Source organism: Pseudomonas sp. WS 5010 (assembly GCF_012985565.1).
Classification (GTDB): Bacteria; Pseudomonadota; Gammaproteobacteria; order Pseudomonadales; family Pseudomonadaceae; genus Aquipseudomonas.
Genome location: NZ_JAAQWQ010000003.1, coordinates 852,615 through 907,455, shown reverse-complemented (window position 1 = coordinate 907,455; position 54,841 = coordinate 852,615). Strand labels below are relative to the sequence as shown.

Annotated in this window: 57 protein-coding genes and 5 pseudogenes (1 of these 62 running past the window's edge); 30 read left to right on the top strand and 32 right to left on the bottom strand. The window is 60.7% G+C overall.

From position 1 onward, the window contains the following. From HBO11_RS13080 to HBO11_RS13065, 4 genes and pseudogenes are all read left to right on the top strand, one after another. A pseudogene (locus tag HBO11_RS13080) lies at window positions 1–138 on the top strand (HNH endonuclease); its annotated part reaches 39 nt to the left of the window's first position; the annotation flags it as partial. Between the two features lie 72 nt (window positions 139–210). Next, window positions 211–855 carry an HAD-IB family hydrolase gene (locus HBO11_RS13075; protein WP_169955303.1) on the top strand — a complete coding sequence of 215 codons (645 nt, stop codon included), beginning with the start codon at window positions 211–213 and terminating at the stop codon, window positions 853–855. 116 nt (window positions 856–971) lie between these two features. Next, on the top strand, window positions 972–1,922 hold the full coding sequence (locus HBO11_RS13070) for a hypothetical protein (RefSeq protein ID WP_169955304.1): 951 nt from the start codon (window positions 972–974) through the stop codon (window positions 1,920–1,922). Window positions 1,923–2,046: 124 nt separating this feature from the next. Further along, complete coding sequence (locus HBO11_RS13065) at window positions 2,047–2,421, top strand: helix-turn-helix transcriptional regulator (RefSeq protein ID WP_169955305.1); 375 nt, start codon at window positions 2,047–2,049, stop codon at window positions 2,419–2,421. Window positions 2,422–2,443: 22 nt separating this feature from the next. Here the strand turns inward: HBO11_RS13065 and HBO11_RS13060 are convergent, their stop codons facing one another. Together HBO11_RS13060 and HBO11_RS13055 are read right to left on the bottom strand one after the other, a co-directional pair. Continuing rightward, window positions 2,444–3,208 carry an amidase family protein gene (locus HBO11_RS13060; protein WP_169955371.1) on the bottom strand — a complete coding sequence of 255 codons (765 nt, stop codon included), beginning with the start codon at window positions 3,206–3,208 and terminating at the stop codon, window positions 2,444–2,446. A gap of 115 nt (window positions 3,209–3,323) precedes the next feature. Next, a complete protein-coding gene (locus tag HBO11_RS13055) occupies window positions 3,324–4,379 on the bottom strand; it encodes an MBL fold metallo-hydrolase (protein WP_169955306.1) in 1,056 nt (351 codons plus the stop codon). 133 nt (window positions 4,380–4,512) lie between these two features. Between HBO11_RS13055 and HBO11_RS13050 the strand changes: the two genes are divergently transcribed. From HBO11_RS13050 to HBO11_RS28765, 3 genes are all read left to right on the top strand, one after another. Beyond that, window positions 4,513–5,136 (top strand): TetR/AcrR family transcriptional regulator, encoded by a 624-nt coding sequence (locus tag HBO11_RS13050; protein WP_169955307.1) that lies wholly within the window; start codon window positions 4,513–4,515, stop codon window positions 5,134–5,136. Between the two features lie 197 nt (window positions 5,137–5,333). Beyond that, window positions 5,334–6,392, top strand: a complete 1,059-nt coding sequence (locus tag HBO11_RS13045) for a diguanylate cyclase (RefSeq protein WP_169955308.1) — start codon at window positions 5,334–5,336, stop codon at window positions 6,390–6,392. Between the two features lie 163 nt (window positions 6,393–6,555). Next, window positions 6,556–7,875, top strand: coding sequence for a PAS domain-containing methyl-accepting chemotaxis protein (locus HBO11_RS28765; RefSeq protein WP_169955309.1), 1,320 nt, complete (start codon window positions 6,556–6,558; stop codon window positions 7,873–7,875). A 4-nt stretch (window positions 7,876–7,879) separates the two neighbouring features. Here HBO11_RS28765 and HBO11_RS13035 read toward each other — a convergent pair. Together HBO11_RS13035 and HBO11_RS13030 are read right to left on the bottom strand one after the other, a co-directional pair. Next, window positions 7,880–7,978 (bottom strand): annotated as a pseudogene (locus HBO11_RS13035) (LysR family transcriptional regulator); the annotation flags it as partial. A gap of 53 nt (window positions 7,979–8,031) precedes the next feature. Next, entirely contained in the window at window positions 8,032–8,355 is a 324-nt protein-coding gene (locus HBO11_RS13030; protein ID WP_076962912.1) for a DUF2025 family protein, read from the bottom strand. Between the two features lie 245 nt (window positions 8,356–8,600). Here HBO11_RS13030 and HBO11_RS13025 point away from each other — a divergent pair, with 245 nt between their 5' ends. Next, window positions 8,601–9,728: a glycerophosphodiester phosphodiesterase gene (locus tag HBO11_RS13025; RefSeq protein ID WP_169955310.1), complete on the top strand. Its 1,128-nt coding sequence runs from the start codon at window positions 8,601–8,603 to the stop codon at window positions 9,726–9,728. Continuing rightward, window positions 9,729–10,403 carry an AraC family transcriptional regulator gene (locus HBO11_RS13020; protein ID WP_169955311.1) on the top strand — a complete coding sequence of 225 codons (675 nt, stop codon included), beginning with the start codon at window positions 9,729–9,731 and terminating at the stop codon, window positions 10,401–10,403. It abuts the gene before it with no gap. On the opposite strand, the gene HBO11_RS13015 is transcribed toward HBO11_RS13020, so the two are convergent. Then, complete coding sequence (locus tag HBO11_RS13015) at window positions 10,395–11,273, bottom strand: sterol desaturase family protein (RefSeq protein ID WP_169955312.1); 879 nt, start codon at window positions 11,271–11,273, stop codon at window positions 10,395–10,397. The two genes, HBO11_RS13020 and HBO11_RS13015, sit on opposite strands and share 9 nt — an antisense overlap. A 151-nt stretch (window positions 11,274–11,424) precedes the next feature. Here HBO11_RS13015 and HBO11_RS13010 point away from each other — a divergent pair, with 151 nt between their 5' ends. Beyond that, complete coding sequence (locus tag HBO11_RS13010; protein WP_038442689.1) at window positions 11,425–11,730, top strand: PepSY domain-containing protein; 306 nt, start codon at window positions 11,425–11,427, stop codon at window positions 11,728–11,730. Window positions 11,731–11,781: 51 nt separating this feature from the next. Here HBO11_RS13010 and HBO11_RS13005 read toward each other — a convergent pair whose 3' ends face one another. Beyond that, complete coding sequence (locus HBO11_RS13005) at window positions 11,782–13,410, bottom strand: methyl-accepting chemotaxis protein (protein ID WP_169955313.1); 1,629 nt, start codon at window positions 13,408–13,410, stop codon at window positions 11,782–11,784. A gap of 231 nt (window positions 13,411–13,641) precedes the next feature. On the opposite strand from HBO11_RS13005, the gene HBO11_RS13000 reads away from it, so the two are divergent. After that, window positions 13,642–14,664: a transporter gene (locus tag HBO11_RS13000; RefSeq protein WP_169955314.1), complete on the top strand. Its 1,023-nt coding sequence runs from the start codon at window positions 13,642–13,644 to the stop codon at window positions 14,662–14,664. 128 nt (window positions 14,665–14,792) lie between these two features. Next, window positions 14,793–16,409 carry an inorganic phosphate transporter gene (locus HBO11_RS12995; RefSeq protein ID WP_169955315.1) on the top strand — a complete coding sequence of 539 codons (1,617 nt, stop codon included), beginning with the start codon at window positions 14,793–14,795 and terminating at the stop codon, window positions 16,407–16,409. Window positions 16,410–16,532: 123 nt separating this feature from the next. Here the strand turns inward: HBO11_RS12995 and HBO11_RS12990 are convergent. The 6 genes and pseudogenes from HBO11_RS12990 to HBO11_RS12965 all read right to left on the bottom strand — a co-directional run. Continuing rightward, window positions 16,533–16,673: pseudogene (locus tag HBO11_RS12990) on the bottom strand (allophanate hydrolase); the annotation flags it as partial. A gap of 128 nt (window positions 16,674–16,801) precedes the next feature. Further along, window positions 16,802–16,942 (bottom strand): annotated as a pseudogene (locus HBO11_RS12985) (allophanate hydrolase); the annotation flags it as partial. A gap of 129 nt (window positions 16,943–17,071) precedes the next feature. Next, window positions 17,072–17,224 (bottom strand): annotated as a pseudogene (locus HBO11_RS12980) (allophanate hydrolase); the annotation flags it as partial. A gap of 129 nt (window positions 17,225–17,353) precedes the next feature. After that, window positions 17,354–18,328, bottom strand: coding sequence for a biotin-dependent carboxyltransferase family protein (locus HBO11_RS12975; protein WP_169955316.1), 975 nt, complete (start codon window positions 18,326–18,328; stop codon window positions 17,354–17,356). Then, window positions 18,325–19,203: an allophanate hydrolase subunit 1 gene (locus HBO11_RS12970; RefSeq protein WP_169955317.1), complete on the bottom strand. Its 879-nt coding sequence runs from the start codon at window positions 19,201–19,203 to the stop codon at window positions 18,325–18,327. The genes HBO11_RS12975 and HBO11_RS12970 overlap by 4 nt, the downstream gene beginning before the upstream one ends. Before the next feature lie 59 nt (window positions 19,204–19,262). Continuing rightward, complete coding sequence (locus HBO11_RS12965; protein WP_169955318.1) at window positions 19,263–20,021, bottom strand: 5-oxoprolinase subunit PxpA; 759 nt, start codon at window positions 20,019–20,021, stop codon at window positions 19,263–19,265. Window positions 20,022–20,139: 118 nt separating this feature from the next. On the opposite strand from HBO11_RS12965, the gene HBO11_RS12960 reads away from it, so the two are divergent. Continuing rightward, window positions 20,140–21,057, top strand: coding sequence for a LysR family transcriptional regulator (locus HBO11_RS12960; RefSeq protein WP_169955319.1), 918 nt, complete (start codon window positions 20,140–20,142; stop codon window positions 21,055–21,057). On the opposite strand, the gene HBO11_RS12955 is transcribed toward HBO11_RS12960, so the two are convergent. Then, the gene (locus tag HBO11_RS12955) at window positions 21,054–21,950 is read right to left on the bottom strand and encodes a LysR family transcriptional regulator (RefSeq protein WP_169955320.1); all 897 of its coding nucleotides are present in this window, start codon (window positions 21,948–21,950) and stop codon (window positions 21,054–21,056) included. The genes HBO11_RS12960 and HBO11_RS12955 overlap by 4 nt on opposite strands. A 122-nt stretch (window positions 21,951–22,072) precedes the next feature. On the opposite strand from HBO11_RS12955, the gene HBO11_RS12950 reads away from it, so the two are divergent. Next, window positions 22,073–22,831 (top strand): SDR family oxidoreductase, encoded by a 759-nt coding sequence (locus HBO11_RS12950; protein WP_169955321.1) that lies wholly within the window; start codon window positions 22,073–22,075, stop codon window positions 22,829–22,831. Window positions 22,832–22,834: 3 nt separating this feature from the next. On the opposite strand, the gene HBO11_RS12945 is transcribed toward HBO11_RS12950, so the two are convergent. Beyond that, window positions 22,835–23,275, bottom strand: coding sequence for a multidrug/biocide efflux PACE transporter (locus HBO11_RS12945; RefSeq protein WP_169955322.1), 441 nt, complete (start codon window positions 23,273–23,275; stop codon window positions 22,835–22,837). A 90-nt stretch (window positions 23,276–23,365) separates the two neighbouring features. Between HBO11_RS12945 and HBO11_RS12940 the strand changes: the two genes are divergently transcribed. Continuing rightward, the gene (locus HBO11_RS12940; RefSeq protein ID WP_169955323.1) at window positions 23,366–24,220 is read left to right on the top strand and encodes a LysR family transcriptional regulator; all 855 of its coding nucleotides are present in this window, start codon (window positions 23,366–23,368) and stop codon (window positions 24,218–24,220) included. A 13-nt stretch (window positions 24,221–24,233) separates the two neighbouring features. On the opposite strand, the gene HBO11_RS12935 is transcribed toward HBO11_RS12940, so the two are convergent. The 4 genes from HBO11_RS12935 to HBO11_RS12920 are packed head-to-tail and all read right to left on the bottom strand — an operon-like array spanning window position 24,234 to window position 26,776. Further along, window positions 24,234–25,463, bottom strand: coding sequence for an RNA polymerase sigma factor (locus HBO11_RS12935; RefSeq protein ID WP_169955324.1), 1,230 nt, complete (start codon window positions 25,461–25,463; stop codon window positions 24,234–24,236). Further along, complete coding sequence (locus HBO11_RS12930) at window positions 25,460–25,936, bottom strand: SRPBCC family protein (protein ID WP_169955325.1); 477 nt, start codon at window positions 25,934–25,936, stop codon at window positions 25,460–25,462. Before HBO11_RS12930 ends, HBO11_RS12935 begins: the two co-directional genes overlap by 4 nt. A gap of 33 nt (window positions 25,937–25,969) precedes the next feature. Continuing rightward, window positions 25,970–26,314 (bottom strand): YciI family protein, encoded by a 345-nt coding sequence (locus tag HBO11_RS12925; RefSeq protein ID WP_169955326.1) that lies wholly within the window; start codon window positions 26,312–26,314, stop codon window positions 25,970–25,972. A gap of 42 nt (window positions 26,315–26,356) precedes the next feature. Next, a complete protein-coding gene (locus HBO11_RS12920) occupies window positions 26,357–26,776 on the bottom strand; it encodes a nuclear transport factor 2 family protein (protein ID WP_169955327.1) in 420 nt (139 codons plus the stop codon). Between the two features lie 148 nt (window positions 26,777–26,924). Between HBO11_RS12920 and HBO11_RS12915 the strand changes: the two genes are divergently transcribed. Both HBO11_RS12915 and HBO11_RS12910 read left to right on the top strand, forming a co-directional pair. Beyond that, a complete protein-coding gene (locus tag HBO11_RS12915) occupies window positions 26,925–27,410 on the top strand; it encodes a GNAT family N-acetyltransferase (protein WP_169955328.1) in 486 nt (161 codons plus the stop codon). A 20-nt stretch (window positions 27,411–27,430) separates the two neighbouring features. After that, on the top strand, window positions 27,431–28,036 hold the full coding sequence (locus HBO11_RS12910) for a pyridoxamine 5'-phosphate oxidase family protein (RefSeq protein WP_169955329.1): 606 nt from the start codon (window positions 27,431–27,433) through the stop codon (window positions 28,034–28,036). Window positions 28,037–28,186: 150 nt separating this feature from the next. Here HBO11_RS12910 and HBO11_RS12905 read toward each other — a convergent pair whose 3' ends face one another. Further along, window positions 28,187–28,669 (bottom strand): GyrI-like domain-containing protein, encoded by a 483-nt coding sequence (locus tag HBO11_RS12905; RefSeq protein ID WP_169955330.1) that lies wholly within the window; start codon window positions 28,667–28,669, stop codon window positions 28,187–28,189. A 195-nt stretch (window positions 28,670–28,864) separates the two neighbouring features. Between HBO11_RS12905 and alaC the strand changes: the two genes are divergently transcribed. Further along, window positions 28,865–30,076, top strand: coding sequence for an alanine transaminase (alaC, locus tag HBO11_RS12900; RefSeq protein WP_169955331.1), 1,212 nt, complete (start codon window positions 28,865–28,867; stop codon window positions 30,074–30,076). A gap of 128 nt (window positions 30,077–30,204) precedes the next feature. Here the strand turns inward: alaC and HBO11_RS12895 are convergent, their stop codons facing one another. Together HBO11_RS12895 and HBO11_RS12890 are read right to left on the bottom strand one after the other, a co-directional pair. Then, window positions 30,205–31,557, bottom strand: a complete 1,353-nt coding sequence (locus HBO11_RS12895; RefSeq protein WP_169955332.1) for a GntP family permease — start codon at window positions 31,555–31,557, stop codon at window positions 30,205–30,207. Between the two features lie 84 nt (window positions 31,558–31,641). After that, window positions 31,642–32,175 carry a gluconokinase gene (locus HBO11_RS12890; RefSeq protein WP_169955333.1) on the bottom strand — a complete coding sequence of 178 codons (534 nt, stop codon included), beginning with the start codon at window positions 32,173–32,175 and terminating at the stop codon, window positions 31,642–31,644. A gap of 213 nt (window positions 32,176–32,388) precedes the next feature. On the opposite strand from HBO11_RS12890, the gene HBO11_RS12885 reads away from it, so the two are divergent. From HBO11_RS12885 to HBO11_RS12865, 5 genes are all read left to right on the top strand, one after another. Further along, complete coding sequence (locus tag HBO11_RS12885) at window positions 32,389–33,420, top strand: LacI family DNA-binding transcriptional regulator (protein ID WP_169955372.1); 1,032 nt, start codon at window positions 32,389–32,391, stop codon at window positions 33,418–33,420. A gap of 338 nt (window positions 33,421–33,758) precedes the next feature. Next, on the top strand, window positions 33,759–34,082 hold the full coding sequence (locus tag HBO11_RS12880) for a DUF6124 family protein (RefSeq protein ID WP_169955334.1): 324 nt from the start codon (window positions 33,759–33,761) through the stop codon (window positions 34,080–34,082). Window positions 34,083–34,194: 112 nt separating this feature from the next. Further along, a complete protein-coding gene (locus HBO11_RS12875; RefSeq protein WP_169955335.1) occupies window positions 34,195–34,827 on the top strand; it encodes a glutathione S-transferase in 633 nt (210 codons plus the stop codon). A 10-nt stretch (window positions 34,828–34,837) separates the two neighbouring features. Continuing rightward, on the top strand, window positions 34,838–35,575 hold the full coding sequence (locus HBO11_RS12870) for an NAD(P)-dependent oxidoreductase (RefSeq protein WP_169955336.1): 738 nt from the start codon (window positions 34,838–34,840) through the stop codon (window positions 35,573–35,575). 149 nt (window positions 35,576–35,724) lie between these two features. After that, window positions 35,725–36,225 carry a hypothetical protein gene (locus HBO11_RS12865; protein ID WP_169955337.1) on the top strand — a complete coding sequence of 167 codons (501 nt, stop codon included), beginning with the start codon at window positions 35,725–35,727 and terminating at the stop codon, window positions 36,223–36,225. 37 nt (window positions 36,226–36,262) lie between these two features. Here HBO11_RS12865 and HBO11_RS12860 read toward each other — a convergent pair whose 3' ends face one another. Beyond that, on the bottom strand, window positions 36,263–37,582 hold the full coding sequence (locus HBO11_RS12860; RefSeq protein WP_169955338.1) for a PAS domain-containing methyl-accepting chemotaxis protein: 1,320 nt from the start codon (window positions 37,580–37,582) through the stop codon (window positions 36,263–36,265). 739 nt (window positions 37,583–38,321) lie between these two features. Here HBO11_RS12860 and HBO11_RS12855 point away from each other — a divergent pair. Then, window positions 38,322–38,738: a GNAT family N-acetyltransferase gene (locus tag HBO11_RS12855; RefSeq protein ID WP_169955339.1), complete on the top strand. Its 417-nt coding sequence runs from the start codon at window positions 38,322–38,324 to the stop codon at window positions 38,736–38,738. Here the strand turns inward: HBO11_RS12855 and def are convergent. The 3 genes from def to HBO11_RS12840 all read right to left on the bottom strand — a co-directional run bounded on the left by def (window position 38,735) and on the right by HBO11_RS12840 (window position 40,597). After that, window positions 38,735–39,274, bottom strand: a complete 540-nt coding sequence (gene def, locus HBO11_RS12850; RefSeq protein ID WP_029296447.1) for a peptide deformylase — start codon at window positions 39,272–39,274, stop codon at window positions 38,735–38,737. The genes HBO11_RS12855 and def overlap by 4 nt on opposite strands. A gap of 3 nt (window positions 39,275–39,277) precedes the next feature. Further along, on the bottom strand, window positions 39,278–40,231 hold the full coding sequence (locus HBO11_RS12845) for a YihY/virulence factor BrkB family protein (RefSeq protein ID WP_029296445.1): 954 nt from the start codon (window positions 40,229–40,231) through the stop codon (window positions 39,278–39,280). A 174-nt stretch (window positions 40,232–40,405) separates the two neighbouring features. Beyond that, entirely contained in the window at window positions 40,406–40,597 is a 192-nt protein-coding gene (locus tag HBO11_RS12840) for a CsbD family protein (RefSeq protein ID WP_029296443.1), read from the bottom strand. Between the two features lie 199 nt (window positions 40,598–40,796). On the opposite strand from HBO11_RS12840, the gene HBO11_RS12835 reads away from it, so the two are divergent. Further along, on the top strand, window positions 40,797–41,174 hold the full coding sequence (locus HBO11_RS12835; RefSeq protein ID WP_169955340.1) for a hypothetical protein: 378 nt from the start codon (window positions 40,797–40,799) through the stop codon (window positions 41,172–41,174). Between the two features lie 307 nt (window positions 41,175–41,481). Here HBO11_RS12835 and fadD1 read toward each other — a convergent pair whose 3' ends face one another. Both fadD1 and fadD2 read right to left on the bottom strand, forming a co-directional pair. Continuing rightward, window positions 41,482–43,173 carry a long-chain-fatty-acid--CoA ligase FadD1 gene (fadD1, locus tag HBO11_RS12830; protein ID WP_169955341.1) on the bottom strand — a complete coding sequence of 564 codons (1,692 nt, stop codon included), beginning with the start codon at window positions 43,171–43,173 and terminating at the stop codon, window positions 41,482–41,484. Between the two features lie 379 nt (window positions 43,174–43,552). Next, window positions 43,553–45,241 carry a long-chain-fatty-acid--CoA ligase FadD2 gene (fadD2, locus tag HBO11_RS12825; protein WP_169955342.1) on the bottom strand — a complete coding sequence of 563 codons (1,689 nt, stop codon included), beginning with the start codon at window positions 45,239–45,241 and terminating at the stop codon, window positions 43,553–43,555. A 210-nt stretch (window positions 45,242–45,451) separates the two neighbouring features. Here fadD2 and HBO11_RS12820 point away from each other — a divergent pair, with 210 nt between their 5' ends. Then, window positions 45,452–46,396 carry an alpha/beta hydrolase gene (locus tag HBO11_RS12820; protein ID WP_169955343.1) on the top strand — a complete coding sequence of 315 codons (945 nt, stop codon included), beginning with the start codon at window positions 45,452–45,454 and terminating at the stop codon, window positions 46,394–46,396. 68 nt (window positions 46,397–46,464) lie between these two features. Next, a complete protein-coding gene (locus HBO11_RS12815) occupies window positions 46,465–46,935 on the top strand; it encodes a MaoC family dehydratase (RefSeq protein WP_169955344.1) in 471 nt (156 codons plus the stop codon). A gap of 202 nt (window positions 46,936–47,137) precedes the next feature. On the opposite strand, the gene HBO11_RS12810 is transcribed toward HBO11_RS12815, so the two are convergent. Continuing rightward, on the bottom strand, window positions 47,138–47,605 hold the full coding sequence (locus HBO11_RS12810; RefSeq protein ID WP_029296433.1) for a PA2169 family four-helix-bundle protein: 468 nt from the start codon (window positions 47,603–47,605) through the stop codon (window positions 47,138–47,140). Between the two features lie 206 nt (window positions 47,606–47,811). Here HBO11_RS12810 and HBO11_RS12805 point away from each other — a divergent pair, with 206 nt between their 5' ends. Both HBO11_RS12805 and HBO11_RS12800 read left to right on the top strand, forming a co-directional pair. Then, window positions 47,812–48,048 (top strand): DUF3820 family protein, encoded by a 237-nt coding sequence (locus HBO11_RS12805; RefSeq protein ID WP_170056874.1) that lies wholly within the window; start codon window positions 47,812–47,814, stop codon window positions 48,046–48,048. Between the two features lie 12 nt (window positions 48,049–48,060). Continuing rightward, window positions 48,061–49,233 (top strand): aminotransferase class V-fold PLP-dependent enzyme, encoded by a 1,173-nt coding sequence (locus HBO11_RS12800; protein ID WP_169955345.1) that lies wholly within the window; start codon window positions 48,061–48,063, stop codon window positions 49,231–49,233. 604 nt (window positions 49,234–49,837) lie between these two features. Here the strand turns inward: HBO11_RS12800 and HBO11_RS12795 are convergent. From HBO11_RS12795 to zwf, 3 genes are read right to left on the bottom strand one after another with little or no spacing between them, the layout of a single operon-like run. After that, entirely contained in the window at window positions 49,838–50,503 is a 666-nt protein-coding gene (locus HBO11_RS12795; RefSeq protein WP_169955346.1) for a bifunctional 4-hydroxy-2-oxoglutarate aldolase/2-dehydro-3-deoxy-phosphogluconate aldolase, read from the bottom strand. 17 nt (window positions 50,504–50,520) lie between these two features. After that, window positions 50,521–51,234 carry a 6-phosphogluconolactonase gene (pgl, locus tag HBO11_RS12790; RefSeq protein ID WP_169955347.1) on the bottom strand — a complete coding sequence of 238 codons (714 nt, stop codon included), beginning with the start codon at window positions 51,232–51,234 and terminating at the stop codon, window positions 50,521–50,523. Next, complete coding sequence (gene zwf / locus HBO11_RS12785; protein ID WP_169955348.1) at window positions 51,221–52,687, bottom strand: glucose-6-phosphate dehydrogenase; 1,467 nt, start codon at window positions 52,685–52,687, stop codon at window positions 51,221–51,223. The genes pgl and zwf overlap by 14 nt, the downstream gene beginning before the upstream one ends. Window positions 52,688–52,906: 219 nt before the next feature. On the opposite strand from zwf, the gene HBO11_RS12780 reads away from it, so the two are divergent. Then, a complete protein-coding gene (locus tag HBO11_RS12780) occupies window positions 52,907–53,767 on the top strand; it encodes a MurR/RpiR family transcriptional regulator (protein ID WP_169851198.1) in 861 nt (286 codons plus the stop codon). Between the two features lie 132 nt (window positions 53,768–53,899). On the opposite strand, the gene HBO11_RS12775 is transcribed toward HBO11_RS12780, so the two are convergent. Then, window positions 53,900–54,745, bottom strand: a complete 846-nt coding sequence (locus HBO11_RS12775; protein ID WP_169955349.1) for a D-hexose-6-phosphate mutarotase — start codon at window positions 54,743–54,745, stop codon at window positions 53,900–53,902. Window positions 54,746–54,841 lie beyond the last annotated feature (96 nt).

Sequence of the window (54,841 nt, the reverse complement as noted above, 5' to 3'; positions counted from 1 at the left end):
ACCCGTAAGGGTTCGGATCACATCTCCAATGCTGTAGCCTTATGCCCCAATTGCCATCAGCGTTGTCACCGGTCGAGTGACCGGGATGATTTCACTGCGGGGTTTTACTCGAGAATCAGCAGATTGATACCGGAGTAGACTCCTGCGGTCACAGCTTATGCATTCCAAAAAAATAGTAGATAGGACCGAGGCCACCCCGTGAACCCAGACATGCTAGAAGCCGGCCCAGTGGGCGCCAAGGTACTTTCAGTGTTCGACTTCGACGGCACCCTGACCCGCCACGACAGTTTTGTACCGTTTCTCAAGTTTGCTTTCGGCAAGCAGGAATTCAACCGCCGGATGCTCAAGCTGGCGCTGCCGGGCTTGCGCTTTCTGCTGCGCCGAATGAGCCGGGATGAGCTCAAGGCGCAGTTGATTCGCACCTTTATGACCGGCGTTGAGAAAGCCTGGGTGCAACAGAAAGCCGAGGAATACTGCAAGACCTACTGGAACAAGCTAATGCGCCCTGCCGGTTTGCAGTCGGTGGCCGATGAGATCGGCTCCGGCGCCGAAGTGACATTGTGTTCGGCTTCGCCGGCAATCGTGTTGCAACCTTTTGCCGATCGCCTGGGGATCAAGCTGATCGGGACCGAGCTTGAGGTGGTCGATGGGGTGTTGAGTGGGCGCCTCACAGGTAACAACTGCCGTTGTGAGAACAAGGTGCTGCGGCTTGAAGCTGTGTATGGCGACCTGGGTGAGTATCGGCTCAGGGCCTGGGGCGACACGCGCGGGGATCGCGAGTTGCTGGCGGCGGCGCAGGATGCGCATTGGCGGCATTTTCACTCGGCCAAGCGTCGAGGCAAGTCGAAGCCGTAAGCCGCTTGGAACCTGCCCTTTCAGAAGCGTTGAAAGGGCTGCGCCCTGATAGCGGACATTTGTGCTACCCGCACAACCCCGCTATTAATAGCGAATCTTCCCACGGACCCGCCCCGATGAAATTCGACACAGCCTATTGCCTGAGCCTGGACGAAAAGCTGTCGATCTATGACGTGCGCGACCTGAACTTCGACGAAACCGCCGCCTTCGATTCCGACAAGGACAGTTTCCTGTGCCCCAACGATGATTGCCGTGCGGCGTTTGCAACGGGCAATGTGCTGGGTACGTTCAATGCAAAGAACGTCAATTACCTGCGCACCCCGCATTTCAAGAACCTGCCCAGCACCCGGCATATCGACGGCTGCCGCTATGCCAGTCACAAAGCCGTGCCAGGAGAAGCCGAGGATGGGCGCGAGGAGAACTTTCCGTCGGAATTTGTGCTGACTCGGCGTCAGTATGAACGCAAGGCAGCCATCCGCGGCGCCACAGACACTCTCCCACAGGATCTGGCGAAAGCACCTTCGGAAATCTCCAATACTTCCCACAGTGCCAGCGAAACCACACCAGACAAGACCAGCGTCTTTGCCCACCCGGTCGAATGCTACGTGTCCAACATCGACGACAAGGAAAAGCTCAAGGGCATGCCGCTGAAGATCGGCGAGCAGACCGCGAGCTATTGGGCGTTTTTCAAGAAAATCGAATACCTGCAAGACAACAAGGGCTTGATCTATTGGGGCCGGATCAAGGCGATCAAGGACTACACCAGCAGCTTTCGCATCGACTTCGAAAAAAAGGTGTGGCGCGACAAGAAGCCCTACTCCGTCAACGTGTACCTGAACAAAAAGCTGATCGAGAACTACCGCAAGCGCAAGGCGTTCCTGGAGCAGATCAAGGCCGCTGTAGACAGTGAACGCCCGCTGTATTGCTTCTTCTATGGGGTGACGCCGGAGTTGAAACAGGTACCGAGCAAGAAAACCCCCGAGCAGACATTCGGGGTGTTCAGCGCCGATATCCAGAACCTTGACCACCTGCTGATCCGCGAGGCGCCGGGGCTGGTGGAGAAATGAATTGAGGCGTCCACCAATCGCGGGCCAGCTATCCAGGAAATGATCGAGTTGATGAACGGTCAAAACAACTGTACAAAAACACAGTATAGTTTGTTCTCCCCCGTTGGATTCCTGGAGAACCCCCATGTCCTCTCTGGCAGTGAGCACCACCGTAGATCAGCAAATCGTCCTTCATCAGTTCACCCCACGGCACAGTGTGCAGGCCCGCGCGCTGCTGGGCTGGAGCCGGGAAGACCTGGCCCGGCACGCCGGGGTTGGGGTGGACGCTGTTCAGCGCTTTGAAAGCTATCAAGAGGTGGATGACGCCATCCGCATCGCCCTGGCATTTCGCCTTGAGCACGAAGGCCTGGTGTTTTTCCCGGGGTTTGCGCCGGGGTGGGGCATGAGCGGGCGTCGCTCCCCAACACCACAGGCTGATGCCGAACCTGGTCGCCGTAGCCTTATCGCACGGCTGCTGGGCTCGACATCGTCGAATACGCCTCATCCCAACGGCGCATAGGCCCGCTGACCGCGCAGCGGGTTCACCTCGCGTACATGCCGGCGCGTGCCTGCATCGCCTGTTGATAGATCCGTACCAAGGCCGACAGCGAGTCCCGCGCCCAGCGGGCACCATAGAACCAGAGCACGACCTTGGTGCCGTTGAGATCGTCATTGAATAGTTGGCATACGCCTGGGTATCCGGTTTTGCAGAAGCCGTGAAAAGCTGGGCTTTGGCCATCGGACACCAGCGCGTCGAGGCGATGTTCGCTCACCCGCTCATCGATTTGGTTGCTGGACGCCAGGGTGAAATACGCAGCGGCATCCGGTAACTGCGCCTGCACTGGCACCACTTCGGCACCGGCATCCTTTAACACCTCCAAGGCTTGGAGAAATCCGCTGGAGTGCTCCACCGTTTCACGCACACCGTTGCGCAGGTATTGGTCGGCAAAACCGATACGCCAATCGGCCAGGACAGGAGCAGATTTCGCTGCATTGTTTTCCATGACTGGCGGGACTGCCACCATGACCGGGCCCGCAGGGTCGACGCCGCTCAGGGCTATGAGCGATAACGACGGATCACGCACAGTCTTCATCATCGGCCCCGGGACATCGAACCTGGGGCCCTGGACAACAGGTGCTGCGGAAGGCTGGAACTCAATGCCCCCCCGAGGTGTTGCCCCATTGTCCGTCGACCCAGCGGGGGCTATCGGCGCACAAGGCACTGCGTTAAGGATGTTGAGCAGCAAAGGTAGCCCCCCTGAACAGGCAGCACCTGGCGCCAGGATTTTCCTACATTTGTCCTCCATCAAGGCCCACTCCCAGGAAATGAATTCCCCGAGATCATCCCATCCTTTTCCGGTCGGTTCTCATGGCAGAAATACGTTGAAAAGCCCTTTTACAGACAGAACGTTGCAAACACCTTCAACTCGCCAGCGGTTGTGTCACCTGGGCCTCGACGTCCAGCCACCAGGCATGCCCGCGCTCAGGTGCCGCCAGCGTGAAAGCCTGACCCATGGCGGGCGTGGTAATCGACACATTGCGCTCCCAGGCCAGGGCCATGATGCGGTCGAATGGCTCATGCCAGGCATGGAATGCCAGATCAAAAGTGCCATTGTGGATCGGCAGCAACCAGCGCCCCTTCAGGTCGATATGGGCCTGCAAGGTTTGTTCGGGCTGCATGTGCACATGGGGCCAATCGACGTTGTAAGCTCCCGTTTCCATCAGCGTCAGGTCAAATGGCCCGTATTGCTCGCCAATGCGCTTGAAGCCATCGAAGTAGCCGGTGTCGCCACTGAAAAAGATACGCCGGGCGCCATCAATCATCACCCACGAGGCCCACAGCGTCTGGTTGCCATCAAACAGCCCACGCCCGGAAAAGTGCTGGGCCGGGGTTGCGACAAAACGGATACCGTCCACCTCGGTGCCCTGCCACCAATCCAGTTGCCGCACCTTGTCGGGCGCTACACCCCATTTGATCAAGGTGTCGCCGACGCCCAGCGGCGCTAGAAAATAGCGGGTCTTGACCGCCAACTGCACCACCGCCTGGCGGTCCAGGTGGTCGTAATGGTTGTGCGACAGGATCACCGCCTCAATCGGCGGCAGTTCTTCAAGGCTGATGGGTGGCTGATGAAAGCGCTTGGGGCCGGCCCAACTGAAAGGCGAAGCACGCTGGGCGAACACCGGATCGGTCAGCCAGAACTTGCCACGCATTTTCAGCAGGACGGTGGAATGTCCCAGGCGGTAGACACTGTGGTCCGGGGCACTCTGCAATTGTTCACGCGTCAGGCGCTGCACCGGAATCTCCCCCACGGGCCGCGTACTGCGGGGCTTGTGAAAGAGCATCTTCCAGAAAATCTGCAGGGTTTTGCCAAAGCCCGCACGATTGACCGGCGCATGATTGTTGAAGTGGCCTTGCTGCTGCTCGGATGGCTTGAGCGCGGCAGAGGGGGTGTCGAGACGGTTAGAGATCGTGGCCATTACAAAGTGACTCCGGTACGTTCTGCTGATGCAGATCAACAACTACACTGCACAGTGTAGTTTCAAGATTGCAACAAAACCCGGACCAAGTAAACTACCGAGTGTAATTTTCTTCCCAGAGCCGAATAGCCCCATGACTGCACCCCAACGCCTCACCGACCGTAAACGCGAAGCCATTGTGGCGGCAGCCATTGCCGAGTTTCGCGACAACGGTTTCGAGGTCACCAGCATGGACAAGATTGCGGCCACGGCCCGCGTCTCCAAGCGCACGGTGTACAACCACTTCCCCAGCAAGGAGGAGTTGTTTACCGAAATCCTGCATAAACTGTGGGCCAGCAGCGTCGCGCAACTGGATGTCAGCTACAGCAGCCAACAACCCCTGCGCGACCAATTGCGAGTGCTGTTGGAAGCGAAGATGAAAATGATGTCGGACGCCAACTTCCTCGACCTGGCCCGGGTAGCGATTGCTGCGACCATCCACTCTCCTGAACGCGCCCAGGACATCGTCAATCGCCTGAGCGAGCGCGAAGAAGGGTTTACTTTGTGGGTGCGTGCCGCCCAGGAAGACGGGCGTCTCAAACCCGTTGACCCGTGCTTTGCCGCCCATCAGGTGCAAAGCCTGCTCAAGGCGTTCGCCTTTTGGCCGCAAATCACCCTCGGCCAGCCCACCCTGGACTTGGCTACCCAGGCCAACGTGATCGAGTCGGCAATGGACCTGTTCCTGGCCGGCTACGAGATTGCTCCCCTTCCCCGATAAGCCCTTGTGTCGCCAATACGACGCTCAGAAGTCGTTTTTACCGTAATCCCTCTGGATCTCCACGCAAATGGCCCGGAAGGACACTGATTATTCCCACGTAAATAACTGACAATAATCGCCTGTCATCTGGCGTAAATGGCCTTTGAATAACCTACGCCTTCGCCACTAAAAAAAAGAAAAACCTGACGCAGGGATCTATGGAAAACCTTCGAGGCAAAGGGCTGTCGTTTGCCCGGCGCATTTATCGGCCGCGCATTATCGGGCTGGGCGTTGGCAGCATTTGCGTGCTGGCCGCCCTGTACCCGCTGGCCATGCCCGGATGGATCTGGGCGCTGTGGCTGTTCAACGCATTTATCTGGCCGCACCTGGCGTACCAACTGTCGAGCCATTCGGCATTTCCCTACCAGGCTGAGCGCCGCAACCTGCTCTATGACTCACTGTCCGGTGGGTTCTGGGCCGCAGCCACGCAATTCACACCGCTGACCGCAGTGACCATCCTCGCGATGATGACCATGCATAACGTCGCGGCGGGCGGCAAACAGCTGATGATCCAGGGCATGCTCGCGCAACTGGTGGGCGTCGCGCTGGCCTGGCTGGTATTCGGCCCCTCGTTCAACCCCAATGTCGGCCTGATCCAGGTGTATTCGTGCCTACCGATGTTGATCCTTTACCCCGTCGCCATCGGCATGGCCAGCTATCGCCTGGCCATCAAGCTCTCGGAACACAAACGTGCCCTGAGCGCCCTGAGTCGTACCGACAGCCTCACCGGCCTGCTCAATCACGGTTCCTGGAAAGACCTGCTGCAATTAAAATTCCACAAGTGCCAGCAGCAACAGTCCCAGGCCACCATCGCGTTGATCGATATCGACCACTTCAAGCAGATCAATGACGCCTATGGCCATATCGTCGGTGACCGCGTGCTGCGACAACTGAGTAAGGAATTGCAGCGAAACGTGCGGGAAAATGACCTGGCGGGCCGCTACGGTGGCGACGAGTTCTGCGTGATTCTCCCGGACGTACCGCTGGAGCAGGCCAGTTATGTGATGGAGCGCCTGCGGGAAATGTTCAGCCGCTACCGCGACCCGCAGGTTCCGGAACTGCGGGTCAGCCTGAGCATTGGCCTGGCGGCCTACCAGGTGCAATTCACCCAGGCGCATATGTGGCTCAATGCCGCAGACCAGGCGCTGTACGCCGCCAAAGGCACCGGGCGCAACCGGGTGACGGTTGCCGAATCACTGGTCGCCCGCTCTGCCTGAATAGAACTTCCTTTGGTGCCCATGACTCAGAGCTCCCAGCTGTACTGTCTGCCGGTATAACGGAAGCCGGCAATAAGCACGTCTGCCGTGGGCCTGGGGCTACACGGCGCGAAAGCGCACCCATGGATACATCCACGCACGTTGCATCACTGAGCACGCAACCATGCTATTTACCGCCCACAAAAAAACCATCACCACCCTACAAGAAACTGTCAGCCAACAAGCTGGCCTGCTCGATGCCATCGAACGCTCCATGGCCGTGATCGAGTTCGATCTACAAGGCAGTGTGTTGCGCGCCAATGACAACTTCCTCAAGACCATGGGCTACCGCGAGGATCAAGTCGTCGGCCAGTCCCATCGCCTGTTCTGCACCCCGGCGTTTGCCCGCAGCGCCGACTACAGCCAGTTGTGGACGCAACTGCGCAATGGCCAGTTCCAATCGGGCACCTTCGAGCGCGTCGCCGCCGACGGTCATTCGGTGTGGCTGGAGGCCAGCTACAACCCGGTACGCGACCAGGCCGGCCGAGTGGTGAAAATCATCAAATATGCCTTGGACGTAAGCGCCAGGATGCAGACCGAAAGCGAAGCCAATGCCAAGCTCGAGGCGATTGACCGGGCCATGGCCGTGATCGAGTTCAACCTCGACGGCACCATCATCACCGCCAACCAGAACTTCCTCCAGCGCCTGGGCTACAACCTGGCAGAAATCCAGGGCAAGCATCATCGCCTGTTTTGCAAGCCGGAGCTGGCCAACAGCCAGGAATACACGGACTTCTGGCGCCGGCTGAACCAGGGTGAGTTGTTCAGCGGCCAGTTCGAGCGCATCACCCGCTCCGGCCAGACGCTGTGGCTGGAAGCCAACTACAACCCGGTGTACGACGCCAGCGGGCGCCTGTGCAAGATTGTGAAGTTCGCCTCCGACGTCACCGCGATGGTGGAAAAACACGCCGCAGATGCCCAGAGCGCAACCCAGGCCTATCACATCTCCCTACAGACCCGGGACATCGCCGAAAAAGGCGCCGAGGTGATTCAGCAGACCGCCAGCGGCATCCATGACATTGCCGCCGACATTGAAAGCTCATCCAGACTGATCGCCAAGTTGGGCGAGCGCTCGCAGCAGATCACCGCCATCGTCAACACCATTCGCGCGATTGCCGACCAGACCAACTTACTGGCCTTGAATGCAGCCATTGAGGCCGCCCGCGCGGGTGACCAGGGCCGCGGATTTGCGGTGGTCGCCGACGAAGTCCGGCAACTGGCCGCACGCACCAGCGGCTCCACGGCGGAGATCTCGAGCATGATCGAGATGATCCAGAGCGAGACCCGCCAGGCCATCGACAGCATGGACAACACCCGCGACCGCGCAGCCCAGGGCGTGGGCCTGGCCAACCAGGCCGGCACGGTGATCCTGCAGATTCGCGAAGGCGCTAGCGATGCCGTGCGGGCGGTGAGTATGTTTGCCAATGAGCGGGTGGGGTTGTAGGCGCTTACCAGGGGTGGCTCAGGTGCCGGCCCAGCTCGTCGAACAACGTCACCACTGAACGCAGCGCCCGACAGTCCGGGCGCGTCAGCAACCACAAGGCGGTGTCGTAACCCGTGAGCGCCGGCCCCAACGCCTACGGGATTTGCGTGATGGTGATCAACCCACCAGGCTGCGCACCGCGCTGATCTGCGGGATCTCGACCCGGCGCATATACACGCGCAACGGCTCGGTGATGTTGATGCGATCATCGATGTTCTGGTCCAGCAGCAGTTGGATGTGCTCGCGGGACAGGGTCATGGCCTGGTCGGCCGCCGGCTGCCAGACGAACTCGCTGGTGGGGATGATGCCGTCGTCGGCGACGTCCATGCCGAACGAGTCTTCGCTGAAACGTACGATGTACTGGCCGGTCTTGCGGTTCAGGCCGACAAAGCCGTTGAGTTGGTCGGCGGCCTGGCAGATGAGTTCCGATGTGATGCGCATGCTAAACCTCACTGAAAAATCCCACAGGGGAAGTGAACGATGGTTTACACGCGAGGCGGCGAAATAAGGCAATGGGGTTCCCTCTGGCGGGGAAACTCGGGCTAAGAATACTGCATAGCACGGCACAAAAGCGCAGAAAAAATAGCGCATGCGCACGTTAATGTCGGTTTGGTGATAGCGCGATTTGCATGCAATTGTTAAAAAGGAACCCTTCTTGAAGCTACCTCCACGAAAGGACCTCGCACATGCCTGCTACGTTTACCAAGAGTGCCCTGCTGCTCGCTCTGATGATGGGCCTTGGCCACGCACAGGCTGCAAGCCCCATCAGCCCGGTTGAACTGGCGACCAAGGACGGCATCCCCCACCCAGCCGTGATCGCCCACCGGGGCGCGTCCTTCGATGCGCCGGAGTCTACCGCTGCCGCCTACAAGGTCGCGCGCGACCTGGGTGCCGACTACCTGGAACTGGATCTGCAACGCAGCAAGGATGGCGTGCTGTTTGCCCTGCACGACAACAACCTGCAACGCACCACCGACGTGGCCACCAAGTTCCCGGAGCGCAAGGACAGCCCGGCCAACGAATTCACCTGGAAAGAGCTGCAAACCCTGGATGCCGGCAGTTGGTTCAACGCCGCCTACCCGGAGCGTGCGCGCCCGGGCTTCGTCGGGTTGAAAATCCTCAGCCTGGACGAAATCATCAAGATCGCCGAAGGCAACCCCCAGCACAAACCCGGCCTGTACATCGAAACCAAGGAGCCCAAGCAGTTTCCGGGGATCGAAGCCGATCTGAAGGACAAACTGTTGGATAAGGGCTGGCTGAGCTCCGTGGGTTCCAAGCTGGGCAAGAGCAACACCGGCGTCGGCCAGGGCAAGGGCCGCGTAGTGCTGCAAACCTTCGAGACGGCCAGCCTCAAGGAACTGCAGAAAGAAATGCCCAACACCCCGAAAATCCTGCTGCTGTGGGTGGGTGAAGGCAGCATCGAGCCCAAGTCCAAAGTGACCTTCGCCGAGTCCGGCGAGCCAACCAAGGCGGCCTACTATGCCAAGCAGGAACCCAAGGACGCTGCCGAGTTCGAGAAGTGGGTCGATGAAGCCAAGAGCCTCGGTGCGATTGGCACTGGCCCGTCTGCACAACTGACGGCCCTGGGCGACCAGAGCTATTCGGACCTGGTCAAGCCCGAGATGAACCAACTGACCCACGACAAGGGCCTGCTGGTGCACGTCTATACCGTCGACGAGCCGGTGGATTTCGAGAAGGTCATGAGCGCCGGGGTCGATGGCATCTTCACCAACCGCGCCGCCGAACTGCTGAAGTTCTACAAGCGCTGGCCGTCGTCCAGCGTGCAGGACCTGCTGCAGGACAACGGTTACTGAGTGAGCGAGTGGTCAGGCCAACTGTGGCTGGGGCCGGATTACGGCCTGATCCTCGGTGAGACGGGGCGCACGGCGCCCCACGCCCATTATGCCCATCAATTTATCCTGTGCGCGCATAGCCCCATCACGGTCAGCCTTGATGGGCAGCTGCAAACGGCGTATCGCCTGTTCATCCCCTCTCGCCAGCCCCATGCCATCGTCCATGCCCCTGGCACGGTGTTGATGGCCTATGTGGAGCCCGGTGCATTTGATCGCGAGTCGTTGCAACACGCCCTGGATACCGCCGATTTTTCCCATGAGCGCCTTGCGCAGACATTGCGCCAGCTGCCACGTCGCCAGGCAGACGATGAGCGCGTGCAACGCGCCCTGCACACCCTCGATCAACAGTTGAGCGGCAAGGTCTCGGCGCAATCATTGGCACAGGCGGCGCATCTGTCGTTGAGCCAGTTGGAGCGCCTGTTCGTCAGCCAGCTTGGCGTGCCGGTACGGCGCCTGGTGATGTGGCGCCGCCTGCGCCTGGCACTGGACCTGGCCCTGAACGGCCACACCCTGACCCAAGCGGCCCACGGCGCTGGGTTTGCCGACTCGGCGCACTTCTCGCGGACCATGAAGCAGCTGTTTGGCGTGACCGCCGGGGCCTCATTGCGCCATCTTCAAGTACACCTCCTACCGTAGTGCGGTGGGTACCGGGGGTTCCTTGCTCAATCGCGCGGGACTGAAGGGCTCACGCAACTGCTCGACGTAATCCAGCGGATAGTCCGGCCGGCTGCCAATCCCCAGGTCGCCCTCACCCATTCGATAGTCCTCGGTGTAAAACGCAGTCCCCAGCAGCCAGTCCCACAGGTTGAAAAACAAACCGAAATTCACATCCCCCGCGCGCCCGTATTTCATATGGTGAAAGCGATGCACCGGCGCCCAGGCAAACACCCAGCGCAGCGGCCCCAGGCGCATATCGACATTGGAATGCTGTAGCAGCAACTGGATCGCAATGGCCAACGCCAGCAGCATCGCCACCTCCACTGGAATGCCCAGCAGGATCAGCGGCAGCAAACCCGCCGCGGCCTCGAGCATCTGGTGCAAGGGATGCTTCATCAAGCCATTGAACCCATAGAGCCGCTGCACGCTGTGGTGCACCGCATGCAAACGCCAGAGTGCGGCGATGCGGTGGCTGGCGTAATGCATCAGGGTGATGCCCGCGTCGGCAATGATGATCGCCAACAGCAATTGCGCCCACAGCGGCCAGGCGCGCGGCCAGGCGCCCTCGATGGCCAGCCATGCCGTGAGCAGCGGCAATGCCAGCAAGCCCAGGGCGTTCAGGCTTTCATTGACCAGCGCGTGGAGGACATCCCGGCGTCGGTCGCCTAGGCTGCGGTTCCACTGGGGCTCGTAGGGCAAGCACAGTTCGGCGATAAACGACACGCCGATGGCCAGCGCAAACACCGCCAGCAGCCACTGCGAGGCGCCTAGGGTGACCAACCAGAGCCCCGCGCCAATAAACCCTGCCCAGAACAAGGGGGCGTATAGCCAAGCCAATATCTGTTTCATAAGTGTCTCCCGTGGGTGAGACACCAGCATGAAATCTCCCGGCACGGGGCGATTGAACAAACAACGCAAACGTCCTACACAATTAAGGGTGAATTAAGTTGCGCGAGGTAATCTGATCCCACTTAAACAGCTCACCCCAAAGGACTCCATCATGAAAAACCTGACCGCTCTGTTCGCCGCTGCCGCCCTGACCCTGACCGCCGGCCTGGCCCAGGCCGATGTTCGCCCGGACCAGATTCCAAGCCTGCTGCAATCAGGCGCCGTGAAGCCATTTGAACAACTGAACGCCGCCGCCCTGGCCAAACATGCCGGCGCCACCATCAACGACACTGAGCTGGATAACGAAGCCGGGCGCCTGGTCTACGAAGTTGACCTGACCGACACCACTGGCAAGAAGTGGGATGTGAAGCTCGACGCCAAGACCGGCGAAGTGCTGGAAAACAAACAAGACACTTAAGTTGCCCCAGCCACACAACGCGCCGCCTTCGGGCGGCGCAGTTGTGTCTGGTCAGGCACTCAGGCGCGCGGTCACTTCATTGAGCTCGGCCGACAAGCCCCGCAGGTTATGACTGGCCGCTTCGGTGCGCTGCACGTTGTCCAGGTTGGCGGTGGCCACCGTGGTGATTTGCGTGATGTTGCGCGAGATATCCTCGGCCACCGAGGTTTGCTCCTCGGCCGCCGTGGCGATCTGCCGGTTCATGTCGCGGATCGCCTCCACCGCCTGGGTGATATGACTGAGCATCGCCCCGGCCTGGGTGACTTTTTCGACACTCTCGTCACTGCATGACTGGCCGCTGATGATCGCCTCGGCGGCGTCCACCGCCCCCGTCTGCACCGCCTGGATAATCTGGTTGATCTCGATGATCGACGCCGCCGTGCGTTGCGCCAGGCTGCGCACTTCATCGGCCACCACCGCAAAGCCACGCCCGGCTTCGCCCGCTCGCGCCGCCTCGATTGCCGCATTGAGGGCCAGCAGGTTGGTTTGTTCGGCGATCCCGCGAATCACTTCCAGCACCGTGCCGATGCGCACACTGTCGGCTTCCAGGCGGCGGATGATGCCACCGGTGTTGAGGATCTCGTTGCGCATCTGGCCGATGGTGGCAATGGTCACTTGCATCACCTGGCCGCCTTCACGGGCCGAGTGATCGGCCTCGTCCGCCGCTCGCGAGGCACTGGCCGCGTGGCGCGCGACTTCCTGGGCGGTGGCGGACATTTCGGTCATCGCCGTCGCCACCTGGTCGGTCCGGCTGAACTGGTCCTGGGTGCCCGTCGCCATCTGCCCGGCAATCGAATTCAGCTCGCCACTGGCGCTCACCAGGTCCTTGGCACTGCGCTGCAGGCGGCCAAAGGTTTCGGCGAGAAAATCGCGCAACGTGTTGGCGGCCTGGGCCAAATGGCCCAGCTCATCCTGGCGCTGGCTGGCAACGCGCTCGGCAAACCGGCCATGGCTCAATTGGGCTACATAGTCGATCAGGCCCCGGATCGGCAAAATCAGGTTGCGGTTGATCAACCACAGGCTGAACAGACCGATCAGCACCCCAGACAGCACCATCACCGCCAAGCCCAGCATCACGGTACGTTCGGCATAGGCGCTGATTGCCAGCGACTGCAACTTGCCCTGCTCATGCAGTTGCGTGACCAGCGCGCTCATCTGTTCGCTCACCGCGCGGTCCACGCCCTTGACCGCGTTATCCCCGGCCGCCGCATCGGCACCGGCGGCCACGTACGCATCACGCCCCTTCTGGTAGGCCACGCCCAGCAACTGGTGCTCCTGGCGCAAGGTGTCCAGGCGACGGCTCAAGCCTGGATCGCCCTCGGTGTTGGCCACCAGGCGCGCGAGGATGCCCTGCACTTCCCGTTGCCGATCCTGGAATTGCCCCCAGTACTTGTCCATGTCCTGGGGCTGTTTGCCACGCAGCAGGACGTTTTTCCATTCCTGGACCTGGACCTTGAATTGCACGTTGGCCTCATCGATCAGCTGTGAGGTCTGCAACGGCCCCTCCAGCAAACTGCGATAACTCTGCACACCGCTGGAGAGAAAATGAAAACACGCCAAGGCAATCAACAGCATTGCCAACAAGCTGCCACCGAGCAACGACAGGATCTGTGCTCTCAAGGACTTTCGCAAAAAACTCATCGGGGAAAAGCCTCGAAACAGGGAAATGGGGACCTGCACCGCAACATCCCTGTCAACCAACGCACAGCCAATCCAATGGCATGCTTGCGCCTTGAATCGGCCGGGCCAGACGCTTCTTGAGCGCAGTGGATGAGCGGTCGGGCGGGAGTGCCCCGTAGCTGACACAAAACTGTCAAATCCCCTTGCAATGATTGCGCAACGCGCGCCCATCGCCTGCCTCTGCGAGCCCCCATGAACCACAGCATCGACCACGGCCACCAGGACTCCGACCTGTTTGGCCTGCTTTACGGTTTCCGCTTTCGGCCCGGCGAGAAAGCCGAGCAGATCGACTCGGCAACCGTGCTCAAGGCCTTGCACGCCCCGGCCGACCCCGATGAATTCCTGTGGCTGCACCTGAACCTGGCCCACGCCGCCTGCCAGCGCTGGATGCAGGCGCACCTGGAGTTGCCGCCGGAGTTCTTCGAGGCCTTGCACGAGGGCTCGCGCTCCACCCGTATCGAACATGTGGACTCGGCCTTGCTGGCGGTGGTCAACGACGTGGTGTTCAACTTCAGCAGCATGATGTCATCGGACATTTCCACCTTGTGGGTCTGCGCTCGCAGCCGCCTGCTGATCAGTGCGCGCCTGCAACCGCTGCACTCGGTGGACAAGCTGCGCTCATCGGTAAAGGCCGGTGAACACTTCCGCTCGCCCCTGGAGTTGCTGGTGCATCTGCTGCGTGACCAAGGCGAGGTGCTGACGCAGATCGTGCGCAAGACCAGCCTCAGCGTCGACCAGATCGAAGACCAGTTGCTGTCCTCGCGCCTGTCCACCAACCGCGCCGAACTGGGGGCCATGCGCCGGGTGCTGGTGCGCCTGCAACGCCTGCTGGCCCTGGAGCCGGGCTCGCTGCTGCGCCTGCTCAACCGCCCGCCGCAGTGGCTGCAAAAGGAGGACGTGAAGGAGCTGCGCAAATCCACCGAAGAGTTCGCCCTGATCATCAACGACCTCACGGCCCTGGGCGAACGGATCAAGTTGTTGCAAGAAGAAATCGCCGCCAACCTCAACGAACAAAGCAACCGCACGCTGTTCACCTTGACGGTGGTGACGGTACTGGCGCTGCCGATCAATATCATTGCCGGTTTTTTTGGCATGAACGTCGGAGGTGTGCCGCTATCCCAGGACCCCGAGGGGTTCTGGATCCTGGTGGCGTTGGTGGCGACGTTCACCTTGATTGCCGGCAGATGGGCATTTCGCAAGCGCCAGGATTACTGAACCGGCGCCTACCCAGAATTTGTGGACCGGCGGTTATCTCAATCCACCAAACACTGACTTGACGCAGCATCTCTGTAACATTCTGCAACGATCATGGGAAACATCCTCCCCACACTGGATGCTCCGGCATGGCCACCCCTTCCCTGACTGCCTCGCCCCAGGCTGGCGCCACTGACGCAAAACCGCAATTGGACAAGAAACCCGGCCTGTTCACGGTGATCATGTTCTTCGCAGTGCTCGCCATGGGCCTGTTGTTCACCGCCTACAGCCTGATGCACGACATGCACGAACTGGGCACGGTGGTCACCACCTGGACCCCATTCCTGCTGCTGGGCGTGGCCTTGTTGATTGCCCTGGGGTTCGAATTCGTCAACGGTTTCCATGACACCGCCAACGCCGTGGCGACCGTGATCTACACCAACTCGCTACCGCCGCAATTCGCCGTGGTCTGGTCGGGGTTCTTCAATTTCCTCGGGGTGCTGCTGTCCAGTGGCGCGGTGGCCTTTGCCATCATTGCCCTGCTGCCGGTGGAGTTGATTTTGCAGGTCGGTTCTTCCGCCGGTTTTGCGATGATCTTTGCCCTGCTGATCGCCGCGATCCTGTGGAACCTCGGCACCTGGTGGCTGGGCCTGCCGGCGTCGTCTTCCCATACGCTGATCGGGTCGATCATCGGCGTGGGCGTGGCCAATGCCCTGATGCATGGCCGTGACGGCACCAGCGGCGTGGATTGGGCCCAGGCGATCAAGATCGGCTATGCCCTGCTGCTGTCACCGCTGATCGGCTTCGGCTTTGCCGCCCTGCTGTTGCTGACACTGAGGGCCTTTGTGAAAAACCGCGCGCTGTACAAGGCGCCCAAGGGCAACACCCCGCCGCCGTGGTGGATTCGCGGCATGCTCATCGTGACCTGCACCGGCGTGTCCTTCGCCCACGGCTCCAACGATGGCCAAAAAGGCATGGGCCTGATCATGCTGATCCTGGTGGGCACGTTGCCCATGGCCTACGCCTTGAACCGCACCATGCCGGCCGATCAATCCCTGCAATTTGCCGCTGTGGCAGAAGTCACCCAGCAAGCGCTGGTCAAGAGCGCACCACAAGCGGCGCCAGCCGATCCACGGCCGATTCTGTCGACCTATGTGCGCACCAAGGACGTCACGCCCGAGCTGATCCCCGCCCTCGCCGCCCTGACCGGGCATATCGGTGAGCAAGTCAAAGGCTACGGTTCCCTGGCCAAGGTACCGGCCGAGGCGATGGGCAACGTGCGTAACGACATGTACCTGACCAGCGAAACCATTCGCCTGATGGACAAGGGCAAGGTTGGTCATTTCGATGCCGACACCCAGGGCAAGCTGCAACTGTTCAAGCAACAGATCGACAACGCCACACGCTTTATCCCGCTGTGGGTGAAGATCGCCGTGGCCATCGCCCTGGGCCTGGGCACCATGGTCGGCTGGAAGCGCATCGTGGTGACCGTCGGCGAGAAAATTGGCAAGACCCACCTGACCTACGCCCAGGGCGCCTCGGCCGAAACCGTGGCCATGCTGACGATTGGCGCTGCCGATATGTTTGGCTTGCCGGTCTCCACCACCCATGTGCTGTCCTCGGGTGTGGCCGGGACCATGGTGGCCAATGGCGGCGGCTTGCAGATGAAGACCATCCGCAATTTGCTGATGGCCTGGGTGCTGACGTTGCCGGCGGCGATTGTACTGTCGGGCAGTCTGTATTGGCTGTTTACCCAAATCTTCTGAATCACCACACAGCAAAATGTGGGAGCGGGCTTGCCCGCGATGGCAGTGGATCAGGTTAGAAATACTTGACTGACACACCGCTATCGCGGGCAAGCCCGCTCCCACATTTTTTTGTGTGATGGCTTAGCCTGCGAATAAGCCGGCCATCGCCTTGAGCCGCTTCTTGTACACCCGCCGCGCCTCCAGCGTCACTGCGACAAACCCCGCTCGCTGGTTAGGCTGCATCTGCCCGATCAGGTCCAGGTCGGCGCTGATCACCGTGCCTTCTGAATCACCACACAGCAAAATGTGGGAGCGGGCTTGCCCGCGATGGCAGTGGATCAGGTTAGAAATACTTGACTGACACACCGCTATCGCGGGCAAGCCCGCTCCCACTTTTTTTGTGTGATGGCTTAGCCTGCGAATAAGCCGGCCATCGCTTTGAGCCGCTTCTTGTACACCCGCCGCGCCTCCAGCGTCACCGCGACAAACCCCGCTCGCTGGTTGGGTTGCATCTGCCCGATCAGGTCCAGGTCGGCTCTGATCACCGTGCCTTCTGAATCACCACACAGCAAAATGTGGGAGCGGGCTTGCCCGCGATGGCAGTGGATCAGGTTAGAAATACTTGACTGATACACCGCTATCGCGGGCAAGCCCGCTCGCACATTTTTTTGTGTGATGGCTTAGCCTGCGAATAAGCCGGCCATCGCTTTGAGCCGCTTCTTGTACACCCGCCGCGCCTCCAGCGCCTCCTCCAGCGTCACCGCGACAAACCCCGCTCGCTGGTTGGGCTGCATCTGCCCGATCAGGTCCAGGTCGGCGCTGATCACCGTGCCTTCTGAATCACCACACAGCAAAATGTGGGAGCGGGCTTGCCCGCGATGACAGTGGATCAGGTTAGAAATACTAGACTGACACACCGCTATCGCGGGCAAGCCCGCTCCCACATTTTTTTGTGTGATAGCTTAGCCCGCGAATAAGCCGGCCATCGCTTTGAGCCGCTTCTTGTACACCCGCCGCGCCTCCAGCGCCTCCTCCAGCGTCACTGCGACAAACCCCGCTCGCTGGTTGGGCTGCATCTGCCCGATCAGGTCCAGGTCGGCGCTGATCACCGTGCCGATCATCGCGTAGCCGCCGCCTGATACCGCATCGCGGTGCAGCACGATCGGCTCCAGGCCAGCCGGGACCTGGATCGAGCCGATGGGGTAGCAACTGTCGACGATGTTCGATGGATCGGAGCCCGCGCCAAATGGCTGCTCCCGTGGCTGGAAGCTCAAGGCACTGCCACCCTTGAAGCGGTAGCCAATCCGGTCGGCCTCGGAACCCACGGTCCAGGGCTCGGCGAAAAAGCTGCTTTTGGCTGCGGGCGTCAGGCGCTCGTAGTACAAGCCCGGCACCACGCGCAATGTCACATCGCCGCCCACCGAACGGCGCAAGGCCATCGGCAAGCTGTTACCCGCTCGCCCCTCGCCACTGCTCGCGCCGATGGGCAACAGATCGCCCTCCTGCAAGCGCCGCCCGTGGAAACCGCCCAGCCCACCGAGGGTGTAAGTGGAGCGGCTGCCCAACACCAGCGGCACGTCGATCCCCCCGGCCACCGCCAGGTAGGTGCGCGCCCCGGCCACGGGAAACTCAAAGCGCAGCACCTGCCCGGCGCGCACCTGGAACGCCGTGTCCTGGTGCACCACTTCACCGTCCAGGCGCGCAGACATCAGCGCACCACTGAGTGCCACCAGGGCGTCCTGTTGGAACTCCAGCTGCGGGCCAATCAGTGTGCATTCCAACCCCGCCGCCCCCGCCGGATTGCCCACCAGATGGTTGGCCGCACTCAAGGCGTACTGATCCAGGGCGCCGGACGGCGGGATCCCCAAGTGGTAATACCCTTCACGCCCCAGGTCCTGCACGGAGGTGGCCAGGCCGGGCTTGAGCACCTTGATCATACGAGCGCCTCCTGCAGGGTTTTCGGGTAGCCGACCGGGTCGGCAAAAAAAGCGTCCAGGGAAAATTCCACCGGGCGAATGCGCAAATCGAAACGCCCGGCCTCCACCTCGGCCACCGCCAAGTCGTAGGCATCCCGGTCGATGGGCTTGAACTGCACGATATCGCCGGGGCGGAAGAACACCATGTGTTCCTTGAGATAGGCCAACTGCTGGGCCGGGTCGTAGATCGGCGCCGGGGTCACGCCAAACATCTGGTAACCCCCCGCGCCGCGCACTGAGTAGATACAGCCGAAACAGCCGCCATGGCCGAGGGTCAGCTTTGGCGTGTCGGTGCGTGGGCGCAGGTATTTGGGCACCTGCAACTGGCGTTCGCGCTCGACCATCTGGAACATGAACGGCAGGCCCGCCACAAAGCCGACCATCGACACAAACCACGGCGCGCCACTATGGGCTGCGATAAACGCCTCGACATCCGCCAGGCCATTGATCCGCGCCGCGTACTCAAGGTCAGTGCCCGTCGGGTCCTGGTGTCGGTCGCGAAAACGCATCAGGGTTTCATGGGTCCAGGGGTCGTTGTACAGCACCGGAATCTCGATGATCCGCGTGTGCAAGGTGCGCTCGGCCACGGCCTGGGCCTCGGCGCTTTGCACCGCATCGAGCAGCACCTGGGGGGCGATCAGGTCGGGGTCGAAGCGGATCTGGAACGAGGCGTTGGCCAGGCAGATATCCAGCACGCCGGGCAGCTCCAGGCGCTGCACCGCACGGGTGACGGCCATGCCCTTGAAGAACGCCTCCAGGGACATGCTTTCGCTGACCTCGGCGAACAAATGCTCATCGGCGCCAAAGCTGTAGCGAATCGGGGATGTTTCAGCCATGTCTGTTCCTCTTGGAATCATTGTAGAAAGGCAGGCAAAAATCATGCAGGGGCTGCGGTTCAGACGGGTGTGCGCACCACGATCCCCGCCTGGTCCAGGGCCCTGCGGGTCGCCTCCACCAGGTCCAGGGCGCCCGGCGTATCGCTGTGCAGGCAGATGGAATCGAATTCGATAAACAGGTCTTCGCCCTCGACGGTGCGCACCAGCCCCGTCTGGCAGGCCCGCAGCACACGCGCCGCCACTGTCGCCGGGTCCAGGGCGCGCACGTTGCGGGTAAACACGATGGAGCCGGACAGATCGTACTCACGGTCGGCATAAAACTCGCGTACTACCGGCTGCCCCAGTTCCTTGGCAATGCGCCAGATCACCGAGCCGGGCATGCAATACAGCAGCAGTTCAGGCTCCAGGCGTTGCAGGTTTTCCACCAGCAGGCGGGCCGCTTCTTCGTCCCGGGCCAGGTGCATGTACAGCGCGCCATGGGGCTTGATGTGCTGCAAGGTCACGCCCTGCACCCGCGCCAATTCGCGCAGGGCGCCCAGTTGGTAGAGCATGTCGTCCACCAGTTCCTGGGCCGGGGCGTTGATGTGGCGGCGGCCGAACCCCACCAGGTCGCGAAAGCCCGGGTGCGCGCCAATAGCCACGCCCAACTGCTTGGCGCGCTCGATGGTGCGGCGCATGGTGCCGGGGTCGCCGGCATGAAAGCCGGTGGCGACGTTGGCGGAGCTGATAAACGCCATCAGCTCATTGTCCACACCGTCGCCAATGGTCCAGGGGCCGAAGCTTTCGCCCATGTCCGAGTTGAAATCCACTGTCTGCATCGGGGCTGCTCCGCAAGGGTTCGTGCCAAGGAAAATAGGCTGGCCCTTGACCCCTTGGGAAGATCTATTATCAGATAGGGTATCTTCGGAAAATCAGATACCCCCAAGAGAAATCCCCATGTCGCTTACGCTGCGCCAGGTTCGCTACTTTGTCGCCACCGCCGAAATCGGCCAGATTTCCCAGGCGGCGATTCACCTGAATATCTCCCAGTCGGCAGTGACCACCGCGATCAAGGAGCTGGAAGCCATGCTCGGCGCCCAGCTGTTTGTACGCTCGGCCCAGGGCATGAACCTGACCGACGCCGGCCGGCATTTTCTCAACCGTGCCTACGTGATTGTGCGCAGTGTCGACGATGCCCTCAGCAGCCCGCTGCCGGACTTGCGCGCCAGCGGCGTGCTGCGGGTCGCGGCCAGTTACACGGTGTTGGGTTACTTCCTGCCGCACCACTTGCAACGCCTGGAGCATTGGCACCCGGACGTGAGCATCGAAGTCTTCGAGCAGGAGCGCCAGGCCATCGAACAAGGGCTGCTGGATGGCCAGTTCGAGATGGCCGTGGTGCTCACCGCCAACCTCACCCACCCGGATATCGTCTCGCAAATCCTGTTCAATTCCGAACGCCGCCTGTGGCTGCCCAGCCACCACCCGCTGTGTGAACGGCGTGCGGTGAGCCTGGCGGATGTGGCGCAGGAACCCTATATCCTGCTGACTGTGGACGAGGCCGAGCAAAGTGCCATGCGTTATTGGGAGCAGGCCGGGCAGACGCCCAAGGTGCGGCTGCGCACCAGTTCGGTAGAGGCGGTGCGCAGTATGGTGGCCAATGGCAGTGGCGTGGCGATTCTGTCCGACCTGGTCCACCGCCCCTGGTCCCTGGAAGGCAAGCGCATCGAGACCTTGAGCGTGACTGACAAGGTCGCGCCCATGAGCGTCGGCCTGGCCTGGCACCGTGAGCGCACCTTTACCCCGGCGATGCAGGCGTTTCGCGACTACTTCCACGATGCCTTCCTCGCCCCCCAGCAACTATCGACACGCCGTTAAAGCTGGGCCTTCAAGGTGGCCGACAACCAGTCCATCAGCACCCGTACCCGTAGCGGCAAGTGGCGCTGGCCGGCATACAGCATCGATACATCCAGCGCAGGCGCGGGATAGTCGGGGAGCACCGCCACCAATTCGCCCTTTTCGAGCAATTCGCGGATGCCCAGCCCCGGTACCTGAATGATCCCGAAACCGGCGAGGCATGCCGACTGGTACGCATCCGTGCTGCTGACCGTGACCCGCCCGGCCATGGCAATACGTTGCACCTTGTTGCCCTGCACATATTCAAAACCCGCGGAGCGCGCACCCAGCGGCCGCACGTAATGCACCAGTTGATGGGCGGCCAGATCGGCCAGGGTCTTGGGTTCGCCATAGCGTTGCAGGTAACCGGGGCTTACGCAGTTGATCATCGGCATGCTGCACAACAGGCGCGCCACCACGGACTGGTCTGGTTGTACGCCCACGCGCAACACACAATCAAAACCTTCGGCCAGCAGGTCGACCTGGCGGTCGGAGCTGCTGATTTGCAGCTCGATCAAGGGGTGCCGGTCCATAAACTCCGGCAGGTGCGGCAGGATCACCTTACGTGCCATCACATTGGGCATGTCGATACGGATCCGCCCGGTCAATTGCGCCTCGTCCTGGCGAAACAACCCCTCCAGCTCTTCCATATGGGCCAGCAGGTCCTTGCTGCGCTCATACAGCACGCGCCCGTCCTGGGTCGCCTGCACCTTGCGCGTGGTGCGCTGCAACAGGCGCGTGCCCAACAGGTCTTCGAGGGCGCGCACCTGCTCGGACACCGTCGAGCGCGGTAGCCCCAGGCTGTCGCCGGCCTGGGTGAAACTCGACAGTTCGGTGACCCGCACAAAGGTACGCAACAGGTCCAGCTTGTTCATGGTGGTGCCCCGTGATTGTTCGACTGATCCGACCAGTGATTCCGGATTCACTCTGTTTATCACGCAATACCCGGACAAATACACTCATTCCACCATTACCCACCCGCTCCGAGGACTGCACCATGACCCGTAAAATCGCATTGATCACCGGCGCCAGCCGTGGCTTGGGCAAAAGCACCGCCCTGCATCTGGCCGCGCAAGGCATCGACATTGTCGGCACCTACTACAGCAAGGCCGCTGAGGCCCAGGCGGTGGTGGCAGAGATTGAACAGCTCGGCGGCCGCGCCGCCATGTTGCAACTGGATGTAAGCCAGAGCGCCACGTTCGACGGGTTTGTCAGCCAGCTCGGCGAGGTCCTGCAAGCGCATTTCGCCCAGGCGCATTTCGATTTCCTGATCAACAACGCCGGGATCGGCACCCATGCCAGCTTTGTCGAGACCACCGAAGCGCAGTTCGATCAAATGGTCGCGATCCACCTCAAGGGCCCGTTCTTCCTGACCCAGAAGCTCCTGGCACTGATGGTCGATGGCGGGCGCATCATCAATATCTCCAGCGGCCTGGCCCGCTTCAGCCTGCCCGGTTATGCCGCCTACGCCTCAATGAAAGGCGCGGTGGAAGTGCTGACCCGTTACCAGGCCAAGGAGTTGGGCGCACGGGGGATCAGCGTCAACACCCTCGCCCCCGGCGCCATTGAGACCGACTTTGGTGGCGGCGCGGTACGCGACAACGCCGGCATCAATGCCTTTGTCGCCAGCAACACGGCCCTGGGTCGGGTCGGCTTGCCGGACGACATTGGCGGGGCGATCTCCACCTTGCTGGCCGATGGCAGCAAATGGATCAATGGGCAGCGTATCGAGGCGTCGGGCGGGATGTTCGTCTGACCCTCACACTTGCTCTGGCGCACGTTGCTGCAGGAACTTTTCCCGCAGCACGTCGTAGCCCCAGTGGTACACATAGGTGTACGGCAGGAAGAACAGCAGCACGCCGATATCCAGGATAAACGCCTGCATCAGGCTGATATTGAGCCACGCGGCAATCAGCGGTACGGCAAACAGAATCAGCCCACCCTCGAACAGCAGGGCGTGCATGATCCGGGTCTTGACGCTATTGGCCAGTTGCAGGCGCACCTTGAGGCGATCGAACACGCTGTTGAAGATCATGTTCCACGTCAACGCCAACAGGCTGATGGCCAGGGTCACCGCGCCCATTTCCAGGGCTGGGCGACCGGTGATCCAGACCAGCAACGGGGTACAGATCAGCAAGGCCAGGCCTTCGAAGCCAAGGGCCTGGAAAACACGTTCGGTGATGGACTTGGTGGTGTTCATAGGTGTTGCTCTGTGAATGTCTTGGGTTGCCATCATCGCGCCCTGAAACGATACTTCATAATCAATAACCATCGATCAAGGCGATAGATCATGGCTTCTCATGAAGTGTTGCAAGCGTTTGTGCAGGCGGCGACCCAAGGCTCGTTTTCGGCGGCGGCGCGCAAGCTGGGCAAGAGCCAGTCGACAGTCAGCGCCGCAGTGGCCAGCCTGGAAATTGATCTGGACGTGGTGCTATTCGACCGCAGCAGCCGCAAGCCCAGCCTGACCCCGGCCGGGCACGTTCTGCTGCAACGGGCCGAGCAGGTGCTGGAGGCCAGCAGTCGCCTGGAGCTTGCCGCCAGCCAGTTATCCCAGGGGCTGGAGCCCAAGCTCAGTATTGCCATGTCTGATACCTATCAGTCGGGGCGCTTTGAAACGCTGCTCGGTGCCCTGGAGCAGCGCTATCCGGACCTGGAGCTGGAGTGGTTGATTGCCGAATGCGAAGACCTTATCGCCCTGGTGCAAAGCGGGCGCGCGCAGTTGGCGTTTATCGAGGCGCAGGAGGTCTACCCGCCAGACCTGACCCATGCCACCATCGAGGAGCGCGCACAACTTGCGCTGTTTGTGTCCCCGCGGCACGCACTGGCCAGCCTCGATGGCATCGACCAGCAAACCCTGCAACAGCACCGGGAGCTGCGCCTGGCAAGCATCATCAACCCCAATGAAAACCGGCTGACCGGCCGAGTCTGGTCCGCCCCCAGCTTTTTGATGCTGATGGAGATGGCCATCCTCGGTTTTGGCTGGGCCCCCTTGCCGAGCTGGCTGGTGGAGCGCTTTGCCAATGGCCAACTGGTGGAGCTCAAGGCTCGCGGCTGGCCGCGCTCGGTGGCGGTGGATGCGTTGTGGTCGCGGCAACACCCGCCGGGCCCGGCGGGGAGTTGGTTGCTGCAAAAGATGCTCGAATAACCTCCGCCGGCGCCTACACAGGCCTATCGGTGCAGGTTGCCAGGCGTCGTTCGATGAAGCGCTTTTCCGGCATTTGCTGGGTCAGGCACAGGGCTTTTTCGTAGGCCTGGCGCGCCTCTTTCATACGTCCCAATTGCCGGCAGAACTCGCCACGCGCTGAATGCGCCAGGTGGTAATCCAGCAACTCGCCGCGCGCCAGGATCCCCTCGACCTGTTGCAACCCCGCCAATGGCCCATCGCGCATGGCCACGGCGGCGGCGCGGTTGAGCTCGATCACCGGGGACGGCAGCATCCTCAGCAGCACGTCATACAGGCCAATAATCTGTGGCCAATCGGTCTGCGCCGCACTCGGCGCCTCGGCGTGCACCGCGGCAATTGCCGCTTGCAGGCCGTAAGGGCCAAAACGCCGGGTGGCCAGGGCCTGCTCCACCAACGCGCAGCCCTGGGCAATCAACGCGGCATCCCACAACGTCCGGTCCTGTTCATCCAGCAACACCAACTCAGCAGCGGGCGATAACCGGGCTGGGCGCCGGGACTCATGGAGCAGCATCAACGCCAGCAGGCCCATGACTTCCGGCTCCGGCAGCAACTCCAGGAGCAGGTGGCCCAGGCGTATGGCCTCGCGGGTCAAGTCGTCACGGGTCAGGTCGGCGCCCATGGACGCCGAATAACCCTCGTTGAATACCAGGTAAATCACGCGCAGTACGCTGTCCAGGCGCTCAGGCAACTCCGCCAGCCCTGGAACTTGGTAGGGGATTTTCGCCTCGCGGATCTTGCCCTTGGCGCGCACGATGCGTTGGGCAATGGTGGCCGGCGTGACCAGGAAGGCTCGGGCAATTTCCTCGGTGCTGAGGTCACAAATCTCACGCAGGGTAAGTGGCACCTGCGCATCGGCCGCCAGCGCCGGATGGCAGCAGGTGAAGATCAGGCGCAGGCGGTCGTCTTCCACGTCTTCGGTACTCCAGTCAGCCGCTTCCAGCGCATCGGCCTGCTCCTGCAGCAACGGGGTGAAACGGGCCTGGCGGCGCAAGCGGTCGATGGCCTTGAAGCGCCCGGTCGACACCAGCCACGCCCCAGGGTTGTCGGGCACGCCATCCTGCTGCCAGCGCTCGACCGCGACGAAGAACGCCTCGTGCAAGGCTTCTTCGGCGAGATCGAAATCCCCCAGCAGGCGAATCAAGGTCGCCAGGACGCGCCGCGAGTCACTGCGGTAGACCGCCTCGACCCGGGCCTTGACGGTCAATCGGGCATGCCCTGGGTCACCAGCGCCACCAGCCGGTCCAGGCTCTCGCCCCACCCCTGGTGAAAGCCCATGGCTTCGTGGGCCTGTTTGTCGGCTTCAGTCCAATGCATGGCGCGCGCGGTGTAGCGGGTCTTGCCGGCAACGTCCTCGAAGGTCACTTCGGCGCTCATGAACGGCTTGCCCGATGGGATCCAGCCGGGCAGGAACGCATCGGTAAACACCAGGCGGCGCGGCGCGTCAATCTCCAGGAACACGCCCTGGGTCGGATACTCGCTGCCGTCCGGCGCGCGCATCAGGGTGCGAAACAGACCACCGACCCACAGGTTCATTTCGCACTCCGGCGTGGTCATACCGTGTGGGCCCCACCATTGCTGCAACAGCGCAGGCTCGGTCCAGGCACGGAACACCCGGCTCGGCGGGGCGTCGATCATGCGGCTGATGGACAGTTCGAATGCAGCGGGTTGAGTGTTCATGGATAAACCTCCTGAGTCTTGTGATTGTTGGGTTCAGAGATTCAAATCACGCACGGGACGTACTTCCACACTGCCGACCCGTGCCGCCGGAATGCCGCCGGCCACCTGCAGCGCCTCATTCAAGTCCCGGGCTTCAATCAGATAGAAGCCGGCAAGCTGCTCCTTGGTTTCGGCAAACGGCCCATCGGTGATCGATAACTTGCCGTTGCGCATGCGCACAGTGGTGGCCGTGCTCACCGGCTCCAGGGCCTCGGCCGCGAGCATGCGGCCACTACCGTGGACCGCCTCGGCATAAGCGTGGCATTCCGGGTCCTTGGGGCTATCGGGCAGGCTGTGCAGCAAGGCTTCGGCGCTGTAGACCAGGCACAGGTATTTCATGGCGTTCTCCGTTTTCGGACTACTGACTATAGTTGGCAGCGCTCAAGGTTTCAGGTCGAACAGCCCGGCGCCGGTTTCCATATCGAAAGGCGCGGACCAGTGCTCATGCACCACCTTCCATTGGCCGTCGATACGTTGATAACCGGCGGTGACGCGCATCCAGCAGGTTTTCAGCACGCCATCTGGCCCAGAGCCACCACAGTGCGCAAGCCAGTGGGCGAAGGCGCTGTTATCGGCGGCGACGATATGCAGCTCATGGAAATCAAAAACCCCTGGGCCTGGGCAAAACTCCATGCAGGCCTGCCAATGGCCGCGGTAGGCCGCCTTGCCTTTGAACTGCAGGGCCTTGACGGCGTCGAACGCGACGATATCGTCGGCGTAAAAGCTGACAATCTGCTCGACATCCTTGGCGACCACCGCGTGTTTCCATTGCTCGATCAGGGTGTTGATTGGGTTGCTCATGGCGATACTCCTCGGGGTGGAAAATCACGGAAGACCCCCTTAGTCGAATGGGCCGCCTGCCAATCGACAAGCCTACAAAAAATAATTTCGCCAAGGATAAAGCCGCTAGAATTTGCGACTTCCTTGTAGGACTTCGGATATCTGCTCGATGGAAACCCGCCTCGCGCCCTATGAGACGCTGACTGCTACCCAGCAACAGCAACTCGCCACCCTCGAAGTCCACCCCGAGCAACTGGCCTATAGCGGTGATATCTACTGCGCGCTGAACAGCCTGCAGGTCAACCCAAGCCCCGGCATCAAGGGCTTCGCCCTGCTGGCCGACGACGTTCCCGTGGCCTTCCTGCTGCTCAAGCGCCCGCCCTGCCTGCCCCATTGGGCCGACGCACACAGCGCCACACTGCATGCCTTGCAAGTCGATCGCCACCAACAGGGCCGAGGCTTTGGCAAGGCCTGCCTACAAGCCCTACCCGCCGCCGCCCGCCTGGCCTGGCCGCAGATCAGCGCCTTGGAGTTGTCGGTGGACAGCGACAATGTGGCGGCGCTGGGCTTGTATTTGCAGCAGGGCTGGGTAGACCGGGGCGAAGCGTATAAAGGGCGGGTGGGTTATGAGCGGCGGTTGGCGCTACTGTTTTGATTACCGGCAAGGAGACTCCCATGCTAACCACCCTGGACCAACTCGAAACCCTCTACGGCCTGCCCCACGAGCGTGCCCTGCGCAAGGAAATCGCGTTTCTCAATGAGGATTACCAGGCGATGGTCAACGCCTCGCCGCTGGTGATTGTCAGTTCGGCGGGCGCCGATGGCCTCGACGGCTCGCCTCGGGGCGATGTGCCGGGGTTTGTGCGGATCATCGATGAACGCACGCTGGCGATCCCGGATCGGCCGGGCAACAACCGCCTCGATACCCTGCGTAACCTGATTGTGGATCCACGGATTGCCCTGCTGTTTATCATTCCGGGGATCGGCGAGACCCTGCGGGTCAACGGGCGGGCGCAGATTTCCATCGAGCCTGAGTTGCTGCAAAGCTTTGCGGTCAATGGCAAGCCGGCACGCTCGGTGATTGTGGTGCAGGTAGAAGCGGCGTATTTCCACTGCTCGAAAGCCTTTGTGCGCTCCGATTGCTGGAACCCGGACAAGCATGTAGAGCGTTCAACGCTGCCGTCAGCGGGGGCCATCCACAAGCGTTTGAATGATGGGCAGTTTGATGCCGAAGCCTATGATCGGGAGATGCCGGAGCGGGTCAAGGCCACGTTGTATTGAGGCCCTGGCCGGCTCGGGCGCCCCTGAGATCGCCATCGCGGGCAAGCCCGCTCCCACAGGTAATTGCGCGGTACCAGGTTTTGAGTACACCCCGATACAAATGTGGGAGCTGGCTTGCCTGCGATGGCGGTGGATCAGGCGATGTACAGGTTATGCGGACTTTTCGACAGGCAGCCAGATTTCCACAGTACCGGTGCCCTTAACCACATCGAAATCGGCGCTGTAACGCTCAAAATCCGGCCCGGCGACCTTGTAGCCCGACGTCGGCAACCACTCGAACATGATCCGCTCATAGGTCTGCGACAGCGCATACACCGGCCCGTAGTGCGCGAAGACGGCATAACGATTGGCCGGCACTTCAATGGATACAAAGTTGCCCGGCACATCGTGCTTGGCCGGTACTTCGACGCCGGCGATGTAATCGAATTCTTCTTGCGTGGCGTTGTAGCAAACGCCGTAGGTCACGCCGCCAATGCGCTTCTTGATGTCCTTGATGCACGTGTCGAACAGCTCCCACAACTTCGGAATGTCCCCCAGGGTAGCCTTGCCGTAATGGCCGCCGACCCCGGCGATCACCATGGTCTTGCCCTCTTCCATGCGGGGTTCCAGGGGTAGCGTTGCCTGTTGGTTCATCTGCACAATCTCCATGGGTGAGTGACCAAAACCATACCGAGTATAGGGGCATACTCGCTTCACACTCCAGACCGAAAAATTTCCTACGCCATCTGGACAAACGGCTGTCATCGCCCGTATTGTCTGCCCCGCAGGCCACCGCAGTGGCCGACGTCGCTCGGACGGTTCCGGGCGCTTACGTATTCCGAGGCAACAATGGCAGACCAAGGTTCGCCGCGCCGCTTTGCGCGCATAGATCGACTCCCCCCTTATGTTTTCAATATCACTGCCGAGCTGAAGATGGCTGCGCGTCGGCGCGGCGAAGACATCATCGACTTGAGCATGGGTAACCCCGACGGCCCGACCCCACCACATATCGTGGAAAAACTGGTGACCGTCGCCCAGCGTGAAGACACCCACGGCTACTCCACCTCCAAAGGCATCCCGCGCCTGCGCCGCGCTATTTCGCGCTGGTACAAGGACCGCTATGAGGTGGATATCGACCCGGAAACCGAGGCCATCGTGACCATTGGCTCCAAGGAAGGCCTGGCGCACTTGATGCTGGCCACCCTGGACCAGGGCGACACCGTGCTGGTGCCCAACCCCAGCTACCCTATTCATATCTACGGTGCGGTGATTGCCGGCGCCCAGGTGCGTTCGGTGCCGCTGATTCCCGGCGTGGACTTCGTTGCCGAGCTGGAACGGGCGATTCGCGGTTCGATCCCCAAGCCGAAAATGATGATCCTGGGTTTTCCGTCCAACCCGACCGCGCAGTGCGTGGAGCTGGATTTCTTCGAGCGGGTGATCGCCCTGGCCAAGCAGTACGACGTGCTGGTGATCCACGACCTGGCCTACGCCGATATCGTCTACGACGGCTGGAAGGCCCCGTCGATCATGCAGGTGCCGGGCGCCAAGGACATTGCGGTGGAGTTTTTCACCCTGTCCAAGAGCTACAACATGGCCGGCTGGCGCATTGGCTTTATGGTGGGCAACGCAGAACTGGTCAACGCCCTGGCGCGCATCAAGAGTTACCACGACTACGGCACCTTCACCCCGCTGCAAGTGGCGGCGATTGCCGCGCTGGAAGGCGACCAGCAATGTGTGAAGGATATTGCCGAGCAGTACCGCCAGCGCCGCAACGTGCTGGTCAAGGGCCTGCATGAGCTGGGCTGGATGGTGGAGAACCCGAAGGCGTCGATGTACGTCTGGGCGAAAATCCCCGAGGCGTATGCCGCCATGGGTTCGCTGGAATTTGCCAAGAAGTTGCTACTCGAAGCCAAGGTGTGTGTGTCGCCGGGGATCGGCTTTGGCGAGTATGGCGATGACCATGTGCGCTTTGCGCTGATCGAGAACCAGGACCGCATTCGCCAGGCGGTGCGCGGGATCCGCGCCATGTTCCGGGCTGATGGGCTGGTCACTAAAGCCTGATGCCTAACCCGATCCAACGGTCAATGTAGGAGCTGGCTTGCCGGCGATGCACACACCTCGGGGTGCCAGGCATACCGAGGTGATGCTATCGCCGGCAAGCCGGCTCCTACAGTGATGTCAGTGAAGGTTTAAACCACCAACGACAGCAGCATGATAAAGCCCAGCGCCACGATGGACAGGATGGTCTCCATGGCCGTCCAGGTCTTGAACGTCTCGGCCACGGTCATGTTGAAGTACTGCTTGACCAGCCAGAACCCTGCATCGTTGACGTGCGACAGAATCAACGACCCCGCCCCCGTCGCCAGCACCAGCAACTCCAGGTTGACCCCCGGCACCATCCCCACCACCGGCACCACAATGCCTGCGCCAGTAATGGTGGCAACGGTCGCCGAGCCCGTGGCAATCCGAATCACCGCCGCCACCAGCCAGGCCAGCAGGATCGGGTTGATCTGCGCTGTCACCGCCATATGGCCGATCACATCACCTACGCCGCTGGTCACCAGCATCTGCTTGAAACCGCCACCGGCACCGATGATCAGGATGATCGCGGCGGTCGGCGCAAGGCTGGCATCCAGCAGCTTGAGGATCTGTTTGGAATGGATGCCCTGGCGATGGCCAAAGGTGTACAGCGACAGCAGCAACGCCAGGAGCAAGGCGCTGATCGGGTGGCCGATCATGTCCATCCAGTTACGCACGATGTGCCCGTCTGGCAGGGCGATGTCGGCGAAGGTTTTGAGCAGCATCAGGAATACCGGCAGCAGCACGGTGATCAGGGTGATGCTGAAGCTCGGCAGGTTTTTCCCGTCGGACTCACGGGCCAGTTGGTCCACCAGTTCCTGGGACGGGTTGCCGGGGATGTACTTGGCAATGAACGTACCGAAGATCGGCCCGGCGATGATGGCGGTGGGCAAGGCGACGATCAGGCCGTAAAGGATGGTCTTGCCGATATCCGCGCCAAACACGCCAATGGCCAGCAACGGCCCCGGGTGCGGCGGCACCAGGCCGTGCACCGCCGAGAGGCCGGCGAGCAACGGGATGCCGATCTTGATCAGCGACACACCGGTGCGCCGCGCAACGATAAACACCAGCGGGATCAGCAACACAAAGCCGATCTCGAAGAACAGCGGGATGCCCACCAGGAAGGCGGCGAACATCATTGCCCACTGCACCTTGTCCTTGCCGAAGGCGCGGATCAGGGTTTGGGCGATCTGATCGGCTCCGCCGGATTCGGCCATCATCTTGCCGAGCATCGTACCCAGCGCCAGGATTATCCCGACAAACCCGAGCACGCCGCCGAACCCGTCCTGGAAGGCCTTGATGATCTTGTCCACGGGCATGCCCGAGGTCAGGCCCAGAAAACCTGAGGCGATGATCAGGGCGATAAAGGGGTGAACCTTGAACCGGGTGATCAACACGATCAACCCGATGATGGTGACCACTGCATCGAGCAGCAGGTAAGACTCGTGGGACATGCCAAACATGGGGGTCGTCTCCTGTTTGTTGTTGTTATTAAAGCGGGTGTTGAGTTTCGTGCCGTCGGATAGCGCTATCTTTCAGCCAAAAAATCATCGGGAAGGTTCAAAGCCGTGGGTCAGCCACCACGCGTGGGTCTGCGCGGCCAACGCCTCGATGCTGTCTTCACTGGCATTGAGGGCCAGGGTCAGCGGCTCGCCAATGGGCGATTCGAGGGTGGCGAACTGGCTGTCGATCAGGCTGGCCGGCATGAAATGGCCGGGGCGATGGGACACACGGTCGGCGGCCACCTCGCGGGTCAGTTCGAGGAAGACAAAGCCCAGGCCCGGCGCGGCTTCGCGCAGGTGATCGCGGTATTTTTTCTTCAGCGCCGAACAGGTCAGCACCGGATGCTCGCCGGCCTTGAGCGCACGGCGCAGCTCATCGCAGAGGATATCGAGCCAGCCGGCACGGTCGTCGTCGTTGAGAGGATGGCCTGCGCTCATCTTTTCGATGTTGGCAGCCGGGTGAAAGCTGTCGCCTTCAATGGCGGTGGCGCCGTTCAACAGGCACAGGGCCTCGCTGACACTGGACTTGCCACAGCCGGAAACACCCATGATGACCAGGGCGGTAACAGGTTGACTCATGAAACACCTCAGGACGCAGATAGCGCTACCTTTGCACGCCCTAAGGCTAGTGCAAAAACAGGCTTTTCCCGCGCCTAATTGTCATTTTTATGGAGTGACGCGTGCATCCTCTCCAACTGTTTGCGCAAGGATCAGGCAACCCTTTGCGCAAGTATTTGCAGGCCTTTGGAGACAGCGCTACCTTAGTGCCTCGATTTTTGTTTGGCAAGCCGCCTGATGACCTCCAAGAACGATAAAAATACCCGCACGACGGGTCGCCCTACCCTTAACGAAGTTGCCCGCCTGGCGGGTGTCAGCCCGATTACCGCCTCCCGGGCCCTGCGCGGGATCAGTACCGTGGCCACCGAACTGGTGGAAAAAGTACAGAAAGCCGCCGCCGAGCTGAACTACGTGGTCAACCCCGCCGCCCGCGCCCTGGCCTCGGCCCGCAGCCAGTCGGTAGTGGTGCTGGTGCCCTCGCTGTCCAACCTGCTGTTTATCGAAACCCTGGAAGCCATCCACCAGGTGCTGCGGCCCAAGGGCTTCGAAGTGCTGATCGGCAACACCCACTATTCCCGGGACGAAGAAGAAAACCTGTTGCGCAACTACATGGCCTACCAGCCTCGGGGCCTGCTGCTGACCGGCTTTGACCGCACCGAAAGCGCCCGGCGCATGGTGGAGTCGAGCAATGTGCCCTGCGTGTACATGATGGACCTGGACCCGACGGCCGGCCTCAACTGCGTCGGTTTCTCGCAGATCAGTGCCGGTGAAACCGCTGCGGCGCACCTGATCTCCCGGGGCCGCAAACGCCTGGCCTATGTCGGCGCGCAACTGGACCAGCGCACACTGCTGCGCGGTGAGGGTTTCCGTCGTGGCCTGCAACAGGCCGGCCTGTATGACCCGGCCCTCGAACTGCTGACCCCGCGCCCCTCGTCGGTGGGCCTGGGTGGCGAGTTGTTCCTGCAACTGTTGGCCAGCCACCCGGACGTGGACGCGATCTTCTTCGGCAACGACGACCTGGCCCAGGGCGCCCTGCTCGAAGCCCTGCGCCACGGGATCAAAGTGCCACAGCAGGTGGCGGTGCTGGGCTTCAACGACCTGCCCGCCTCCAGCTTCATGGTGCCGCGCCTGAGCAGCATCAGCACCCCACGCGAAGCCATTGGCCGACGCGCGGCAGAGCATTTGCTGACGGTGATGGCCGGCAACAAGATCGCCCGGCCGGTGGTGGATATGGGGTTTGAGTTGAAGGTGCGCGAGAGCACCTAGGCGCCAGCTGTAGGAATAGACTGACTCTTTGGCAGCGCCTTGCTCCGTTACCTACGGTTGCGTCAGAATCCGCCGGCTTGTGCGCCTGGGTGGGGCTCTCTAAGGTGGCCCGGTCGCTGAACTTCTCGGTGATCGGGTTTAGTAGCCTGAGCAGTCATACAAATGAGCATGAGCTTCATCTATCAGGCTTACCGCCTGTGCTTGATGGTGGCTGTGCGCAGGGCGCCCTCGTGGCGCGCCGGTTTTTTGTATGACTTTACCGGTCTACTAACCTGCGTACAGCCGCCACCCTTTCGTTTAGTAGCGACCCGGTGGTGGCCCAGCCAAAGGTCATAACCATGTTCAAAGTTACTCCCAACCCCCCGCTTCACGACGCAAAACTCAACCAGGCCGCCCACCGCGCCATTGATCACTACCTCAATCCCCCGACCGCCCCGGCGCCCGAACCTTCCTCCCTGTTCACCGTCACTTCCGGCGCCAGCAGCGAAAGCCTGATTGCCAACAGCTATGAAACCTTTTCCTCCGTTACCACGTTGCTGCTGGACCTGTCCGAAGACCTGACCGGCAAAGACCGTGACAGGGCCCTGGCGATTCACCAGTTGAGCGAGTTGGGCGTGTTGCTGATGGGCACACTGATGGACCAGCAAACACCGCACAACTAAAAGCCCAGACGCGATCAAAAAGGTGGGAGCTGGCTTGCCAGCCCCCACTTTTTTTACCGTGCCCACCTGGCCCCTGCTAAATTGCCCAACTCACACCTGCCAGGGAAGCACCATGGGACACGCGCTGAAAATCTTGGGTCGCACTTCGTCCATCAACGTACGAAAAGTCCTGTGGACCTGCCAGGAACTGGCAATCCCCTACGAGCGCAAAGACTGGGGCATCGGCTTCACCCCCACCCAATCACCCGCCTTCCTCGCCCTGAACCCCAACGCCCAGATCCCGGTGATCATCGACGACAACGGCGTGCTGTGGGAGTCCAATACCATCTGCCGCTACCTGGTGGGCTTGCACCAGCGCCATGACTTGCTGCCCGCCGCCCCCGCGCCACGGGCCAGGGTCGAGCAATGGATGGACTGGCAAGCCACCGAACTCAACCCGTCCTGGGGCTATGCCTTCCACGCCCTGGTGCGCCAGAACCCGGACTTCCAGGAGCCGCAGCGCATTGCTGGCGGTGTGCGCGGTTGGAACGACAAGATGGGGTTGCTGGAGCAGCAACTGAGCAGAACCGGCGCCTATGTGGCTGGCGACACCTTCAGCCTCGCCGATATCCTGATCGGCCTGTCGGTGCACCGCTGGCGGATGACGCCCATGGAGCACCCGTCCTACCCGGCTGTCGATGCGTACTACGCCCTGCTCAGCCAGCGCCCAGGTTTCCAAGCCTTTGCCCTCGACGGGCACAACTAAGGATTACACGATGAAAGGACTCAACGTACTGCTCACCGGCGCCTGCGGCAGGATCGGCAAGACATTTTTCGAAGCGTCGAAAGATCGCTACCGCTTTACCCTCACCGACCGCGTCGCACCGGGCTTCGCCCTCGACGGCCATCGCTTCGTGCAGGCCGACTTGAGTGACAAAGCGGCCCTCACCGCGCTGCTCGACGGCATCGACGTGGTTGTGCACCTGTCGGGCATTCCCCACGCCAGCGCCACCTTCGACGAACTGCTACCCAACAATATCCTCGCCACCACCTATCTGTTCGAAGCGGCTGTGGCCGCCAACGTCAAGCGCCTGGTCTTCGCCAGCAGCGCCCAGACCATCGAAGGCTACCCGGTGGATCGGCAAATCACCCCAGGCATGCCGGTGCTGCCGGCCAACCTGTATGGCGTGAGCAAATGCTACGGCGAAGCGCTGTGCGGCTATTACGCTGCCAAAACCCCACTCTCCACCATCGCATTACGCATTGGCGCGTTTGAATTTGTCCAAACCCACGACCTGAACAACGCCCGCGACCTCAGCGCCTGGCTCAGCCCTCGGGATGCCGTGCAGTTGTTGCAACGCTCGGTGGAGGCCGAGGGGGTCAAGCACCTGATCGCCCATGGCATTTCCAATAACCGCTTCAAGCGCCTGGACTTGAGCGAGACCACACGGGTTCTTGGGTATCAGCCGCAGGACGATGCCTTCCAGGTCTTCGAGATTCCCATCACCTACTGAAGGCAATGGCCGCCGACGGCAAACATTGGCCGTCGGCAACCCGCTTGCTGCCTAAAGACTGCCCTCACAGCCAATGAACACAGGGGTTTAGGTCCCGGCACGCTAATTGCTAAACCCTATGGACCGTTCAAAACCACAGGTGCCCGATCATGTTGGTCAATACCCAAGTCTCGTCCGTGATCCAACAGTCCAAACGCCCCGACCTGGACCCGGCCAACGCCGCCGCCAGCGCGCTGTACAGCGGCGTGATGCAGAACGTGCAGAACGCCGTTGCCGCAACCCAGGTGCAAGCAACGCAAAAGGCTACCGACACCACGGCCAGCAATGTGGATGCCGCGTTTGCCAAGACCCGCCTGCAACTGCAAGCAACGCCGCCGACCAGCGCCACGCCGGCCACCTCAGCCAATACCCAGGCTCGCACAGAATTCAATGAGTACATGACCAAGACGCCGGCCGAGCGCATTCGCGATCAGATCCTCAAGGAAAAGGGCCTGACCGAAGAAGAAGTGAAAGCGATGCCTATAGAACAGCAGAATGCCATTGCCCTGGAAGTGACTGAGCGCCTGAAAATGCAGGCGGCGCAGCAGTTTGCCGAGAAGACTGCCGACCCGCAGATCAAGGCCGTGAAAGATACCCTGGCGGCGATCTGACCCGTGTAGGAGCCGGCAAGCCGGCTCCGTTGGGGGGCTATTGCAGTTGCAGGGTGGAGTTGAACTGACCGATGGCATCCACCACATGCCGCGAGCCTTCCTGGATCTCCAGGATCACCTGCCCCGCTTCATTGGCCAACTCCACCCCCAGCCCGGTACGGCTCAGGCTCGACTGCATGCTCGATACCGCGCTCAGGGACAAATCGTGGTTTTTGCGCACCACATCGACAATCTCGATCGTCGCCTGGCTGGTACGCGCCGCCAGGCTGCGCACCTCGTCCGCCACCACTGCAAAACCACGGCCGTGCTCACCCGCGCGGGCGGCTTCAATTGCCGCGTTGAGTGCCAACAGGTTGGTTTGATCGGCAATCCCGCGAATGGTCTGCACGATGGTGCCGATAATGTCCGACTGCTTGCTCACCGCATCGATGCTCAACGCCGCTTCATTCAGGTCACGGGAGATTTCTTCGATGATCTGCACCGTCTGCTGCACCACTTGCGAGCCCTTGCGGGCGCAGGCGTCGTTCTGTACCGAAGTGGCGTGGGCCGAGTCGGCAGCGTTACGCAAGGTGGTGACCTGTTCGGTGATGTCACTGGCGAACTTCACCACTTTGTACAGGCGGCCGTTGGTATCGAAGATTGGGTTGTAGGAGGCTTCCAGAAAAAGTGTCTGACCCTGCTTGTTGCGCCGTTCAAAACGGTGGGAGTGGAATTCGCCGCGGTTGAGCGAGGCCCAGAATGCTTTGTAAGCCGGCGACTCCACCTCGGCGCGGTGGCAAAACATGCTGTGGTGCTGGCCAACGATTTCGCCGAGGGAATACTGCACCGTCTTCAGGAAATTCTGGTTGGCATTGAGGATCTGCCCCTGGGGCGTGAACTCAATGACGGCCATGGAACGGCCGATGGCGTCGATCAGGCTTTGGTTTTCATGTTCACGGTGGATCCGCTCGGAAATATCCGACGCCACCTTGATCACGCTCTGCACCTGTTTATCCGGGCCGAACACTGGCATGTAGCTGGCCTCCAGCCACACTTCCTGACCGCTCTTGGTCAAGCGCATGAACGTGCCGCTGATGGGCTCGCCCTGGGCCAGGTCGCGCCACAACTTGGCGTAGGCGTCGCTGCGGTAGTAGGACTCTTCACAGAAGATTCGATGGTGTTTGCCGCGTACTTCCTCGGCGCTGTAGCCCATGGTCCTACAGAAGTTTTCGTTGGCATCCAGTACCACGCCGTCGCGATCGAACTCGATCATCGCCATCGAACGACTGATGGCCGCGAGCTTGGCTTGGGCCTGGGTCAGCGCACAGGAAAAACGCTCGATTTCCAGCAGGTCGGATTTGTGGTGGAGGTTAAACATGATCGGATCACCTTCAGCGCTGTCTTTGAATGACGGTTAGTTCTTGGATTTGACCCAGTACAACTTTCCACAAAACAGGCAAACGCATCCGTCCAGAGACAGGACAAGTGTCAGGCGATAGATAAATGATGGCCAATCGGAGAGTCCATGGGGCAACGCTCGTTTCAAGGCATCCTTTTCTTGATGACCCCCCCAGGGGTCCGCTTTAACCGACACACGTAAATCCATTTAACCTGATGCTCCTTTTTTCCCGGCGCTTTGACATACGCACTCATCTATTCACGGTTTGTATAGTGCTCATCAATCACTATGCAATCGGCCACCCAAAACGCTTCATATGGCAAGCGACATAAGTGGTTATGGGTGAGCATAGACAGGGCTTGGCGCTATGCAAGGCCAGTAATCAGCCAGTATTGATGAACAGGTATTGGAGGGGGACGTGCGGGGGGATGTCAGTGTGTATCGATACCGTATAGGAGCGAGCACGCTCGCTCCTATAGTCAGGCACTCAGTGACCGAACAGGCCTGTCTCGGTTTTCTTGGCTTTTTTGTCCGCGCGTTTTTCATCGGCGGTCTTTGCCGGTTTCTTCTTCGCGGCTTTCTTTGAATCCATACCTTTGGCCATGATGCATGCTCCACTAACAGAGGAAGTAACAAGGGGTATAACACCTATTGCCCAACAGAAGGCGCTTTGCCCGACTTATAATCCCCGGCTCTTGATCACGCCTGTCGAACTACCATGCCCGAGTTGCACATTGATCTACTGGCAGAGCCCCTGTGGCCGCTGCTGAACAAGTTCTACCGCAGCCACAATTCCTCGATGAAAGCCCTCAAGGGCGGCCAGTTGTGGGTGGCGCGCAATAGCGAGATTGTCGCCGGGCTGTGCCTGAGCCCTGTGGTCGGCGGCCAGTGGCTAACCGGGTTGTTTGTCGATCCGACATTGCGCGGGCAAGGGCTGGCAGCGCGGCTGATCGCCAAAGCCATCGCGCCTGTTGAAGGCACCGTGTGGTTACTGTGCCACCCCGACCTGGAAGAATTTTATGCCGCCCAGGGCTTCAGCCAGCAGACCGTGTTGCCACAGTCGTTGGCCGAGCGCCTGGTGCGCTATAAACGCAACAAGCCGATGATTGCCATGGGCCTGTGCCGCCAGGGTTAAGCGTCGGCGGCGGGATCCAGCTCCGGGAACATCACCTCGATAAACCCGAACTTGCTGAAGTCTGTAATCCGCGAGGGGTACAGGCGGCCGATCAGGTGGTCGCACTCATGCTGCACCACCCGAGCGTGGAAACCGTCGGCAATCCGCACAATCGGCTCGCCCTTGGGATCAAACCCCTCGTAGCGAATCTGCTGGTAGCGATCCACCGCACCGCGCAACCCAGGTACCGATAGGCAGCCTTCATAGCCCTCCTCCAGCACCGGGCTCAGCGGGGTAATCAGCGGGTTGATCAGGATCGTCTGGGGCACCGCCGGCGCATCCGGGTAGCGCTCGCTGCTCTCGAAGCCGAAGATCACCAGTTGCAGGTCGACACCGATCTGCGGCGCGGCCAGGCCGACGCCGCCCACGTGCTCCATGGTCTGGAACATGTCATCGATCAACTGCCACAGCTCGGGGCTGTCGAACATTTCCGGTGGCACCGGTGGCGCGATACGCAGCAGGCGCTCATCGCCCATTTTCAGGATTTCACGAATCATCGGTCAGGTTTCATCAGTGGTGGGCTTGGGAATCGAATGGTCCCGGCCAAGGCCCGAGACATGCTGTTTTTCATCGGGGTGATGCTCGCCAAAATCCTTCTCACCGGGGTCCTTGCCTTCGGCAGACATATGCTCGATCACTGCGTTCATCTCCGCGCCCAGCAGCAACACGGCGGCGGAAATATAGAAGTACAACAGTAGGACGATGATCGCGCCGATGCTGCCGTACATGGCGTTGTAGTCGGCGAAGGTCTTGACGTAATAGCCAAAGCCCAGTGAAGCCACGATCCAGACCACCACCGCCAACACCGAGCCTGGCGTGATAAAGCGAAATTTCTGCTTCACGTCCGGCATCACGTAGTACATCAAGGCCACGGCGAACATCAGCAGGATCACGATCAACGGCCAGCGCAAGATGGTCCACAGGGTCACGACGAATTCCTGCATGCCGATCTGCCCGGCCAGCCATTCCATCACTTGCGGCCCCAGGACCATCAACGCGGCGGCCGCCAGCAACATGCCAGCAATGCCCACGGTGTAGAGAATCGACAGCGGGAAACGTTTCCAGATCGGCCGGCCTTCCACCACGTCGTAGGCAGCGTTCATCGCACTCATCATCAGGCGCACGCCCGCTGAGGCGGTCCACAGCGCAATGACGATACCCACCGACAGCAGCCCACCCTTGGATTGCTGCAACTGGTCGATCACCGGGTTGACCTGCTCCAGGGCCTGGGGCGGCAACACCAGTTCCGACTGCAGGCGCAACCAGCTGAAGAAGTCCGGCAGATGCAGGAAACCGATCAGGGCAATCAGGAACAGCAGGAAGGGGAACAGCGAAAACAGCATCTGGTAGGCCAGTGCCGAGGCGTAGGTAGGCATCTCGTCGTCGATGAACTCTGTGACGGTGCGCATCAATACGCGGTGCAGCGGCAGATCTTTTAATACCGGAAAAATCATAGCGTCTCCTTTCGCCGCAAAAGGTTGAGTTCGTGGGCGACTCAGGGGCCGTTTTCTACATCAAGGTAGCCTATTTGGCGACCTTGAAACAATTTCGAAACTTTAAACATCGGGTGTGACACAAAAACGGCCATCCGTGGATGGCCGTTATGCTGCATGGTGCAAACGCTGGAATCAGGCTTTGTCGACGGTATTCTTTACCGCGTCCTTGACCTTGCCGACCGCTTGCTGGGCTTCGCCCTTCTTCTCTTGGATCTTGCCTTCGGTCTCAAGCTTGGTGTTGTCAGTGGCTTTGCCGACACCTTGCTTGATGTTGCCGATGGCTTCGTTTGCTAAACCTTTTGCCTTATCCGCTGTGCTGCCCATGGTATTTCTCCGTAAGAACAATCAAGGGTTTTGGTCATTACGTAAGGGTTGACCCTGGGCCTCTGCGCAGAGTTTCAATTATTTGCGTAAGGCATTTCATCACCCAGCACAGGTTTGGCTTTATGTTTTGCGGCCAACCCCCGAGAATGCCCGGCAGATTCAGGCTCAACCGCTGAATAACAGATCCCGTAGGAAGGTTATGAAACTCAATAAATCACAGGCCATCGCCCGCAGAAACCTGGAACTGGGCGGTGCCGTGCTCGGCGTCAACAACTGCCACTTCACCGACCTGGACCGCAAGCGCAACATCTGGTGGTTCGACCTGCCAGTGGCACGCATCGCCATCGGCCAATACGAGTGGATTCATTTGTTGATGCACAACGCCGAGACCGACCAGTTGCTGCACCTGAAAGTACCGACCGTGTACCTGCGTGAAAAGCTTGAAGGGTTGGTGGTGCGCAATGCGGGCAAGCGCAAGCCGGAGATTACCCTGGAGCTGAGCGCGGACAAGGATTCGTTCCTGAAAGATGTACGCCCGGCAGGCGTTGGCGTGAGCTTCGCGCAGTTCGCCCTGTAAATACCCGATCACAAATGTGCGGGCTGACATGACGCCATCGCGGGCAAGCCCTAATGCCAGTCAGTTAAGCGCAGCCCCCCCTGTGGGAGCGGGCTTGCTCGCGAAGACGTCGGCCCAGCAAACATTGATGTTGGCTGACCCACTGCTTTCGCGAGCAAGCCCGCTCCCACAGGGGGTTGTGCTGTACAGGAGTTTTGAGTGTGGCCCAGGAAAAATGGCTTGTCGGGTCGCCGCATCGCGGCGATAGCGGTGGGTCAGTCGAGACTCAGCGCCCAATAAAAAGCCCCGCATGCGCGGGGCTTTTTGTTTACTTCTTCAGGCCAAGCTTCTTCAGCTCTTCATCACGCAACTCGCGACGCAGGATCTTGCCCACGTTGGTGGTCGGCAGTGCCTCGCGGAACTCGACAGCCTTGGGCACTTTGTAGCCGGTGACGTTGGCGCGCATGTGCTCCATCACCTGCTCCTTGGTCAGGGTCGCGCCCGGCTTGACCACGATGAACAGCTTGATGTGCTCGCCCGACTTTTCGTCCGGTACACCAATGGCCGCGCATTGCAGTACGCCTGGCAGGCTTGCCAGCACGTCCTCCAGCTCGTTGGGGTAGACGTTGAAGCCGGAGACCAGAATCATGTCTTTCTTGCGGTCGACGATGCGCATGTAGCCGTCTGGCTGGATGATCGCGATATCACCGGTCTTCAACCAGCCTTCGCTGTCGAGCACTTCGGCGGTGGCGTCTTCACGCTGCCAATAGCCCTTCATCACTTGCGGGCCCTTGACGCACAGTTCGCCGATTTCACCCAGGGGCAACTCGACGCCCTCATCCGAGATGACTTTGCACAGGGTCGAAGGCACCGGGATGCCGATGGTGCCGATCTGGATATTCTGGATTGGGTTGACCGTGGCCACCGGGCTGGTTTCGGTCATGCCGTAGCCTTCGCAGATATTGCAGCCGGTCACGGCTTTCCAACGCTCGGCGGCCGCCAGTTGCAGGGCCATGCCGCCCGACAGGGTGACCTTGAGCGCAGAGAAATCCAGCTTGCGAAAGCCTTCGTTGTTGCACAGGGCCACGAACAAGGTGTTCAGGCCGACAAAACCGCTGAACTTCCACTTCGACAACTCCTTGACCATCGCCGGCAGGTCGCGCGGGTTGCTGATCAGGATGTTGTGGTTGCCGATCAGCATCATCGCCATGCAATGAAAGGTGAAGGCATAGATATGGTAAAGCGGCAGCGGCGTGATCAGGATTTCGCAACCTTCATTGAGGTTGGAGCCCATCAGCGCCTTGCATTGCAGCATGTTGGCTACCAGGTTGCGATGGGTCAGCATCGCGCCCTTGGCTACGCCGGTGGTGCCACCGGTGTATTGCAGCACGGCCACGTCTTCGCTGGCAGGGCTGGCGTCGGTGACAGATTGGCCATGGCCCTTGGCCAGGACGTCGTTGAACTTGATCGCCTGGGGCAAGTGATAGGCCGGGACCATTTTCTTCACGTACTTGATGACGCTGTTGATCAGTAGCCGCTTGAGCGGCGGCAACAGGTCAGCCACTTCGGTGACGATCACGTGCTTGACGCCAGTCTTGGGCACGACCTTTTCTGCCAGGTGCGCCATGTTGGCCAGGCAGATCAGGGCCTTGGCCCCGGAGTCGTTGAACTGGTGTTCCATTTCCCGCGCGGTGTACAGCGGGTTGGTGTTGACCACGATCAGGCCGGCACGGATGGCACCGAACACGGCGACCGGGTATTGCAAGAGGTTGGGCAGTTGCACGGCGATTCGATCACCGGGCTGCAAGTCGGTATGCTGTTGCAGGTACGCGGCAAAGGCACCGGACAATTCGTACAGCTCACCGTAGGTGATTGTCTTGCCCAGGTTGCTGAAAGCCGGTTTGTTGGCGAAGCGCTGGCAGGACTGTTTCAGTACCGCCTGAATATTTTGATACTCGTCTGGATTGATGTCTGCAGCAATCCCGGCGGGGTACTTATCCTTCCAAAAGTCTTCGATCATGGAAGCCCACTCCTCAGCGACGCGAATTCATTCACCGCATTTGATGCGATTATTATTTGTGTGTGTTTTTTAGGTGATTCTGGCTGTTTCAAGCAGGCCGAGAGGTCACAAAGCGCGCCGAGAGTAGCAGCTTTGCAAAGGGCCGCCTAGAGCCAAAAGAAGGTCCTACAGTCATAAACATGACTCAAGAATATCCAGTAGTCACTTTTAGAGCAAAAATTCTATAAGCCACGGAACAGCTCTACTTTAAGGGCGTACGCAGTAAATGTGGGAGCTGGCTTGCCTGCGATGGCGGCGGGCCAGTCGACGCATCCTTCGACTGATACACCGCCATCGCAGGCAAGCCAGCTCCCACATTTGAATCGTATTTCAATTGAGATCAGGCGATGTCGCGAAGCTCGCGCCGTAGGATTTTTCCCACCGGTGTCATCGGCAGCGAGTCCCGCAACACAATGTGCTTGGGCACTTTGTAGCCGGTGAAGTTGGCCTTGCAGTAAGTCTTCAGCTCCTCAAGGCTGACGCCCTGGGCCCGCGCCACCACGAACAGTTTCACCGCCTCGCCGGTACGCTCGTCCGGCACGCCGATCACTGCGCAGTTGGCGACGTTGGGGTGGGCCATCACCACATCCTCGATCTCGTTGGGGTACACATTGAAGCCCGAGACAATGATCAGGTCCTTCTTGCGATCGACAATGCGCACAAACCCGTCCGGGTCGATCACCGCAATATCGCCAGTCTTGAGCCAGCCTTCGCCGTCCAGGGTCTCGGCGGTGGCCGCCGGTTGCTGCCAGTAGCCCTTCATGACCTGCGGGCCCTTGATGCACAGCTCGCCCCGCTCACCCAGCGGCAACTCCTCGCCGGCGTCATCGATGACCTTCATCGCCGTGCCCGGCACCGGAATACCCACGGTGCCCAGGCGCGATTGATCACCGTAGGGGTTGGTGCTGGCCACCGGCGACGTTTCGGTCAGGCCGTAGCCTTCGCCGATGGAACAACCGGTGATCTGCTTCCAGCGCTCGGCGGTGGCCTTGACCAGGGCGGTGCCGCCGGAGTTGGTGATCTTCAGGTGGGAGAAGTCCAGGGTCTTGAAGTCCGGGTGTTCCATCAGCGCGACAAACAGCGTGTTGAGCCCCAGCAGCCCGGTGAACCGCCACTTCTTCAGTTCCTTGATAAAGCCGCCGATGTCCCGTGGATTGGTGATCAGCACGTTGTGGTTGCCGGTGACCATCATGCACATGCAGTTCGCGGTGAAGGCATAGATGTGGTACAGCGGCAGCGGCGCAATCATCACCTCCTGCCCTTCCTTGACCAGCGGATGCCCGTCTTCACGCAACTGGGACATGCACGCCCGCACTTGCTGCATATTCGCCACCAGGTTGCCGTGGGTGAGCATCGCGCCCTTGGCCAGGCCGGTGGTGCCGCCGGTGTATTGCAGCACGGCGATGTCATCGAGAGTCATCGGGTGGCGGGTCACGGCCAGGCCCGCGCCCATGCGCAAAGCGCGCTTGAACGACACTGCCCGAGGCAGGCTGTAGGCCGGGACCATTTTCTTCACCTTGTCGACCACGGTGTTGATCAGCCAACCCTTGGCGGCAGGCATGAAGTCGCCCATTTTTGCTTCGATCAGGTATTCGATCTCGGTGTCGGCCGCCACTTCCTGGACCCTGGAGCCGAACAGGTTGAGGTAGACCAGCCCACGAATGCCCGCGTCCTTGAACTGATGGCGCATTTCCCGCGGGGTGTACAGCGGGTTGGTGTTGACCACCACCAGCCCGGCGCGCAAGGCGCCGAACACGGCAATCGGATAATGCAGGACGTTGGGCATCTGCACCGCGATGCGGTCGCCCGGCTTGAGATCGGTGTGGTGCTGCAGGTAGCCGGCGAACGCCGCGCTCTGGCGCTCCAGGTCGGCGTAGGTCAGGGTGATCCCCATGTTGCTGAATGCCGGACGGTCGGCAAAGGCCTTGCAGGAACGCTCGAAGACTTCGATTACTGACTTGTACGCCGACAGGTCAAGCTCGTTGGGCACACCGGCCGCGCGTTTGTCATTCCAGAAATCAGGTTGCATTATTCTTGTCCTCTTACCCGAGTGTGCCCGACCGCTTCCGGCTGTTTATGGGAAGCGGAGCTTCGGGGACGTTAGCAGCTATGGCCAAACAGGCAAATACACTAAAACGTGTCATTGATTGTATGAATCTTGCCCCTGAGGCCAAGGGTGATCAGACGCCCGCCCCCGGATGAGCTATACACTGCAACGACCCTGAGCAAAGGAAGCGCCATGAACCACACCACTTTCTGGCTGACCGCGAACGACCGCAGCCGCCTGTACGTCAACCAATGGCTACCGGACGGGCCGCCCACGGCGCTGGTGATGTTGGCCCATGGCATGGCCGAGCACAGCGGCCGCTATGGGCGCCTGGCCCAGGCCCTGTGTGACGCAGGCTACGGTGTGTATGCCCCAGACCAGCGCGGCCACGGCCGTACGGCCGATGAAGGCACCCTGGGCCTGTTCGCCGAACGCGATGGCTGGAACAAAGTGGTAGGTGACCTGGCCGCGCTCAACCAGCACATCGGCCAGCAGGCCCCAGGTGTGCCGATCATCCTGCTGGGCCACAGCATGGGCAGCTACATCGCCCAGGCCTATTTGCTGCATCACAGCGCCAGCCTGCATGGGGCGATTCTCAGTGGTTCGAATTTCCAGCCGGTGGCCCTGTACCGCGCCGCCCAACTGATCGCCCGCGCCGAACGCCTGCGCCAGGGCCTGCGGGGCCGTAGCGCGTTGATCGAGTTTCTATCGTTTGGCTCATTCAACAAGGCCTTCAAGCCTAACCGCACGGCATTCGACTGGCTGAGCCGCGACCCGGATGAGGTGGACAAGTACGTCAACGACCCCCTGTGCGGCTTTCGCTGCACCAACCAGCTGTGGATCGACCTGCTCGGCGGCTTGCAGCAAATCAGCAAAGCGTCCAATCTCAAACAGATTGATCCGGGCCTGCCGATTCTGGTGATGGGCGGCGAATGTGATCCGGTCAGTGAGGGCAAGCGTCTCACCCGTCTGGCTAACGCGCTGCGGCAGGCAGGCTGCCAGAACCTGCAAGTGAACATTTACCCGCAAGCACGCCACGAACTCTTCAATGAAACCAACCGTGATGCGGTCACCGCCGATGTGCTGGCATGGATGGCACAGGCCGTGGACCATCGAAGGCCTGCGCGCTGCGAGTGAAGGCACAAATATTTTCGTTTAAAATCAACGAATTAAGATTATCGATTAGCCACAGGATGCACGATTAGATGACCCAGGTTACCAACACTCCGTACGACGCCCTCGAAGTTGGCCAGAAAGCCACCTACAGCAAAACCGTGGAAGAGCGCGATATCCAGCTGTTCGCGGCAATGTCCGGCGACCATAATCCGGTACACCTGGATGCCGAATTCGCCAAGGCGACCATGTTCAAGGAGCGTATCGCCCACGGCATGTTCAGCGGCGCTTTGATCAGCGCGGCAGTCGCCTGTGAGTTGCCTGGGCCGGGCACTATCTATATCGGCCAGCAGATGAGCTTCCAGAAGCCGGTGAAAATCGGCGACACCCTGACCGTACGTCTGGAAATCCTCGAGAAGCTGCCCAAGTTCCGCGTGCGGATTGCCACTCAGGTGTTCAACCAGCGTGATGAGTTGGTGGTGGATGGCGAAGCCGAGATCCTCGCGCCACGCAAACAGCAGGTTGTGACCTTGACCGAGTTGCCGGCGATCAGCATCGGCTGACCAGGCATGTGAAATAAAAAATGTGGGAGCTGGCTTGCCCGCGATGGCGTCATTTCAGTCGATACATACATCGACTGATCAACCGCTATCGCAGGCAAGCCAGCTCCCACATTTGTATCGGGGTGTGATCAAAAAACCGGTACGGCGCAATTACCTGTGAGAGCAGGCTTGCCCGCTCCCACATTTGTTACTGCACCGCGGTTCAGGACTGGGCGCGAGCCTGGTTACGCAGGGCTTTGACCTGGTCGTGATTGCGCTGTGCACCGTGGTACTGACGCTCAACCAGGTCACGAATACCCACCAGGTTGTGCTTGTTGATTTTCTCGATGGCTTCTTTATAAGCCTTCAATGCGTGGTCTTCACCGCGCTCGGCTTCGTTGAGCACGGCCTCTTCGTCCTTGCCTGTCACCAGCGACTTCACGTCCACCCAACCGCGGTGCAGTGCACCGGCAACGCTGCCGGAATCTTCCGGGTCACCACCCAAGGCGCGCACGGCCGTTTGCAGTTCGGCAGCCGCCGTCGCGCAGTCTGCTGAACGCTTGGTGAACAGCGCCTTGAGCTCTGGATGCTTGATGTCTTCTGCGCAGGTCTTGAAGCCTTCCTGGCCGTCTTTACTGGTTTCGATCAGGTCATTGAGTACGGAGATCGATTCTTTGTTGATGTCAGTCATTTTTCAATTCCTTCGCGGGTTTAGAAACGTATTGGGGTAGTTGCAGCGCCCGTGCCAGGTCTTGAATTAATATTTAATCTTTTATTTTCAATAACTTATAAATACCAAGCAAATCTGTATCCGCTTTATTTGCATGATCTGTCATTTGGCCTTCATGCAGAATGCCTGTATTTTCCAAGGCATCCTCCTGATTGCCTGAAGCCCGTATGAACCCCGAAAAACTTGAACTGCTGATCACCCGCCAAATGCCGTTCGGCAAGTACAAGGGCACGATCATTGCTGACCTGCCCGGCCCTTACCTGAACTGGTTTGCCCGCGAAGGATTCCCCCACGGCGAGTTGGGCGGCCTGCTGGCGTTGATGCAGGAAATCGACCACAACGGCCTGGCCGAACTGCTGGAACCGTTGCGCGCCAAACATGGCAAACCCGCCCCCCGCCACTAATCGAGCCTGACCATGCCCCACACCCGCGACGAGGCCTACTGGCAGGCCATTGCCCAGCGCTATGAGCTGGAGCCCGGCCCCATCAATCTGGAAAACGGCTACTTCGCCCGCATGAGCCGCGCGGTGCTGGCGCAGTATCAGGAGCACGTGGCGTTTATCAATCGCAGCAACTCGGTGCATGTGCGCCAGCGCTTCGAGCAAGGGCAAGATGTCGAGATTCGCCGGCAGTTGGCCGAGTTGATCAACGTCGATCCAGAAGCCGTCGCCTTCACCCGCAATGCCACCGAAGCCCTGCAGTCGCTGATCCGCAACTACAACCGCCTGCAACCGGGTGACCAGGTGCTGATCAGCGACCTGGAATACGACACGGTCAAGGGCGCCATGCGCTGGCTCGCCGGCTACCGTGGGGTGGAGGTGATCGAAGTGTCCCACGCCCACCCGGCCAGTTTCGACAGCCTGGTGCAGACCTATCGCGACACTTTCAGCCGCTACCCACGCCTGAAACTGATGGCCCTGACCTATGTCACCCACCGTACCGGCCTGGTGATGCCGGTCGAGGCCATCGCCCACGCGGCACGGGAGTATGGCGTCGAGATCATCCTCGATGGCGCCCACGCGTTGGGCCTGATCGACTTCGACCTGGACCGGCTGGGCATCTCGTTCGCCGGCTTCAACCTGCACAAGTGGATCGGTGCGCCGCTGACCCTGGGCTTTGTGTATATAGCCCCTGGGCGTCTGGCGGAAATTGATCCGGACATGGGCGAATTCCATTACCCGGCAACCGATGTGCGCTCCCGTACGCCCTACAGCACACCGAACTTTCCGGCGCTGATGACCTTGCCGCTGGTGTTCGAAGAACATCGGGCCCTGGGCGGTGCGCAGGCCAAGGGCGCGCGGTTGAGTTACCTGCGTGACCTGTGGGTGAGCCAGGTGCGGCCATTGCCGGGGATCGAGGTAGTGACCCCGGATGATCCACGGCTGTATTGCGCGATTACCGCGTTCAAGTTCAGCGGGCGCGATCAGCAAGTGATGGCGGATCGATTGCTAGCTGAGCACAACCTGTTTACCACCCTGCGCAGTGGCGCGGCGTTTGGTACCTGCATACGGGTGACGCCGGGGTTGGTGACGTCCGCGGCGGACATCGGCGTGCTGGTCAATGCGATTACCGAGCTGAACACTGATTAAAATGTGGGAGCTGGCTTGCCTGCGATGGTCGTTAACGATGACGAATGAATACCAGATACTCTGATGTGTTCTTTCGGGCGTCATCGCAGGCAAGCCAGCTCCTACAGGGGAATGCAGCTTCGCGCTCTGGCTCTGCTGTTGCCCTGGTTTTGATCTTAGGCGCCCCGTCAAACCACGATGGCCGCAGGCAGGTATTGCGCAGTGGGCACCCCGGCAGGATGCCGGGGTAGCCGCGACACGGCCATGGATGGCCGATCGCGGCGGGCCCACGGAGCAATACCTGCCTGCGGGCATGCCGAGCCTAGGCGAGGCACCGAGTGGTAGGGCAAGAGCGTTTTGCTTACTTTGGCGCTTCTCCAAAGTGAGCCGCCGTAAGGGCGGAACCCTAAGTGGCCGTTACCGCAGCAATGGATATGTACACAAACCGAGAAGAGAGTTGTGTAGATACCTATGGCCATCGCAGGCAAGCCAGTTCCCACACAAGCCACCCTCATTTGAATTGCGGTGATATTTCGCTTTTCTATAGGCAAAAAAAAGCGGCGCACCGACCAAGTGCGCCGCAAACATGCCGTGAAGCACAGCAACAACGATTCAGTAAATCAGATCAATCCAGCAGCGCCAGCGCCTGGGCGGTGACTTCCTGGATGCGCGCCCAGTCGCCGTTCTTGATCCACTCCGGATCAAGCATCCAGCTACCGCCCACGCACATCACGTTTTTCAACGCCATGTAGTGTTTGATGTTGGCCGGGCCAACGCCGCCAGTGGGGCAGAATTTCACTTCGCCAAACGGGCCGCCCAGGGCCTTGATGGCCGCTACGCCGCCGCTGACTTCCGCCGGGAACAGCTTGAAGCGGCGATAACCCAGGCCATAGCCTTCCATGATGCCGGAGGCATTGCTGATGCCAGGCAGCAGCGGGATCGGGCTGTCGACACTGGCTTCAAGCAGGTCGCGGGTAATGCCGGGGGTGACGATAAACTGCGAGCCCGCCGCCTCGGCCGCCGCCAGCATGGTGCGATCGAGCACCGTGCCCGCGCCCGTCACCAACTCCGGACGCTGCTCGCGCAGGACCTGGATGGCCTTGAGCCCGAACTGCGAACGCAGGGTCACTTCCAGCGCGGTCAAGCCACCCGCCGCCAGGGCATCGGCCAGGGGCAGAATGTCCTGTTCGCGGGCAATGGTGATCACCGGCAGGATCCGCGCCTTGGCGCAGAGGCTGTCGATCAGGGCAACTTTATCCGCCATGGACACGGTCGGGTGAGGGCTTTTCATAGCGGCTGATCCTTGGCTCATGGGCACCAGTAAATCTCTAGAGTAGGTTGCAAAAACGCGCGAATCGGCATGCCGGCAACATCGTCGCCGGCCAGCGCTTCGCTCAGGGTGTGGAGTTTCGAGTCGCCGGCAATCGACAACACTGTGTAGCGGGCACTGGCCAACAGCGCACGACTCATGGTCAGGCGCTGATGGGGCACGCTCGGCGCCAGCATCGGCCAGCACCGGCGCGTGCCATCGGGCTGCAGCGCTTGGGCCAGGTTCGGGCTGTTGGGGAACAACGACGCGGTGTGCCCGTCATCGCCCATGCCCAGCACCAGCACATCGATCGCCGGCAGTTCGGCCAGCAGGCGATCGGCTTGTTCGGCGGCGCCGTCCAGGTTCGCCGCGGCACTGTAGAGGCTCAAAAATCTGGCCTTGGCCGCCGGCCCTTGCAGCAGATGTTTCTTCAGCAGGCCGGCGTTGCTGTCGGCATGTTCCACCGGCACCCAGCGCTCGTCGGCCAGGGTGATAGTCACCTTGGACCAGTCCAGGCCCTGCTTGGCCAGATTCTGGAAAAACGCCACCGGGCTGCGGCCACCGGACACCACCAGGGTGGCTGCGCCACGGGCGCTGATGGCCGCGCGCAGTTGTTCGGCCACGTCATTGGCCAAGCCTTCGGCCAGCAGTACCGGCGTGCGGTACTCATGGGGTGTTACGCCCTGAGGCAGTTGCAAATCAGATATCGCCATACCACGACCTCCCATCCCGCGTGATCAGTGCAATGGAGCTCATCGGCCCCCAGGAACCCGCCGCGTACGGCTTGGGTGCATCACCGGACTTTTTCCACCCGGCGATCAACTGGTCACACCACTTCCACGCGGCTTCGATTTCATCTTTACGCACAAACAGGTTCTGATTGCCGCGCATCACTTCCAGTAACAACCGCTCGTAGGCATCGGGAATCCGCGTGCTACGGTAGGTGTCGGAAAAATTCAGTTGCAGTGGCCCGCTGCGCAGCTGCATGCCCTTGTCCAGGCCCTGCTCCTTGGTCATCACGCGCAAGGAAATCCCTTCGTCCGGTTGCAGGCGGATGATCAGCTTGTTGCTGATCTGCAGGCGCTGCTCGGGGGCGAAGATATAGTGGGACGGTTCCTTGAAGTGGATGACGATCTGCGACAGTTTTTGCGGCATGCGCTTGCCGGTACGCAGGTAGAACGGCACCCCGGCCCAACGCCAGTTGCGGATATCGGCACGCAGGGCAACGAAGGTCTCGGTGTCGCTCTGGGTGTTGGAGTTCTCTTCTTCCAGGTAACCCGGCACCGGCTTGCCGGCGCTGTAGCCAGCGATGTACTGGCCGCGTACCACCTGGGTGGTCAGGCCTTCCGGGCTGATCGGCGCCAGGGCCTTGAGCACCTTGACCTTCTCGTCGCGGATGCTGTCGGCGGACAAGTCGGCCGGCGGGTCCATGGCGATCAGGCAGAGCAGTTGCAACAAATGATTCTGGATCATGTCCCGCAGTTGCCCGGCCTTGTCGAAATAACCCCAGCGGCCTTCGATCCCCACTTGCTCGGCCACAGTGATTTCCACGTGGGAGATGTAGTGCTGGTTCCACTGGGTTTCAAACAGGCTGTTGGCAAAACGCAGGGCGATCAGGTTTTGAACCGTCTCTTTGCCCAGGTAGTGGTCGATGCGGTAGGTGCGGTTTTCCGGGAAAAACTGCGCCACGGCGTCGTTGACCTTGCGCGAGGACTCCAGGTCCGAACCGATGGGTTTCTCCAGGACCACGCGGGTATTGTCCGCCAGGCCGACCTTGGACAGGTTCTCGCAGATCGCGCCATACACCGCCGCAGGGGTGGCGAAGTAGGCGATCAGGCGTTGTTCGGTGCCGGCCTTGGCGGCCAGGGCCACGTAGTCATCGGCATTCATGAAATCGACGTGCACATACGCCAGGCGCGCCAGGAAGCGCGTGGCCACCGCTTCATCCAGCTCTTGGCCGACGTATTTGCGCAGTTCGTGCTCGATGTGGTCCAGGTGCTGCTGCTCGGAACCGGCTTCGCGGGCCAGGGCCAGGATGCGGGTGTCGGCGTGCAAGAGGCCAGCGCCATCGAGTTGGTAGAGGGCAGGAAATAACTTGCGCAGCGCCAGATCACCCAAGGCGCCAAACAGGGCAAAGGTGCAGGGTTCCACGGTTATCGAAGGCATGATGTTTGTTCTTTTATCAAGTTAAGCTACAAATACCTTTTTTCAAGGCATCACTCAAGGAAAAATGTAGTAATAACCACAACATTTTCCCAAAATACGCATTGCGAGTGGTGGTGTTCAACTACCCTCAGTAGGATAGGCCACCGCCAAGGGCCGCTCGTCGACCTTTTACTGGCCCTTACTTGCATCGTCGCCCGAAGGAAAGACTGAATGGACCGCGTGCGAAATCTTCTGGAACAGATCCGGAACCGCCTCGAAGAATTGAACAAGGCCGAGAAAAAAGTCGCCGAGGTCATCCTGCTCAACCCACAGCAGGCGACCCGCTTCTCGATCGCCGCCCTCGCCCAAGCCGCCTCGGTCAGTGAACCGACGGTCAACCGTTTCTGCCGTTCGTTCGGCGTCAGCGGCTACCCTGAACTGAAACTGCAGCTGGCGCAAAGCCTGGCCAGTGGCGCCGCCTATGTCAGCCGTGCAGTGGAGGCTGATGATAACCCCGAGGCCTACACGCAGAAGATTTTTGGCAGCGCCATTGCCTCATTGGACAGCGCCTGCCAGGCCCTGGACCCGAACCTGATCAGCAAGGCCGTGGACCTGCTGATCCAGGCGCGGCAGATCCACTTCTTCGGCCTCGGCGCCTCGGCACCGGTGGCCATGGATGCCCTGCACAAGTTCTTCCGTTTCAACCTGTCGGTGACGGCCCATGCGGACGTGCTGATGCAACGGATGATTGCCTCGGTGGCGCATACCGGCGAACTGTTCGTGATCATTTCCTACACCGGCCGCACCCGCGAGCTGGTGGAAGTGGCGCGCATCGCCCGGGAAAACGGCGCCTCGGTGCTCGGCGTGACTGCCGAGAACTCGCCACTGGCCAAGGCCAGTACGGTGAGCCTGAACATCCCGTTGCCGGAAGACACCGACATCTATATGCCGATGACCTCGCGGATCATTCAGTTGACGGTGCTGGATGTGCTGGCCACCGGCATGACCTTGCGCCGTGGCGTGGATTTCCAGCCCCATCTGCGCAAGATCAAGGAAAGCTTGAATGACAGCCGGTATCCGGTTGGCGATGAATTCAACTAGGTAGGAATTTCTTCCAGCCATACCGGCCCTATCGCGAGCAAGCCCGCTCCCACAGGTTGACCGTATTCCAAGGGTGGACTCGGTCAACCTGTGGGAGCGGGCTTGCTCGCGAAGACGGCATCAGTAACGCCGCTAACCCCCCGCCCGGGCCTGCAAACTCAAATGCGCCCTCTCCCCCGGCGCCAGGCTGGCCCCGGCCATGGCCGACTCGACACACACAAACCCCGCCGCCTCGTTAAAGCTCACCCCCAGCAACGGCCGGCTGCCCGGATGCCAGACCACCGTGTCGGCACTGTCGCCAGTGTCGATGCACAGTTCGCGCTGCCAGGCGTGGTCCTTGAGCTGCAATTCGCCCTCATGCTGGAACACCCGCTGGCAGCCGCCATCGACGCGCAACTCACCTTCCTGCTGGCAAACCTGGCGACTCAACTGGTCGTAACCCTGTGCCCCGTCGAGCCCAGACAGCGCTACCTCGCCAACGTTGCCGATCCGCCAATAAGCATGCAACGCATGGCTCAATTGGCACGGCAGCTCGTCCTGGTGCTCGGTGCTCAGGCGCAGCTCCAGGCTTTCGCCCAGGTGCGCATGCAGGTCCACCTGCCAATCGCACAGTTGCAATTGCCAGTGCAGGCGCACGCCGTCGTCGTCGGTGCTGCTGTCCAGCAGTTTCCAGTCAATCAAGCGTGCCCAACCATGGGACGGCCAGGCGTTTTCGCTGGGATGGCGGCCATACCAAGGCCAGCACACCGGCACACCGCCACGGATCGCCCCGACTTGCGGCCACTTTGCCGCGCACCACAGCCATGGCTTCTGGCCTGCGGGTTGGAAGTGCAGCAACTGCGCACCCTGACGGCTGAACACCGCCTGGCACCGCGGATGATCGATCACCAGCACGTCGCGCATCTGGAAGCGCTCCCAGGCGAATACCGGCTGCTCGCGCAGGGATTTGAAAAAGCGTTGCAGCGGATGCTCATGCATGTGCCACGGTCCTGTAGATCACTATCGCTCACCTCTTGGGTGAACCTGTGGAAACTGGCTTGCCAGCTCCCACATGAGTTATGCGCACCAACCCAA

Coding starts and splice junctions, on each gene's coding strand:
- HBO11_RS12950 (WP_169955321.1), top strand. CDS start 22,073: ATGACCCGTAAAATCGCATTGATCACCGGCGCCAGCCGTGGCTTGGGC.
- HBO11_RS12930 (WP_169955325.1), bottom strand. CDS start 25,936: ATGAACACTCAACCCGCTGCATTCGAACTGTCCATCAGCCGCATGATC.
- HBO11_RS12945 (WP_169955322.1), bottom strand. CDS start 23,275: ATGAACACCACCAAGTCCATCACCGAACGTGTTTTCCAGGCCCTTGGC.
- HBO11_RS12860 (WP_169955338.1), bottom strand. CDS start 37,582: ATGTTTAACCTCCACCACAAATCCGACCTGCTGGAAATCGAGCGTTTT.
- HBO11_RS12795 (WP_169955346.1), bottom strand. CDS start 50,503: ATGAAAAGCCCTCACCCGACCGTGTCCATGGCGGATAAAGTTGCCCTG.
- HBO11_RS12995 (WP_169955315.1), top strand. CDS start 14,793: ATGGCCACCCCTTCCCTGACTGCCTCGCCCCAGGCTGGCGCCACTGAC.
- fadD1 (WP_169955341.1), bottom strand. CDS start 43,173: ATGATCGAAGACTTTTGGAAGGATAAGTACCCCGCCGGGATTGCTGCA.
- def (WP_029296447.1), bottom strand. CDS start 39,274: ATGATTCGTGAAATCCTGAAAATGGGCGATGAGCGCCTGCTGCGTATC.
- zwf (WP_169955348.1), bottom strand. CDS start 52,687: ATGCCTTCGATAACCGTGGAACCCTGCACCTTTGCCCTGTTTGGCGCC.
- HBO11_RS12775 (WP_169955349.1), bottom strand. CDS start 54,745: ATGCATGAGCATCCGCTGCAACGCTTTTTCAAATCCCTGCGCGAGCAG.
- HBO11_RS12970 (WP_169955317.1), bottom strand. CDS start 19,203: ATGGCTGAAACATCCCCGATTCGCTACAGCTTTGGCGCCGATGAGCAT.
- HBO11_RS12940 (WP_169955323.1), top strand. CDS start 23,366: ATGGCTTCTCATGAAGTGTTGCAAGCGTTTGTGCAGGCGGCGACCCAA.
- HBO11_RS12975 (WP_169955316.1), bottom strand. CDS start 18,328: ATGATCAAGGTGCTCAAGCCCGGCCTGGCCACCTCCGTGCAGGACCTG.
- HBO11_RS12890 (WP_169955333.1), bottom strand. CDS start 32,175: ATGAGTCAACCTGTTACCGCCCTGGTCATCATGGGTGTTTCCGGCTGT.
- HBO11_RS12955 (WP_169955320.1), bottom strand. CDS start 21,950: ATGAACAAGCTGGACCTGTTGCGTACCTTTGTGCGGGTCACCGAACTG.
- HBO11_RS12920 (WP_169955327.1), bottom strand. CDS start 26,776: ATGAGCAACCCAATCAACACCCTGATCGAGCAATGGAAACACGCGGTG.
- HBO11_RS28765 (WP_169955309.1), top strand. CDS start 6,556: ATGCTATTTACCGCCCACAAAAAAACCATCACCACCCTACAAGAAACT.
- HBO11_RS13015 (WP_169955312.1), bottom strand. CDS start 11,273: ATGAAACAGATATTGGCTTGGCTATACGCCCCCTTGTTCTGGGCAGGG.
- HBO11_RS13060 (WP_169955371.1), bottom strand. CDS start 3,208: ATGGAGGACAAATGTAGGAAAATCCTGGCGCCAGGTGCTGCCTGTTCA.
- HBO11_RS12965 (WP_169955318.1), bottom strand. CDS start 20,021: ATGCAGACAGTGGATTTCAACTCGGACATGGGCGAAAGCTTCGGCCCC.
- HBO11_RS12800 (WP_169955345.1), top strand. CDS start 48,061: ATGCCCCACACCCGCGACGAGGCCTACTGGCAGGCCATTGCCCAGCGC.
- HBO11_RS12810 (WP_029296433.1), bottom strand. CDS start 47,605: ATGACTGACATCAACAAAGAATCGATCTCCGTACTCAATGACCTGATC.
- HBO11_RS12905 (WP_169955330.1), bottom strand. CDS start 28,669: ATGAACCAACAGGCAACGCTACCCCTGGAACCCCGCATGGAAGAGGGC.
- HBO11_RS12835 (WP_169955340.1), top strand. CDS start 40,797: ATGAAACTCAATAAATCACAGGCCATCGCCCGCAGAAACCTGGAACTG.
- pgl (WP_169955347.1), bottom strand. CDS start 51,234: ATGGCGATATCTGATTTGCAACTGCCTCAGGGCGTAACACCCCATGAG.
- HBO11_RS12875 (WP_169955335.1), top strand. CDS start 34,195: ATGGGACACGCGCTGAAAATCTTGGGTCGCACTTCGTCCATCAACGTA.
- HBO11_RS13050 (WP_169955307.1), top strand. CDS start 4,513: ATGACTGCACCCCAACGCCTCACCGACCGTAAACGCGAAGCCATTGTG.
- HBO11_RS13070 (WP_169955304.1), top strand. CDS start 972: ATGAAATTCGACACAGCCTATTGCCTGAGCCTGGACGAAAAGCTGTCG.
- HBO11_RS12845 (WP_029296445.1), bottom strand. CDS start 40,231: ATGATTTTTCCGGTATTAAAAGATCTGCCGCTGCACCGCGTATTGATG.
- HBO11_RS13065 (WP_169955305.1), top strand. CDS start 2,047: ATGTCCTCTCTGGCAGTGAGCACCACCGTAGATCAGCAAATCGTCCTT.
- HBO11_RS13010 (WP_038442689.1), top strand. CDS start 11,425: ATGAAAAACCTGACCGCTCTGTTCGCCGCTGCCGCCCTGACCCTGACC.
- HBO11_RS12925 (WP_169955326.1), bottom strand. CDS start 26,314: ATGAAATACCTGTGCCTGGTCTACAGCGCCGAAGCCTTGCTGCACAGC.
- HBO11_RS13000 (WP_169955314.1), top strand. CDS start 13,642: ATGAACCACAGCATCGACCACGGCCACCAGGACTCCGACCTGTTTGGC.
- HBO11_RS12855 (WP_169955339.1), top strand. CDS start 38,322: ATGCCCGAGTTGCACATTGATCTACTGGCAGAGCCCCTGTGGCCGCTG.
- HBO11_RS13025 (WP_169955310.1), top strand. CDS start 8,601: ATGCCTGCTACGTTTACCAAGAGTGCCCTGCTGCTCGCTCTGATGATG.
- HBO11_RS12805 (WP_170056874.1), top strand. CDS start 47,812: ATGAACCCCGAAAAACTTGAACTGCTGATCACCCGCCAAATGCCGTTC.
- HBO11_RS12895 (WP_169955332.1), bottom strand. CDS start 31,557: ATGTTTGGCATGTCCCACGAGTCTTACCTGCTGCTCGATGCAGTGGTC.
- HBO11_RS13005 (WP_169955313.1), bottom strand. CDS start 13,410: ATGAGTTTTTTGCGAAAGTCCTTGAGAGCACAGATCCTGTCGTTGCTC.
- alaC (WP_169955331.1), top strand. CDS start 28,865: ATGGCAGACCAAGGTTCGCCGCGCCGCTTTGCGCGCATAGATCGACTC.
- HBO11_RS12820 (WP_169955343.1), top strand. CDS start 45,452: ATGAACCACACCACTTTCTGGCTGACCGCGAACGACCGCAGCCGCCTG.
- HBO11_RS13075 (WP_169955303.1), top strand. CDS start 211: ATGCTAGAAGCCGGCCCAGTGGGCGCCAAGGTACTTTCAGTGTTCGAC.
- HBO11_RS12910 (WP_169955329.1), top strand. CDS start 27,431: ATGCTAACCACCCTGGACCAACTCGAAACCCTCTACGGCCTGCCCCAC.
- HBO11_RS12870 (WP_169955336.1), top strand. CDS start 34,838: ATGAAAGGACTCAACGTACTGCTCACCGGCGCCTGCGGCAGGATCGGC.
- HBO11_RS12915 (WP_169955328.1), top strand. CDS start 26,925: ATGGAAACCCGCCTCGCGCCCTATGAGACGCTGACTGCTACCCAGCAA.
- HBO11_RS12815 (WP_169955344.1), top strand. CDS start 46,465: ATGACCCAGGTTACCAACACTCCGTACGACGCCCTCGAAGTTGGCCAG.
- HBO11_RS13045 (WP_169955308.1), top strand. CDS start 5,334: ATGGAAAACCTTCGAGGCAAAGGGCTGTCGTTTGCCCGGCGCATTTAT.
- HBO11_RS13055 (WP_169955306.1), bottom strand. CDS start 4,379: ATGGCCACGATCTCTAACCGTCTCGACACCCCCTCTGCCGCGCTCAAG.
- HBO11_RS12840 (WP_029296443.1), bottom strand. CDS start 40,597: ATGGGCAGCACAGCGGATAAGGCAAAAGGTTTAGCAAACGAAGCCATC.
- HBO11_RS13030 (WP_076962912.1), bottom strand. CDS start 8,355: ATGCGCATCACATCGGAACTCATCTGCCAGGCCGCCGACCAACTCAAC.
- HBO11_RS12960 (WP_169955319.1), top strand. CDS start 20,140: ATGTCGCTTACGCTGCGCCAGGTTCGCTACTTTGTCGCCACCGCCGAA.
- HBO11_RS12865 (WP_169955337.1), top strand. CDS start 35,725: ATGTTGGTCAATACCCAAGTCTCGTCCGTGATCCAACAGTCCAAACGC.
- HBO11_RS12880 (WP_169955334.1), top strand. CDS start 33,759: ATGTTCAAAGTTACTCCCAACCCCCCGCTTCACGACGCAAAACTCAAC.
- fadD2 (WP_169955342.1), bottom strand. CDS start 45,241: ATGCAACCTGATTTCTGGAATGACAAACGCGCGGCCGGTGTGCCCAAC.